Genomic DNA, 57671 nt, shown 5'->3' with positions numbered 1-57671 from the left:
GGACCACAAGTGGCCCCGGCCTGCGCACTCATCGTTGACTTAACTGACAAGCATTACGCCATGAATGGCGGCCCTACGCCCGCTATTGCGTTTAAATCACCACGCCACTTGTCGAAAATCCCCAGATCCTGCATCGTAAGAGCCATTTTTACGATTGCTAAGGAGCTGGCATGCTACTCACTTTTTTCCGTTTCCTGTTCCGCCTGCTGTGGCGTGTGGAACTGCGCGGCGACCTCGCGGCACTGCATAAAGAGAAAGTGCTGATCACCCCCAATCACACGTCATTTCTGGATGGGGTATTACTGGCGCTGTTTCTGCCGATCAAACCGGTGTTTGCGGTCTATTCCTCGATCAGCGATCAATGGTTCATGCGCCTGCTGAAGCCGATTATCGACTTCGTTCCGCTCGATCCCACCAAGCCGATGTCGATCAAACATCTGGTGCGCATGCTCAATCAGGGCCGTCCGGTGGTGATCTTCCCCGAAGGGCGCATCACCGTGACCGGATCGCTGATGAAGATCTACAGCGGCGCCGGCTTTGTGGCGGCGAAATCCGGTGCCACCGTGGTGCCGATGCGTATCGAAGGCGCGGAATATACGCCGTTTGGTCGTCTGGCGGGCGTGTTTAAACGGCGCCTGTTCCCGCGCATCACCTTAACGGTGCTGCCGCCAACGGTAATCCCGATGCCTGAAGCCAAACGCGCGCGCGATCGCCGCACGCTGGCGGGCGAGCACTTACACCATGTAATGATGGAAGCCCGCATGGCAGTGCGTCCGCGTGAGACGCTGTTCGAGGCTTTCCTCAATGCGCGTCAGCGTTATGGCGCGATGAAGCCGTGTATCGAAGACGTCAACTTCAAACCGGATAGCTATACCGGTTTGCTGAAGAAAGCGCTTGGCGTGGGCCGCATTCTGGAGCGTTACAGCCAGCAAGGTGAATACGTCGGTCTGCTGCTGCCGAACGCCACGGTGACGGCGGCGGCGATTCTCGGTGCCTCGCTGCGCGGGCGCATTCCGGCGATGCTCAACTACACCGCAGGCGTGAATGGCATGCGTGCGGCGTTGACCGCATCGCAGGTGAAAACCGTGTTTACCTCGCGGCAGTTCCTCGAAAAAGGCAACCTGTGGCACTTGCCGCAGGGACTGACCGAAGTGCAGTGGATCTATCTGGAAGATCTGAAAGATACCGTTACGCTGCAGGACAAGTTGTGGATTGTGGCGCATCTGCTGATGCCGCGCCGTGCGCTGGTGGCGCAGCAGCCGGAAGATGCGGCGATGGTGCTGTTTACCTCCGGTTCGGAAGGCCATCCCAAAGGTGTGGTGCACTCGCATAAAAGTCTTCTGGCGAACGTTGAGCAGATTCGTACCGTGGCGGATTTCACCCCGCGCGACCGCTTTATGTCGGCGCTGCCGCTGTTCCATGCTTTTGGTTTAACCGTTGGCCTGTTTACCCCGTTGCTGACCGGTGCGCAGGTGTTTCTCTATCCGAGCCCGCTGCATTACCGCATCGTGCCGGAGCTGGTTTACGACCGTAACTGCACCGTGCTGTTTGGTACCTCAACCTTCCTTGGCAACTATGCGCGTTTCGCCAGCCCGTACGATTTTGCGCGTCTGCGCTATGTGGTGGCGGGCGCGGAAAAACTGCAGGAAGCGACGCGTCAGATCTACATGGAAAAATACGGCATCCGTATTCTCGAAGGCTACGGCGTGACGGAGTGCGCGCCGGTGGTGGCGATCAACGTGCCGATGGCGGCAAAAAATCACACCGTGGGCCGCATTCTGCCGGGCATGGATTCGCGTCTGATTTCGGTGCCGGGCATTGAGCAGGGCGGTCGCCTGCAGCTGCGCGGTCCGAACGTGATGAACGGGTATCTGCGCGTGGAAAATCCAGGCGTGCTGGAAGTGCCGGTCGCCGATAACGGCGAAGGCGAGATGGAAGCGGGCTGGTACGACACCGGCGATATCGTCAGCTTTGATGAAGGCGGTTTCTGCCAGATTCAGGGCCGTGCGAAACGCTTCGCCAAAATTGCCGGTGAGATGGTGTCGCTGGAGATTGTGGAGCAGATTGCGCTAAAAGCCTCTAACGAGAAGCAGCATGCGGCGTCGCTGCGTCCGGACGGTAATCGAGGCGAAGCGTTGGTGCTGTTTACTACCGACAGCGAGTTGGGCCGCGACACGCTGCTGAAAGCGGCGCGTGAAATTGGCGCGCCGGAACTGGCGGTGCCGCGCGATATCCGCGTGATGAAACAGCTACCGATGCTGGGTAGCGGCAAACCGGACTATGTCAGCCTGAAGCAGATGGCGGAAGAGGAGCAGGCATGAGCCAGGCGTTAAATAAGGATGCAACGCTGTTATCGCGCAACATGCTGGCGGTGATTGTGGCGCAGTTCTTCTCGGCATTTGGCGACAACGCGCTGTTGTTTGTGACGCTGGCGGTGCTGAAAAATCAGTTCTATCCGGACTGGAGTCAGCCGATCCTGCAAATGCTGTTTGTGGCCACTTACATTCTGCTCGCGCCGTTCGTGGGGCAGATGGCGGATAGTTTTGCCAAAGGTCGGGTAATGATGTTCGCTAACAGTCTTAAGCTGCTCGGCGCGCTGGTTATCTGTTTCGGCTTCAATCCGTTCCTCGGCTATACGCTGGTGGGGATTGGCGCGGCATCCTATTCGCCAGCCAAGTACGGCATCCTGACGGAGATCACCAGCGGTGAACGCCTGGTCAAAGCCAACGGCTTAATGGAAGGTTCGACCATTGCGGCGATTCTGCTGGGTTCGGTGGCGGGCGGTATTCTGGCGGACTGGAACCTGGTCGCCGCGCTGGTGGTGTGTGCCATGACCTATGCGATGGCGGTGGTGGCTAACATCTTTATTCCGCGCCTGACGGCAGCGCGTCCCGGCCAGAGCTGGCATTTTGGCGCCATGCTGCGCAGTTTCATCGCGGCCACTAAGCTGCTGTGGCGCAACGGCGAAACGCGCTTCTCGTTGCTCGGCACCAGCTTGTTCTGGGGCGCGGGCGTGACGCTGCGTTTCCTGCTGGTGCTGTGGGTGCCGGTGGCGCTCGGCATCAGCGATAACAAAACCCCGACCACGCTGAATGCCATGGTGGCGATGGGTATCGTGATTGGCGCGGCAGCAGCGGCGAAGCTGGTGACGCTGCAAACCGTGCGTCGCTGCATGCCAGCCGGTGTGCTGATTGGCGTGATGGTGGTGGTGTTCGCGTTGCAAACCAGCTTGCTCAATGCCTATCTGGTTTTGATGCTGATTGGTGCGCTGGGTGGTTTCTTCGTGGTACCGCTCAATGCACTGCTGCAGGAGCGTGGCAAGGCATCCGTGGGTTCGGGCAACGCGATTGCGGTGCAAAATCTCGGTGAGAATACCGCGATGCTGCTGATGCTGGGATTGTATACCGTGGCGATTAAGCTGGGCGCGCCTGCGGTGGCGACCGGCGTCGGATTCGGCGCGATTTTCGCCGTGGCGATTGCGGTGTTGTGGTGGAAAGCGCGGAAGTAACAAAAGCATAGCGTCGTAGCGGGGCAGTGTATTGCGCAATGGCGAATGCCGCACAAAGGGAAAAGTGTGCGGCGTTTTTAAAGCGCGCGATAAATCGCGCCGCTACGGTGTGGTGCGATTTATGGCGCTGGATAGGTAAACTGGCGATGAATCGCTTCCAGTTCCTCTAACACCTCGGCATTCAGCGTCAGATTGAAACTCTCTACGTTAATCTTCAGCTGCTCCAGTGTGGTGGCGCCCAGCAAGGTGCTGGCGACAAACGGCTGTTGACGCACATACGCCAGCGCCATCTGCGACGGATCCATATTGTGTTTCTGCGCCAGCGCAACATAGGCTGCAATCGCCTGCTGAGACTGATCGCCGCTGTAGCGGCTAAAGCGACTAAACAGCGTATTGCGCGCACCGGCGGGTTTCGCACCGTTCAGGTATTTACCACTCAACGTACCAAACGCCAGGCTGGAATACGCCAGCAACTCGACGCCTTCATGCTGGCTGATCTCCGCTAAACCAACCTCGAAGCTGCGGTTCAGCAGGCTGTACGGGTTCTGGATGGTAACGATACGCGGCAGCTCATGCTTTTCAGCCAACTGCAGATAACGCATCACGCCCCACGCAGTTTCGTTCGACACGCCAATGTAGCGAATCTTACCGGCGCGCACCTGTTCGGTCAGCGCTTCCAGCGTCTCCAGCAGCGTCACCGGCACGCTGGAATCGGTGTATTGATAACCCAGCTTGCCGAAGTAGTTGGTCTGACGCTGCGGCCAGTGCAGCTGATAGAGATCGAGATAATCGGTGTTCAGGCGTTTCAGGCTGGCATCCAGCGCTTCGCGGATGTTTTTGCGATCCAGCGCCTGGTTCGGGCGAATCGAGGCATCCGCGCCGCGTACCGGGCCGGCTACTTTGCTGGCGAGGATGATTTTGTCACGGCTGCCGCGCTTCTTCAGCCAGCTACCAATGTATTGTTCGGTTAATCCCTGGGTTTCCGGGCGCGGCGGCACCGGATACATTTCTGCGGTATCAATCAGGTTGATGCCACTGCTAACCGCGTAATCAAGTTGTGCGTGGGCGTCGGCTTCGCTGTTCTGCTCACCAAACGTCATGGTTCCAAGCCCCAGCTGACTCACTTCCAGCGTGCTATGGGGAATACGGTGATAGTGCATGTGCCGGCATCCTTTTTTCATTATGAAAGGGAATGTTGTGTCCTTTGGGACTATAGCGTGTGAAGCGGCGCGGAAGGAAGAGGGGAAAGTTCGGGAAATCGCCTGCACAAGGGGAAAACGCGTGCAGGCAGGGCAATTTGGCACTTAACGCTCAATGATGGTTGAAACATCGTCACCATTGATCTGCATCTGATGGCCTTGCTCATCGGTGTACTGTACCAATCCGGTCTCTTTGTCGATGGCGGGTTTGCCATCTGTCATGATCATGCGGCCATCTTTGGTCGCCATGACGTAATCACTGCTACAACCACTCAATAACAGCGTCACCAAGGTTAAACCTACTGCACTCACCAACCCTTTCATTCTTATCTCCTTCTCGCGACTTCAACAGCAAAAGTGTAGTAATAAATGCTTTCGTCGTTAGGAGTAATCGCATCATTCCTAAAATTATCGGCAGCAATATGCATTTACAGTAAAAAATGTCGCGCCAAAAGCGGACCGGTGAAGCTCTTCTTCAGATAAAAGCCGCGCGGCAGCGTCATGATCGGCTCGCCGTGTTCGCCAATCGCTTCGGTCAACGCTTTGCTGTTGGCGGCTTTAGGGCGGATTTGCAGCCAGGCACCGTGACGTGCGGTGATGCGCTCCACCTGACCGAGCACAATCATATCCATCAACTCTTCCCAGTCTTCGCGCAGCTGTTGCTCCTCTTCTGCACTCGGATGCCACAGCAGCGGCGAACCGACGCGGCGTTCGGCCAGCGGCAAAGCACGATCGCCTTCGATCGGGATCCACAGCACCCGCGCCAGTTTGTGCCGCACATGGCTGGTTTGCCAGGTTACGCCGCTATTGCCGGTTAACGGCGCGACGCACACGAAGGTGGTCTCCAGCGGTTTGCCCTGAGCATCTACCGGAATCGTTTTCAGCTCAATGCCGAGATGGGCGAAATCCTGCTCGGCTTTGCTGCCAGCGCTGGCACCCAAATGCAGCTCTAACAGCATGCCAACCCAGCCTTTATCGCGTTTCAAATCTGCCGGAATCGGCAGGTTAATCTGCGCCGCCAGCGCGGCAAAGGTCTGTCCCGCCAGCTGCTGTGCGCGCTGCAGTAATTCCGCTTCGTTTTCAGGTGGCGATGGCAATAACGGTGAGAAGTGCATGCTAAAACCTACATTGGTTAAAGAGTGAACAGTAAACGCGAGCCGGGTTTGTCCACATGGCAGTTAGTTGAATAAAGGTGATAATAGCATGATTCAGCATGCTTTTTTATTTCAATAGAATGGGACGATCCAGTGATATGGCCCGGTTATCCCAGCTTGTTATCGACAATGAACAGGTGTTGAACCTGGTTATCCACAGAAAAGTGGGGTAACACCCTTTTGGCCATACCCCTGTTTCCATTTACAGCCTTGACTTTCGCGTTTTGAACGCTTTTTTTCCTTTCTTTGACCAGGTTTAGGGCATTCTCTGTGGATAAAAACGTCGATGATGGATCTTTAACCGATCGAAAAAACTGAGCGGAGTATAACTACGGATCCTGGTAACGATTTAACGGTTAATAAGTTATATCCCGATGAATATGATGATTTTTTTGCGTATTGTTATGTTGGGTGATGAGATTTATCCGAAGGGGTTATTCAATTCATTCCCGTGTTCTGCACAAAGCTATCCACAGAAAAGGTGAATAAGATCGCCGATAAATGGGGGCGTCTGTTTATAACTTGGCTAATCTCTGTGAGTTATCCTGTTTTTATTCCGCCTGCGGCCCGCTATCCAGTGGTTTACCGCCTGTAAGGAGTGTGAAACAATCAGGCTATTCAAATTTAGCTTTGAGGTAGTCCAGTGATCGATGATGATGGCTACCGCCCGAATGTTGGTATCGTAATCTGTAACAGGCAAGGACAAGTGTTGTGGGCCAGGCGCTTTGGACAGCACTCCTGGCAATTTCCTCAGGGAGGCATCAATCCGGGTGAAACTGCTGAACAGGCGATGTATCGCGAACTGTTCGAAGAAGTGGGTTTACACCGCAAAGATGTTCGAATACTTGCTTCAACCCGAAACTGGTTACGCTACAAGTTGCCAAAACGTTTGGTGCGTTGGGACACAAAGCCGGTGTGTATCGGCCAGAAACAAAAGTGGTTTCTTCTGCAGTTGATGTGCAGTGACGCGGAAATCAATGTGCAGCACAGCAGCACGCCCGAGTTTGATGGTTGGCGCTGGGTTAGCTTCTGGTATCCGGTACGTCAGGTGGTCTCTTTCAAGCGCGATGTATATCGCCGCGTAATGAAAGAATTCGCGGGCGTAGTGATGTCTATGCAGGAGAGTGCGGGGCAGCGTAATAACGCCGCCCAACGACGTAAAAGAGGATAGGCCACGCCCTTTATGCTCACTCAGTTACGCGAAATAGTAGAGAAAGTGGCGAGTGCTCCACGTCTGAATGAAGCACTCGACATTCTGGTAAACGAAATTTGCCTTGCGATGGAAACCGAGGTTTGCTCGGTTTATCTCGCCGATCACGATCGTCGTTGCTACTACCTGATGGCGACACGCGGGCTAAAAAAGCCGCGTGGTCGTACGGTCACGCTGGCGTTTGACGAAGGCATTGTTGGCCTCGTTGGACGCTTAGCCGAGCCGATCAACCTCGCCGACGCGCAAAGCCATCCCAGCTTCAAATACATTCCTTCCGTTAAAGAAGAGCGTTATCGCTCCTTCCTCGGCGTGCCGATTATCAGCCGCCGCCAGCTGCTTGGCGTGTTGGTTATCCAGCAGCGCGAACACCGTCAGTTTGATGAAAGCGAAGAGTCATTCCTCGTCACGCTCGCCACGCAAATGGCGGGATTGCTGTCGCAGTCGCAGCTCGGTCAACTCTTTGGTCAATTCCGTCAGACGCGGGTAAAAGCGATTGCCGCTGCGCCGGGCGTGGCGGTCGCGCCGGGTTGGGTAGATGAAACCCAGCCGCTGCTCGATCAGGTTTCCGCTGCGTCCACGCTTGACGTGCAGCGCGAGCGCGAGCGCCTGGTGCTGGCGATGGGCGAGGCCGGCAACGAATTCCGCCGCTTCAGTAAACGCTTTGCTGCCAGCGTGCAGAAAGAGAGCGCGGCGATCTTCGATCTCTATTCGCACCTGCTTACCGATGCGCGGCTGAAAAAGGATCTGTTTGATGAGATCGAGCGCGGATCGGTAGCGGAGTGGGCGGTTAAAACGGTGATCGAGAAGTTCGCCGAGCAGTTCGCCAATTTGCAGGATCAATATTTACGCGAGCGCGCTGGCGATCTGCGCGTGCTCGGTCAACGTCTGCTGTTCCACCTCGATGATTCGCTGGTCGGCACCAATGCCTGGCCGGAACGCTTCGTGTTAGTCGCGGATGAACTCACCGCCACCACGCTGGCTGAATTGCCGCAGGAGCGTCTGGCTGGCGTGGTGGTGCGCGACGGTGCCGCCAACTCGCATGCGGCGATTTTAACGCGCGCGATGGGTATTCCCACCGTGATGGGCGCGGATATTCTGCCGGCGCAGCTTAACAAACGCTTGCTGATTGTTGATGGTTATCGCGGCGAAGTGCTGATCGATCCGGAACCGGTGCTGGTGCAGGAGTATCAGCGTTTAATCAGCGAAGAGAACGCGCTGAGCAAAATGGCCGAAGGCGTGGTCGAGCAGCCCGGTGAGTTAAAAAGCGGTGAGCGCATTCAGGTAATGCTGAATGCCGGTCTCAGCCCGGAACACGAGCAGGCGCTGGATAACTGGGTGGATGGCATTGGCCTGTATCGTACTGAAATACCGTTCATGCTGCACAACGGCTTCCCGTCCGAAGAGGAGCAGGTGGCGCAGTATCAGGGCATGCTGCAGCTGTTCTACGATAAGCCGGTGACGCTGCGTACGCTGGATGTCGGCGCGGATAAGCAACTGCCGTACATGCCGATCAGCGAAGAGAATCCGTGCCTTGGCTGGCGTGGCATTCGTTTAACGCTCGACCAGCCGGAAATCTTCCTGGTGCAGGTGCGCGCCATGCTGCGTGCCAACGTGGCCTCCGGTAACCTGAGCATTCTGCTGCCGATGATCAGCCATATCGATGAGATCGATGATGCGCGTCGTCTGATCGATCGCGCTGGCCGCGAAGTGGAAGAGATGCTCGGCTATGTGATTCCCAAGCCGCGCATTGGCATCATGATTGAAGTACCGTCGATGTTGTTTATGATCCCGCATCTGGCGGATCGCGTCGATTTCGTCTCGGTTGGCACCAACGATTTGACGCAATATCTGCTGGCGGTTGATCGCAACAATACGCGCGTGGCGAACCTGTATGATTCGCTGCATCCGGCGATGCTGCGGGCGCTGCACACTATTGCCAGCGAAGCCCGCCAGGCCAAGCTGGAGCTCTGTTTGTGTGGTGAAATGGCTGGCGATCCAATGTGTGTCGCGCTGTTAGTGGGCATGGGATATCACCATCTCAGCATGAACGGCAAGAACGTGCCGCGGGTGAAATATCTGCTGCGCCATCTCGATTTTGAAGAGGCACAGAAGCTCAGCGAGCATGGACTGGCCGCGCATACTGCCTCGGAAGTGCGCCATCTGGTCTCCACCTTTATGGAGCGCCGTGGTTTAGGCGGTTTGATTCGCGGCGGGCGTTAACGGTTACAACTTCACGACCTGTAAAAAAAGTGGCTGTGCTATCATGCGCAGCCTTTTATTGTCCCGTTTCAGGGCAGAAAAATGATGGTGAAAGATGACTGACGGCTACATTTCGTTTCCCCAATTCGATCCGGTAATTTTCTCTATCGGACCGGTTTCGCTTCACTGGTACGGCTTGATGTATCTGGTGGGCTTTGTATTTGCTATGTGGCTGGCGACGCGACGCGCCAACAAACCTGGCAGCGGCTGGAAAAAAGAGGAAGTGGAAAACCTGCTGTATGCGGGCTTCCTCGGCGTATTCCTCGGTGGACGTATCGGCTATGTGTTGTTCTACAACCTGCCGTTGTTCCTGGAGAATCCGCTGTATCTGTTTAAGGTCTGGGATGGCGGCATGTCGTTCCACGGCGGCCTGATTGGTGTGATTGTGGTGATGCTGATTTTCGCACGCCGTACCAAGCGCACTTTCTTCCAGGTAGCGGATTTCATTGCCCCGCTGATCCCGTTTGGTTTGGGTGCCGGTCGTCTCGGTAACTTCATCAACGGCGAACTGTGGGGCCGCGTGGCGCCTGATTTCAAATACGCGATGTTGTTCCCCGGTTCACGCAGCGAAGATATCGCGCTGGCAGCCAACAATCCGCAGTACCAGGAATTGCTGAACACCTACGGCGTGCTGCCGCGTCATGCGTCGCAGCTGTATGAGCTGTGCCTCGAAGGCATCGTGCTGTTCATCATTCTCAACCTGTTTATTCGCAAGCCGCGCCCCATGGGCAGCGTCTCGGGCCTGTTCCTGATCGGCTACGGCGCATTCCGCATCATCGTGGAGTTCTTCCGTCAGCCGGATGCGCAGCTTGGTCTGTTTGAAGGCGGCGTCAGCATGGGACAGATTCTGTCGATCCCAATGATTCTGGCCGGTGTAATTATGATGATCTGGGCGTATCGTCGTCGCCCGCAGCAACAAACTCGTGAGGTAAAATGAAACAGTATCTGGACCTAATGCAACATGTGCTGAATGAAGGCGCAGAAAAGGCCGACCGTACCGGCACCGGCACGCTCTCCATCTTTGGCCACCAGATGCGTTTCAATTTGCAGGATGGTTTTCCGCTGGTCACCACCAAGAAAGTGCACCTGCGCTCGATCATCCATGAGCTGTTGTGGTTCCTGAAAGGTGAGACCAACATCGGTTACCTGAAAGAGAACAAGGTCACCATCTGGGACGAATGGGCCGATGAGAACGGCGATCTTGGCCCGGTCTACGGCAAGCAGTGGCGCAGCTGGGGCAGCGCCTCGGGTGAAGAGATTGATCAAATCGGTAAAGTGATTGAGCAGCTGAAGCGTGACCCCGATTCGCGCCGCATCATTGTCTCGGCGTGGAACGTGGGCGAGCTGGATCACATGGCTCTGGCGCCTTGCCACGCCTTCTTCCAGTTCTACGTGGCCAACGGCAAGCTCTCTTGCCAGCTCTATCAGCGCTCGTGCGATATCTTCCTGGGGCTGCCATTCAACATCGCCAGCTATGCGCTGCTGGTGCATATGGTGGCGCAGCAGTGCGATCTCGAGGTGGGCGATTTTGTCTGGACCGGTGGCGATACGCATCTGTACAGCAACCATTTAGAGCAGGCGCGCCTGCAGTTAACGCGTGAGCCGCGCCCGTTACCGAAGCTGGTAATCAAGCGTAAACCGGCTTCTATCTTCGATTATCAGTTCGATGATTTCGAGATTGAAGGCTACGATCCGCATCCAGCCATTAAAGCGCCCGTCGCCATTTAACGCCACTCCCGCAAGGTCGCCATTCATGGCGACCACGCCCAAATCGCACTTTAATCCTGAATCTGTCTCACAAAACGCTGTATCTCTCTGCACCTCTCCACGATTTCCTGCGCAACGTTTCCCAACGTCGATTTCTCTCCCTTGTTGAACTTCATGTTGCTGGGCACATTAGCCGCCATGAACAGAAACGTTAACCACGGCTTCACTTTGCCCGAACTGTTATTGGTGATGGTGATCGCCGGCATACTTAGCGTCGGCGCGCTGCAGGGTTGGCAGCGCTGGCAGCAATATCAACAGCTGCGCGACAGCGTACTGCAACTGCAGGGATTTCTGCTGCGTTTGCGCGCCCATGCTAACTGGCACAACCGCGATCTCACGCTGTGGGTACAGAGCGGTGAAAACGGCTGTCTTGGCGCGGGACCTAAACCTGCAGAAGGCTGCGCACTGCCCTCGCGCTGGTTATTTAAACCGCCGCACGACAGCGTGCGCCTTGTCGGCATCAATGGTGACGTCGGTTTTTACGGTCGGCGTGATGTCGCGCGTCCTGGCAGCATCGATCTCGCCAGTGCGGCGGGACGCTGGCGCTTAATTATCTCCGCCAGAGCGCGCATCCGTGCCTGTCAGCCGGGAGAGAAAGGATGCGAATAGCGCAACGCGGATTCAGCCTGCTGGAGATGCTGATTGCCATGGCGATTGGCGCGGTACTGATGATCAGCGTCGGAAGATTTTTACCGCTGCTGCTGGAGCAGAATCTGCGTCTGCAACAGCGCGTGCAGTTACAGCAGGAGCTGCAGCAGATCGCCAATACGTTGCAAAAAGCGCTGCGCCGAGCCGGCTATTGCCACGGCCAGTGCAGCGGTTCGGCGCTAACGATTGCCGCCAGCGGCAGCTGCGTTTTACTGCGCTGGGATGAGAACAGCAACGGGCGCTGGGAAGGCGTGGGCCATAGCGAAAGTGACTATTACGGCTATCGGCTGCGCAGCGGACAGCTTGAAATGCAGCGCGGCGTGGATGAGTGCAACAGCAGCGGCTGGGAGAAACTCTCCGATCCGGCGTTTCTCACCATCGATGCCTTCAAGCTTGAACGGCAGGGATCGCGTCTGGTGCTGCAACTGGCGGGACACGCTAACAGCCAAAGCGTAGAGCTGGCAAGCTGGATAGAAGGAATCAATCTGTGAAGCAGCGCGGCAATAGCACGCTGGGCATGGTGCTGATGATGTTACTGATGGGCGGATTGACGCTACACTCCACGCGAACGCAGCTCTCGCAAGGCATGGTGTTAGTGGCTGATGAGCAGCTGCACAGTCAGGATTTCTGGCAGGCGCAGGCGGCGTTAACGTGGGGCAGCGTGCAAAACTGGCCGCAGGCCACCGGCTGGCAATGTCAGCAATGGACAGCAGAACAGTGGCAAAGCTGCCTGCTACGAATGGAGGATGACAATGCGTTGTTATCGGGACATGGAGAAGGGCGCGCGCTGTGGCTCTATCGTTGGGTATCCATCCCCAACACGCAACCCCAGCCGCAAGCGCATGGCTGGATCGATTACTGCCCGCTGTCGCAGCCGGCGCTGTGCCAGCCAGAAGCAGCAGGGCTTTAGCCTGGCGGAAACGCTGGTGGCGATGCTGTTGCTGGCGATGACCATCAGCACATTGCTGCAATATCATCGCGCGCTGGCGCTGGGGTTTAGCCAGCAGTGGCAGCAGCGTCAGGCGTGGCGCGTTGCCGGCCAGGCGCTGCTTGGCCGTGACGTTGAGGGATGGCAGAGTCAGCGCCAGCAGCAGAGCCTGGCGGGCGGCTGCACGCTGGAGCGCGTCACGGTCACGGGGCCACAACAGCGTTCCGCCTCACTGGCGCAGCTCAATTGCCACTAGCGGTAGGCATCGCAGGTGATAAACGGTAGAGTGGCTCGGCTGCGTTGTTGTCTTGTGTTTAGGAGAAATATGTTCCGGGTCTATCACTCTAATCAGCTTGATCTGTTGAAAAATCTGGCAGGTATTCTGATTGAAAATCAACCGCTGACCGATCCGCTGGCGGCTGAACAGGTGCTGGTACAAAGCCCAGGCATGGCGCAGTGGCTGCAAATGGAACTGGCTAACAGTTTCGGCATTGCCGCCAACATTGATTTCCCGCTGCCTGCGAGCTTCATCTGGAACATGTTCGTTAAGGTGCTGCCCGATATTCCTGAAGAGAGCGCCTTCACCAAGGCCAGCATGAGCTGGAAGCTGATGCATCGCTTGCCAACTTTGCTGGAGCAGGACGCTTTCCAGCCGCTGCGTCACTACCTCAATGATGACGACGACAAGCGCAAGCTGTATCAGCTCAGCGCCCGTGTTGCCGATCTGTTTGACCAATATCTGGTGTATCGCTCGGACTGGCTCAACAGCTGGGAGCGCGGTGAACGGATTGATGGCTTAGGCGAATCGCAGCAGTGGCAGGCGCTGCTGTGGTGCGATCTGGTTAACTTTACCGAAAGCCTGGGTCAACCGATGTGGCATCGCGCCAACCTCTATGCGCGCTTTATCCAAAAGCTGGAACAGGCGCAAATGCCGCCGCCGGGCTTGCCGCAGCGCGTGTTTATTTGCGGTATCTCCGCGCTGCCGCCGGTTTATTTGCAGGCGTTGGAAGCGCTGGGCCGTCACATTGATATCCATCTGCTGTTCACCAATCCCTGCCGTCACTATTGGGGCGACATTCAGGATTATGCCTTTTTGGCGAAGCTGCAAAGCCGCCAGCGCCGCCGCATCCAATCGGATGAGCTGCAGCCGCTGTTCCGCGATCCGGCTAGCGCGTCAGCATTGTTTAACGATATCGGCGAGCAGCAGCTGACCAATCCGCTGCTGGCGTCATGGGGCAAGCTGGGGCGCGATAACCTGTTTCTGCTGAGCCAAATGGAATCCGCCGCCAACGACATTGATGCCTTCGTCGAGATGCCTCAAGACAATCTGCTGCACAGCGTGCAAGCGGATCTGCTCAATCTGGACGATAAAGCGATCATTGGCCTCAACGCCGGTGAGCTGGCGAACAGCGCCGAAAAACGGCTGCTTGATCCTGAAGATCGCTCGATCACGCTGCAGGTGTGCCACAGCGCCCAGCGTGAAGTTGAAGTGCTGCAGGATCATCTGCTCACGCTGATGGAAGCCCATCCCGAACTCAAACCACGCGACATCATCGTGATGGTGGCGGATATCGACAGCTACGCCCCTTTTATTCAGGCCGCTTTTGCCAGCGCGCCGAGCGAACGCTATTTGCCGTTCGCCATTTCCGACCGCCGCGCCAGTCAGGCGCACCCGGCAATTCTGGCGCTGCTCAGCTTGCTGTCTCTGCCTGAAAGTCGCTTTGCCTCCGAAGATGTGCTGGCGCTGCTTGAGGTTCCCGCATTAGCGCAGCGCTTTTCGGTGGATGAAAGCGGGCTGCGCCTGCTGCGCCGCTGGGTGATGGAATCCGGCATTCGCTGGGGACTGGACGATGCCAGCGTGGAAGCGCTGGCGCTGCCGGTAACCGGACAACACACCTGGCGCTTCGGCCTGCAGCGTATGCTGCTCGGCTATGCGCTGGAGAGCCGCAACGGCGACTGGCAAGGGATCCTGCCGTATGACGAATCCAGCGGTTTGATCGCTGAGCTGGCGGGGCATCTGGCGGAACTGCTATCGCGACTCGAAGAGTGGCGTGCGCGTCTGGCAGAAGAGCGCACGTTAGCGGAGTGGCAGCCGCTGTGTCGTGAGTTGATTGAGTGCTTCTTTAGCGGAGACGCCGAAAGTGAAGCCGCGCTGCTGCTGGTGGAAACACAGTGGAAACAGATTATCGAGCAGGGCATGCAGGCGGCCTATCAACAGCCGATTCCGGTTACGCTGCTGCGTGATGAGCTGCGTTCACGCCTCGATCAACAGCGTATCAGCCAGCGTTTCCTCGCCGGTCCCATCAACTTCTGTACGCTGATGCCGATGCGTTCGATTCCCTTCAAAGTGGTGTGTTTGCTGGGCATGAACGATGGCGTCTATCCGCGCACCTTAGCGCCGCTGGGTTTCGACCTGATGCAGCAACAGATGCGCAAAGGCGACCGTAGCCGCCGCGATGATGATCGCTATCTGTTCCTTGAAGCGCTGATCTCGGCGCAGCAGCAGTTCTATATCAGTTACATCGGCCGGGCGATTCAGGACAACACGGAGCGCTATCCATCGGTATTAGTGAGCGAGCTGGTGGATTACCTGGGGCAGAGCTTCCGTCTGCCGGGTGATGAAGCGCTCGAACCTGATATCAGCGAGCAGCGCGTGCGTGAACATCTGCAAAAGCTGCATAGCCGCATGCCGTTTGCCGCAGAGAACTTCCAGCCGGGCGCTCACGGGCAAAGCTTTGCTGCGGAGTGGTTGCCCGCAGCCACCGGCAGCGGCGTGGCACAGCCGGATTTTGTGCAGCCCTTGCTGCCTGCACCGATAGAAACCTTGTCGCTGGAGCAACTGCTGCGTTTCTGGCGCCATCCGGTGCGCGCCTGGTTCCAGCAGCGCTTGGGGGTGGCTTTCTGGATGGAAGAGAGCGAGCTGCCCGACAGCGAACCGTTCGCGCCTGACAGCCTGGAACGCTACCAAATCAACGCCCAATTGCTGAATACGTTGGTCAACGGTGACGATCCGGCGCAGCTGTATGCGCGTCACCGCGCCGCAGGCAATCTGCCTTATGGCGCGTTCGGGGAACTTTTCTGGCAGAGCCAAACCGAAGAGATGCAGGAAGTGGCCGCCGAGGTGAGTGGTCAACGCCAGCCCGCTGAAAGTTGGGAAATCAATCTGACGATCGGCGCAGTGCAATTGACCGGCTGGCTGACGCAGGTGCAAGCTGATGGCCTGCTGCGCTGGCGTCCGGGCGTGCTGAACATGAACGATGGTCTGCTGCTATGGCTTGAACATCTGGTGTATTGCGCGTTGGGCGGCAGCGGTGAAAGCCGCATGTACGGCCGTAAACAGAGTCACTGGCGCTTCGCGGCGCTGCCTGCTGAACAGGCGCTGTCGTTTCTGCATGCGTATGTTGCGGGTTACCAGGCCGGATTAGTCGAGCCGCTGATGCTGCTGAATAAATCCGGCGGAGCCTGGCTGGAAGCCAGCTTTGATAGCAAGTCGCAGCAGTTGCTGGAAGACGAAGCCACGCAGAAAAAGGCACTTAACAAATTGCTGCAAGCCTGGCAGGGTGGTTTCCAGGTGGAAGGCGAGGGCAGCGATCCCTATCTGCAACGCCTGAGTCGCTCATTGGACGATGAGGCCGTGCAGGCGATTACTGCCGCCGCACGCCAATGGTATTTGCCGGTGCGCCTGGCGCATCAAAATGATGAATAGCAATGGGATACGCCCTCGTTTGAGGTTGTTCCTGACACGATAAGAAAGTTTGTCTATTTCACCGCTGGGCACACAGCCAGCGGAAAAGGGTAACGTAAGGGGTTTAAATGCGGATTTACGCACGCTGGATTGGAGCGCTGCTGCTGAGCACGTTAGCGCTGAATGCCTTTGCCGATACCGATCGCGGCTGGCAACCCATCAATGACACCATTCGTAAAAGCGATCACGATCCACGCAGTTATCAGGCGATTACGTTAAACAACGGTATGACCGTGCTGCTGGTCTCGGATGCCGAAGCGCCTAAATCGCTGGCGGCGCTGACCTTACCGATCGGTTCGCTGGATGATCCTAATCAGCAGCTGGGTCTGGCGCACTATCTCGAACACATGGTGTTAATGGGCTCAAAGCGTTATCCGCAGCCTGATAATCTCGCCGAATTCCTGAAAAAAAATGGTGGCAGCCACAATGCCAGCACCGCGTCGTATCGCACGGCGTTCTATCTGGAAGTGGAAAACAGCGCGTTGCAGCCCGCAGTTGATCGTCTGGCCGATGCGATTGCTGAACCGCTGCTCGATCCGGTTAATGCCGATCGTGAACGCCATGCGGTTAACGCAGAACTGACCATGGCTCGCTCACGCGATGGCTTGCGTATGGCACAGGTGGGTGCAGAAACTCTCAACCCTGCGCATCCCGGCTCGCGCTATTCCGGTGGCAACCTTGATACGTTGAGTGACAAGCCGGACAGCAAATTGCATCAGGCGCTGACCGATTTTTATCACAGCCACTACTCCGCCAATCTGATGAAGGCGGTGATTTACAGCAACAAACCGCTGCCAGAGATGGCCGACATTGCGGCAAAAACCTTTGGTCGTGTGGCTAATCATCAAACGACGGTGCCAGAGATTGACGTGCCGGTAGTGACCGACGCGCAGAAGGGCATCATTATCCATTACGTGCCCGCACAGCCGCGCAAGCAGTTGAAAATTGAGTTCCGCATCCCGAACAACAGCGGCCAGTTCCGCAGTAAAACCGATACGCTGATCAGCTACATTCTGGGCAATCGCAGCAAAAACACCCTCAACGACTGGCTGCAAAAGCAAGGGCTGGCGGATGGCGTCAGCGCCGGTGCAGACCCGATGACCGAGCGCAACAGCGGCGTCTTCGCTATCAGCGTGTCGTTAACCGACAAAGGTCTGGCGCAGCGCGATGAAGTGGTGGCTGCGGTGTTCAACTACCTTGATATGCTGCGCACCAAAGGCATCAGTAAAGAATACTTCGATGAAGTCTCCCACGTGCTGGCGCTGGATTTCCGCTACCCATCAATTACCCGTGATATGGATTACATCGAGTGGCTGGTAGATACCATGCTGCGGGTGCCGGTTGAACACACGCTGGATGCGCCTTATCTGGCCGATCAGTTCGATCCCGCGGCAATCAAAACGCGTCTCGACGAAATGACGCCGCAGAACGCGCGCATCTGGTACATCAGTCCGCAGGAGCCGCATAACAAAGAAGCCTACTTTGTGAATGCGCCCTATCAGGTGGACAAAATCAGCGACGCCCAAATTAGCGACTGGCAGCAACGTGCCGCGCAGCTTCAGCTGTCGATGCCCACGCTGAATCCCTATATTCCGTCGGATTTCGCCATCATCCCCTCCGATGGCAAAACCTACGATCATCCGGTCGCACTGACCAATGGCGACAGCATGCGTATTTACTGGATGCCAAGTCAGCAGTTTGCCAGCGAACCGAAAGCCGCTATTACCTTAGCGCTGCGCAACAAATTGGCGATCAGCGATGCGCGCCAGCAGGTGCTGTTTGGGTTGAATGACTATCTCTCCAGCCTGGCGCTGGATGAATTGAATTCGCAGGCTTCGGTTGGCGGCATCAGTTTCTCCACCGGGGAAGATGATGGCATCGTGTTTAGCGCCAGCGGGTTTACCCAACGTCTGCCGGAATTGCTGAAGAAGCTGGTGGAGGGTTACGCCACCTTTACGCCGGACCAGCAGCAGCTGGAACAGGCCAAATCCTGGTATCTGGATCGACTGGAAGCGGCAGAGAAGGGCAAAGCGTTTGAGCAGGCGATTCAGCCGATGCAGATGTTGTCGCAGCTGCCTTACACCCAACGTGAAACGCGCCGCAATCTGGTGAAAGACATCACGCTGAAACAGGTCACCGATTACCGCGATGCGCTGATTCAACATGCAACCCCGGAGATGATGGTGGTGGGCAATCTCTCTGCAGAGCGCGTGAAACTGCTCGGCGATGAGCTACAGCAACAGTTGCACAGCGATGGCCACGGCTACTGGCACAGTGATTATGTGGCGGTGGATAAAGCAATGAAGGCCAATCTGCAGAAAGCCGGCAGCAGCACTGATTCAGCGCTGGCCGCGCTGTATGTGCCGTTGGGCTACAGCGAATATCAAAGCATGGCCAACAGCACCATGCTGAGCCAGATCGTTCAACCCTGGTTCTACAACCAGTTGCGCACCGAAGAGCAACTCGGCTATGCGGTGTTTGCTTACCAGATGCCGATCGGACGCCAGTGGGGCATCGGATTCCTGCTGCAAAGTAACAGCAAGCAGCCGGCGTTTTTACTGCAACGCTTCCAGGCATTTTATCCGCAGGCTGAACAGCGTCTGCGCAGCATGAAAGCGGAAGATTTCGCCCAGTATCAGCAGGCGCTGATCAACGATATGAAGCAGCGTCCGCAAACGCTGGATGAAGAGGCGAACCGCTTTAACCGTGACTTTAAACGTCAGAACTTTGCCTTCGATACGCGTGAAAAAGCGATTGAGCAAATTCAGCAACTGACGCCAGCCGGCCTGGCCGACTTCTTCCATCAGGCGGTATTAGCGCAGCAAGGCATGGCGATGATTTCGCAGATCGGTGGCAGCCATGATGGCGCGACCAAAGATGACTACGCCCAGCTGCCGGGCTGGACCACATGGGATGAGGTTCAGAAGTTGCAGCAGTCGTTGCCCGTGAAGAGTGATGCGCAATGAGTCTGCTACCTGAATCGCTCAATCCTCTGACGCTGCCGCTGCGCGGTGAGCGTCTGATTGAGGCCTCAGCCGGCACCGGCAAAACCTTCACCATCGGCCTGCTCTATCTAAGGCTGCTACTGGGATTGGGCGGACAACATGCTTATTCGCGCCCGTTGTCGGTAGAAGAGATTCTGGTGGTGACCTTTACCGAGGCCGCGACCGCTGAACTGCGCGGGCGTATACGCGCCAACATTCACGAGCTGCGGCTGGCCTGCCTGCGCGGCGTCAGCGGCAACCCGATGCTGATGCAGCTGCTGCAGGAGATTCCACAGCCCGCCGATGCGGCTTCGCTGCTGCTGGCCGCTGAACGACAGATGGATGAAGCCGCCATCTTCACCATCCACGGCTTCTGCCAGCGCATGCTGAATCTCAACGCCTTTGAGTCCGGCATGCTGTTTGAACAGCAGCTGATTGAGGATGAACAGCTGCTGCTGCGCCAGGCGACTGCCGATTTCTGGCGTCGTCACTGCTATCCGCTGACGCTGGATGTCGCGCGAGTGATTGTCAGCGAATGGAGCGGCCCGGAGCAGTTGCTTTCCACCTTGCGTCCGTGGTTGCAGGGCGAATCGCCCAGCCTGCGTCTGCCGCCTGCCGACAGTGAAACCCTGGCTTCGCGCCACAGCGAAAACCTGGCGCGTATCGCCGCGATGAAAGCGCAATGGCTGGCGGTGGGTGACGAAGTGCTGACGCTGGTGGGGCAATCTGACGTGGATAAGCGCAGCTACAGCAGCAAGAATTTGCCGGTTTGGGTCAATAAAGTCAGCTTTTGGGCGCAGAGCGAAACGCGTGATTATCAGGTGCCCGCCGAACTGGCGCGCTTCGGTCAGCGCATGCTTGAAGAGAAGACCAAAAAGGGCAATCCGCCGCATCACAGTGTGTTTGACGCCATCGACACTTTCCTTGCTCAGCCGCTGTCGCTGCGCGATCTGGTGATTGCGCGTGCGCTGGTAGAGGTGCGCGCTGCGGTGCGCAAAGAGAAACGTCAGCAGGCACTGTTGGGTTTTGATGACCTGCTGAGCCGCCTCGACGAAGCACTGCAGCAGCCGAGCGGTGAGCAACTGGCTCAGGCGATTCGCCAGCGTTTCCCGGTGGCGTTGATTGATGAGTTCCAGGATACCGATCCGCTGCAATACCGTATTTTCCGCACGCTTTATATCAATCAGCCAGCGCATGCGCTGCTGTTGATTGGCGATCCCAAACAGGCGATTTACGCCTTTCGTGGCGCGGATATTTTTACCTATATCCGCGCGCGCAGTGAAGTCAGCGCGCACTACACGCTGGATACCAACTGGCGCTCGTCGCCTGCGATGGTCAACAGCGTTAACCAGCTATTTGCGCGCCTCGACGCGCCCTTCCTGTTCGCTGAGATCCCGTTCCAGCCGGTGCAGTTTGCGCCTCCCAACCAGCAACTGTCGCTCAGTATCGATCAGGTTGAGCAAGCGGCGTTACGCTTCTGGCTGCAGCCGGGCGAAGGCTTCAGCGTTGGGGATTATCAACAACGTATGGCGCAGCAGTGTGCGGCCGATATCAGTCGCTGGTTGCAGGCCGGGCAGCAGCAGCGCGCGATGCTGGGCAAAGCGCCCAATTTGCGGCCGGTACAAGCCTCTGACATCACAGTGTTAGTGCGCAGCCGTAACGAAGCTAACCTGATTCGCGAAGCGCTCAATCTGCTCGGTATTCCGTCGGTTTACCTGTCGAATCGCGACAGCGTTTACACCACGCCGGAAGCGCGTGAGCTGTTATGGCTGTTGCAAGCGGTGCTGGCGCCGGAGCAGGAGCGTATGCTGCGCACCGCGCTGGCAACCTCGCTCTTTGCCTTTGATGCCTCGCAGCTGGATGCGCTGGATCAGGACGCGCGCGGCTGGGATGAACTGGTGGATACCTTTGCCCGCTGGCAGCTGGTGTGGCAGCAGCGTGGCGTCTTGCCGATGCTGCGCGAGATGATGCTGGAGCGTCAGCTGGCGGAAAATCTGCTGGCATCGGAGAACGGCGAGCGTCGTCTGACGGATTTACTGCATCTCGGCGAACTGCTGCAGGAAGCGGCTGCGCAGTTGGATAGCCCACATGCGCTGGTGCGTCATCTGGCACAGCAGATCGCCCGCCCGGACAGCCAGTCTGCCAGCCAGCAGCTGCGTCTGGAGAGCGATCGTCATTTGGTGCAGATTGTCACCATCCACAAATCTAAAGGGCTGCAATATCCGTTAGTGTGGCTGCCATTCGCCGCCGGTTTTCGCGAGGCGGATACCGCGCTTTATCACGATCGTGAGAGCTTTAACGCGGTCCTGGACCTGCAAGCCGACGAAGAGAGCCTGGCGCTGGCCGAACAGGAGCGTCTGGCGGAGGATTTGCGCCTGCTCTACGTGGCATTGACTCGTTCGATCTATCACTGCAGCGTCGGCGTGGCACCGCTGTTTCGCGGCACGCGTAAGAAAGAGGGCGAGAGCGATTTGCATAAAAGCGCGCTCGGTTTTCTGTTGCAGCGCGGTGTAGCGGCAACGGCCGAACAGCTCGGCGCGTTGCTGCATAACATGGACGCGTCGGGCACCGAGGTAGTGCTGGCCGAAGATATGCAAGCCGAGCGCTGGCAGGTTGAGGCGGTCGCCGATAGCGAGTTGGGGGCGCGAAGCGTAACGCGCGTGCTGGCCGATCCGTGGCGCGTCACCAGTTACTCTGGTTTGCAGCAGCACAGTTCTCATCGTCTGCTTGAGGTGATGCCGAATTTCGATGTGGAAGCAGCCGGCGAAGAGGATCGGGAAGAGGAAGGGGAAGCGGCGCTCACGCCCCATCACTTCCCGCGCGGTGCTGCGCCGGGAACGTTTTTGCATGAGCTGTTCGAATCGCTGGATTTCCCGCAGCCGCCTTCCGAGGAGAAGCTGGCGCAACATCTGCAGCAAAACGGCTATCCGCTGCACTGGCAGCCGATGCTCAGTACGTGGATCAGGCGTGTATTGAGCACGCCGCTTAACGCGCAGGGTATTCATCTGGCGCAGGTGCAAAGCAGCGATCGTTTGGTGGAGATGGCGTTCTATCTGCCAATTGACAACGTGCTGACCGCGCGTGAACTGAGCGCGTTGATTGCTCAGGATGCGTTATCGGCGCAGGCTCCGCCGCTCGATTTCCGTCAGGTGCAGGGCATGCTGAAAGGCTTTATCGATTTGGTGTTCCGCTGGCAGGGCAAATATTACCTGCTGGATTATAAATCCAACTGGCTCGGTGACAGCCATGAAGCTTATACGCCGCAGGCAATGGCGCAGGCGATGATCGACCACCGCTACGATTTGCAGTACCAGCTCTATACGCTGGCGCTGCACCGCTATTTACAACATCGCGTGCCGGATTACGATTATGAGCAGCATTTCGGCGGCGTATTTTATCTCTTCCTGCGAGGCATGGACGGCAGCTCGCCAGACAACGGCGTGTTTCATACCCGTCCCACCTTCGACTTCATTTCACAACTGGATAGCCTGTTTCGCGGGCCGGGAGCGACAGCATGAGCGGTATGACCGCGCTTTTAGCACAGGCGGCTGAGCTGCGTTTGCTGCGCTCGCTGGATGTCCAGTTCGCTCAACTGCTGGCTGATGATGATCAACCGGCGCGTTTGCTGCTGGCGGCCTGCCTGAGCGCGGAAGCGGGAGATGGGCATGTCTGTTTGCCGTTATCACAGCTGAGCCGCGATAACCTGTTTAAAGGACGCCATGCGGAGCTGGCCCAGGCCATCTGGCAAGCGGCAGGCGAACCGCAGGATTGGCCGGCAATTTTAGCCGGCTGGTCGGCACTGAGTAGCAGCGAGCAAGCGGCACCCATCGTGCTGAGCGAAGATCGTCTCTATCTGCATCGCCTTTGGCACAACGAAGGGCAGGTGGCGCGTTTCTTTCAGTCACAGTCGACAGCACAGCCTTTTGCGCCTGAACGGGTCAGGGAAGTGCTGGATCAGCTGTTTGGCAGCGAGCCGGATAACTGGCAGAAGATTGCGGCTGCGGTGGCGCTGACGCAGAAAACTGCGGTGATCTCGGGCGGTCCCGGAACCGGAAAAACCACCACGGTGGCAAAACTGCTGGCGGCACTGATCCGTCTTAGTGAAGGCGCGTTACGTATTCAGTTGGCTGCACCAACCGGCAAAGCGGCGGCGCGTCTCACCGAATCGCTGGGCAAGGCGCTGCAAAAGTTGCCGGTGAGCGAGGCGGAGCGGCAGCGCTTTCCGGCCGATGCCACCACGCTGCACCGCTTGTTAGGCGCGCAGCCGGAAACACAGCGCCTGCGCTATCACGCCGGAAATCCGCTGCATCTGGATGTGCTGGTGGTGGATGAAGCCTCAATGGTCGATCTCGGCATGATGGCGAATTTGATTGCCGCATTGCCAGCGCAGGCGCGCGTGGTGTTCCTCGGCGATCGCGATCAGCTGGCATCGGTGGAAGCGGGCGCGGTGCTCGGTGATATCTGTCGCTGTGCCGAAGCCGGTTACAGCCCGATGCGCGCTGCGCAGCTGAGCGAGCTTACCGGCAGCGGGGTGGCGGGCATCGATGACAGCAGCGCACCCGCGGTACGCGACGCGATTTGCCTGCTGCGTAAAAGCTACCGCTTTGACGCCAACTCCGGCATTGGCCAACTGGCCGCAGCGGTTAACGCCGGTGATGCAAAGGCGGTTGAAGCGGCATTCAAGGCTGGTTTCAGCGATATCACCCGTCAACCTTTGCAGGATGCAGATGCGTATCAGGCGATGCTGACGGAGATTGCCGCCGGTTATCAGCCGTTCCTGAAACTCATTCGCCAACGCGCTGATCCTGCTGAAATTATCGCCGCGTTTGGCCGATATCAGCTGCTGTGCGCACTGCGTGAAGGGCCGTTTGGCGTGCAGGGATTGAATCAACGTATTGAGCAGAAGCTGATGCAGCTGCAGCTGATTCGTCGTCCAACCGGCGGCAGTCGCTGGTATCAGGGACGTCCGGTGATGGTGACGCGTAACGACAGCGCGCTGGGCCTGTTTAACGGCGATATCGGCATTACGCTGTTTGATGAGGAAGGCCTGCTGAAGGTGTTCTTCCCGTTGCCGGATGGCAGCATCAAGGCGGTGCAACCGAGCCGATTGCCAACGCACGATACCGCGTGGGCGATGACGGTGCATAAATCGCAGGGTTCGGAATTTGACCACACGGCGTTGGTGATGCCGGCGCAGTTCCTGCCGGTGTTAACGCGCGAGCTGATTTATACCGCGATTACCCGCGCGCGTAAGCAGCTGACGTTGTACAGCGATGACTGCGTGTTCCGGCGTGCCGTGCAGTTACGTACCCAGCGACGCAGCGGATTACTGGAGCGGTTGAGCGGGGAGTAATTAAGTATCGATTCCGCACAATCCGTAGCGGCGCGATGAATCGCGCATATCAATGGCGGCAGCTTGCCCATGCGGATATTGCGCAATAAATTGCGCCGCTACGGTATGTGCAACTACGCAACGGCACAGTTAAATGATGCGACTACCCCAAATCCGCCATCAGCACTTTTGAACGGCGCTGGTAGTTATACATCTGCTTCTTGCTCTCGGGCAGGGACTCAATATCCACCGGCGTAAAACCGCGCTCCTGGAACCAGTGAATGCTGCGCGTGGTTAACACAAACAGCTTCTTTAGCCCCATCTGACGTGCCTGCAACGCCACGCGATCCAGCAACAGTTCGCCACGCGACGAGCTGCGGTAATCCGGATGCACTGCCACACAAGCCATCTCACCAATCTGCTCGTCCGGGAACGGATAGAGCGCGGCACAGGCGATGGTTAAATTATCGCGCTGAATAATGGTGAACTTATCAATCTCCATCTCCAGTTGCTCACGTGAGCGACGCACCAGAATCCCTTGCTGCTCCAGCGGGCGAATCAGTTCGAGAATACCGCCGATATCGTTGATGTTGGCGCGACGAATCTGCTCGGCCGACTCCATCACAATCTGGGTACCGATACCGTCGCGCGAGAACAGTTCTTGCAGCAACGCACCATCTTCCTGATAGCTAATCAGGTGGCTGCGACGCACGCCGCTGCGGCAGGCTTTGACCGCACCACGTAAGAACCGCACGGTGCCAGAGAGGAAATCGCCATCGCTCTCCATTTCGTCGATGCGCGCCTGGGCTTCGTTCGGGAATAATTCAGAAATAATCGCGCCTTCGCGATTGGTCACGCCCTGCTCGGAGCAGAAACCAATCATCTTCTCGGCCTTCAATTTAATTGCCAGCTGCGTCGCCACTTCTTCTGACGTCAGGTTAAAACTCTCGCCGGTCACAGAAACCGCTACCGGACCGAGCAGCACAATCGCATCGTTATCCAGCTGACGATGGATCGCTTCCTCATCAATGCGACGAATACGCCCGCTGTGGCAGTAATCAACGCCATCATCCACCCCCAGCGGCTGCGCAATGATGAAGTTGCCGCTCACTACGTTAATGTGCGCGCCCTGCAGCGGCGTGTTGTTGAGGCTCATCGACAGACGCGCGGTGATATCCAGCTGTAAACGACCGGCGGCCTGCTTTACCAGCTCAAGCGATTGCGCATCGGTAACGCGCGTATGTTTGTGGTAAATCGGTTCCAGCTGTTGCTGGGCCATGCTGGCGTCAATCTGCGGACGCGCACCATAAACCACCACTAAGCGAATGCCGAGGCTATGCAGCAGACCGATGTCATTAACGATGCTTGAGAAGTTCTCATGCTCGATGGCTTCGCCACCCAACATGATGACAAACGTCTTGTCACGATGGGTATTTATATAGGGAACGGTGTGGCGAAAACCCTGAACCAGTTCTGTACTGCGTTCCTTCACGGCAAAGCCCTCTATGCATGTTTATTCGTAATTTTCGTATTTTTATGCTCTTTTGCTCTTTATTGCAAGCGCCGGGCCTGACGTTACTTTACGATTTTCATGATGCAACACGCGCTAACAGACTGCATTATCTGGTTTTTCCGGCAAGACAAGACGATTCTCATCGAGTAAAGTTTTCACTTTCTTGCCATCGAGTGATGATTTTTTAGACATAACACAGCAGTTGGAGCGGCATGTCCGAAGCTTTTACACGACGACGATTATTACAGGGCGCTGGCGCATTATTAATGCTAAGCGTGACGCGTACCGGGCTGGCTGCCAGCCAGCATATTGTGGCGGTGCGCATCTGGCCCTCATCGACTTACTCCCGCGTAACCCTGGAATCAAACGTTCCCCTCAAGTACAAACAGTTCACGCTGGGGAATCCCGATCGTCTGGTTATTGATATCGAAAATATGCACATCAACCCGGTCCTGAAAGGAGTCGATAAGCTGGTGCGCGTGGACGATCCCTATATCAAAACCGCACGCGTCGGTCAGTTTGACGCTAACACGGTGCGACTGGTGCTGGAACTCAAGCGCAGTATTGCGCCCAAGACATTTACTCTTGCGCCAGTGGCAGGTATCAAGCATCGCTTAGTGGTCGATCTCTATCCTAATCAACAATCACGGGAAGAGGATCCGCTACTGGCATTACTGCAGAATTACAATCAGGGCGATCTTGAACGCGATCAGCCGGTGCAGGCGGCGCTGCCGGGCAAAGCGGGGCGCGATCGACCGATTATCATCATGATCGATCCTGGCCATGGTGGTGAGGATCCCGGCGCGCATGGCAAATATAAAACGCGTGAGAAAGATATCGTGTTGAAGATCGGTCGCTATCTGAAGGCGCTGATCGACAAAGAGCGCAACATGAAAGCTTACATGACGCGCAATGAGGATGTGTTTATCCCGCTGCGTGTCCGCGTGGCGAAAGCGCGAAAGCAGCGTGCGGATCTGTTCATTTCGATCCATGCTGATGCCTTCACCAGTCGGGCCGCGCGCGGTTCGTCGGTGTTTGCCCTTTCGACCAGCGGCGCTACCTCAGCGGCGGCGCGCTTCCTCGCACAAACGCAGAATGAAGCCGATTTGATTGGCGGCGTCAGCATGAGCGGCGATCGTTATCTCGACCACACCATGTTCGACATGGTGCAGCGGCAAACCATCAGCGACAGCCTGAAGTTTGGTAAAGAAGTGCTGTCACGCATGGGACATATCAATCACCTGCACAAGCGCACCGTCGATCAGGCGGGATTTGCGGTGCTGAAAGCGCCGGATATTCCCTCGATTTTGGTGGAAACCGCGTTTATCAGTAATGTCGAAGAGGAGCGCAAGCTGCGCACGGCGCGCTATCAGCATCAGGTGGCTGAGGCGATTCTGCATGGGATTAAGGCGTATTTTGATAAGGGTGCGGCACTAGCGCATCGCTGAGGAGGGCGGCAGCAATGCCGCTTTTTTCCGGACGCCAGAAACAAAAAAACACCCGTTAAGGTGTTTAAATGATTGGTTGCGGGGGCCGGATTTGAACCGACGACCTTCGGGTTATGAGCCCGACGAGCTACCAGGCTGCTCCACCCCGCGTCCGTCTGTCGCATTAAGCGACTTTTCACATTGTATTCTTCTTAAGACAATTGGTTGCGGGGGCCGGATTTGAACCGACGACCTTCGGGTTATGAGCCCGACGAGCTACCAGGCTGCTCCACCCCGCGTCCGACTGACGCGTTACACGACACTTCACATTGTCTCTTCATTTAAGAAGAATTGGTTGCGGGGGCCGGATTTGAACCGACGACCTTCGGGTTATGAGCCCGACGAGCTACCAGGCTGCTCCACCCCGCGTCCGTGGATGCGCACTATACTCTGGACGCGCGGCGATGCAACCCCTTTTTGAGACAAAACGTCAAATTTACAGTCAGTTGATGAATAAACTCGCCATTGGGTGGATTATTGTACAGATGTGAGCGTGACCGCTGATGGCAGATTTCATTCTCTCTGCCCCTTTGCTATCGTCGCCGGGCAAACAATCGATAAAAAGAGAAGGTTATGAAAGGACATTGGGCGAAGTATGCACTTACTGGCGCATTTATCGCGCTGCTAGCGGGCTGTAGTTCTAAACCGACCGACCGCGGTCAACAGTATATCGATGGCAAGCTGGAGCAACCGCTTGGGCTGGTCAACCAACCGAATGCTAAAGGGCGTCCGGTAAACGGCAAAGACTTTAGCGATCAGGTGGTGCAGATTCAAACCGCCTCATCCGGCCTGTTCGGGCGCAACAACGGTACTTACAGCGCAGTGCAAAACTGGCTGCTGTCCGGCGCGGATACGCGCCAGCTCAACCAGTTTGGTTTGAATGCTTATCAGATGGAAGGCACTGACAATTACGGCAACGTGCAGTTCACCGGTTACTACACGCCGGTTGTGGAAGCGCGTTATACCCGTCAGGGCGAGTTCCAGTATCCGATTTATCGTATGCCACCGCGTCCGCGTGGACAGAAACTGCCGAGCCGCGCTTCTATCTATAATGGTGGGCTCGACGATCGCTACATCATTGCCTACAGCAATTCGCTGATCGATAACTTCATGATGGATGTGCAGGGCAGCGGCTACGTTGATTTTGGTGATGGTCGTCCACTGCGCTTCTTTGGTTACGGCGGCAAAAATGGCTGGGCTTATCACAGCATCGGCAAAGAGCTGATCGATCGCGGTGAAGTGAAGCGCGAAGATATGTCGATGCAGGCGATTCGTCAGTGGGCGCAAGAGCATTCGCCACAGGAAGTGCGTTCGGTGCTTGAAACTAACCAATCCTTCGTCTTCTTCAAACCGGAAGAGTATGTGCCGGTGCGCGGTGCCAGCGCGGTGCCGCTGATTGCCAAGGCTTCCGTTGCCTCCGATCGTTCATTGATTCCGGCCGGAACCGTGCTGTTAGCCGAAGTGCCGCAGCTGAACGAGAAGGGCAAGTTCAATGGCAAATATGAGATGCGTCTAATGGTGGCGTTAGACGTGGGTGGCGCGATTAAAGGCCAGCACTTCGATATCTATCAGGGCGTTGGCCCGGATGCGGCGCATCTGGCCGGTTTCTACAACCATTATGGCCGCGTCTGGGTGCTGAAAGCCGCGCCGGGCACCGGTCAGCCGCTGTTTAGCAACCCACAAAATGGCAACAACGGTTCGCTGCTGTTAGGTTCTAATTAATGTCCCGTTTTCCCGGAAAGGTTAGGTTATGACAGTAGTAAGCGACGCCTGGCGACAACGTTTTGGCGGCACGGCGCGTCTCTATGGCCAGGACGCGCTGCAGCGTTTTGCCAACGCGCACTTTTGCGTGATCGGTATTGGCGGCGTGGGTTCGTGGGCGGCGGAAGCCTTAGCGCGCACCGGCATAGGTAAAATCACCCTGATTGATATGGACGATGTCTGCATCACCAATACCAACCGCCAGATTCACGCGCTGCAGGGCAAAGTGGGCCAGGCGAAAACCGAAGTGATGGCGGAACGTATGCGCGCCATCAATCCGGAATGCGAAGTGATCTGCATCGATGATTTCATCACGCCGGAAAATACCGCTGAACTGTTATCGGCGGGTTTTGACTACGTGATTGATGCGATTGACAGCGTGCGCCCCAAAGCCGCGTTGATCGCCTGGTGTCGTCGCAACAAGATCCCGCTAATAACCACCGGCGGCGCGGGCGGCCAGATCGATCCCACGCAGATTCAGGTGAGCGATCTGGCGAAAACCATTCAGGATCCGCTGGCGGCCAAGCTGCGTGAGAGATTGAAAGGGGATTTTAACGTGGTGAAGAACAGTAAAGGCAAGCTCGGCATCGACTGCGTATTCTCGACGGAAGCGCTGATGTATCCGCAGCCGGACGGCAGCGTGTGCACTTCACGCTCCACCGCAGAAGGCCCGAAACGCATGGATTGTGCCGCCGGATTTGGCGCGGCGACCATGGTAACCGCCACGTTCGGGTTTGTGGCGGTTTCCCATGCATTGAAGAAGTTTCTGGCGAAGGCAGCGCGTCAAACGGCCTGAGCGTGCAGACGAGCAGCGCGTTGCACCGCATCCGCCAGCGCCTGTAAACCGCTGCTGCGCGACGCACTGAGCTGTGCGCGCAGATCTAACGTATCAAACAACGCCAGCGGATCTTGCTGCAGCAAGTCGGCTGGCGTTTTGCCTTCCACCGCCGTCAGTAACACCGCTAGCAATCCGCGCACGATGCGTCCTTCGCTGTCACCATAAAAGTGCAGCGTGCCGTTGTTCAGCAACTGGCTGCTCAGCCACACGCGATTTTCACAGCCCGTGAGTTCAATATCTGGCGTCTTAAACTCTTCTGCTAACGCAGGCAACTGGCGGCTGAGCTGGATCAGCTGACGATAGCGATCTTCCCACTGATGAAAATAGCTGAATTTTTCCGTCAGGCTGGCTGCGGTAATCAGATCGCCGAACGGATGCGGGGCGAGCAGGGTTGATGTCATGGGCTTATTCACTCAGTAAGTCGACGGCATGACGCATGGCGCGCACCAGCGCATCCACGTCCTGCAAATTATTATAGGGGGCGAACGAGACACGCAGCGTGCCGGTGACGCCCAGCGCCGCCATCAGCGGCTGCGCGCAGTGCTGCCCGGCGCGCAATGCGATGCCATGCTCGGCGAGCAGCGTAACGATATCGCTGTGGTGAATGCCGGCAATATCAAATGCCAGCAGGCTGGCATTGCCACAGCGGAAGCTGCGGAAACCGGGGATCTCGCTCAGTTGCTCCTCGGCGAGGCTCGCCAGCTGCTGGCTCCACATTTCGGCCTTTTTGCCATCATGTTGCGCCAGCCACTGCAGCGCGGCACTCAACCCCACCACGCCGGCAACGTTAGGCGTTCCGGCTTCAAAACGCCACGGCACCGGCTGCGGTGTGAAACCGTTAAAATCGACCTGCGTCAGCATTTTGCCGCCGCCTTGCCACGGATCCATCGCTTCCAGCAGCTCCGCTTTGCCATACAGCACGCCAACGCCCATTGGGCCGTAAAGCTTATGGCCGGAAAAAGCATAGAAATCAATATCCAGCGCCTCTACATCCGGCGGACAATGCACCACACCTTGTGCGCCATCGACCATCACTTTGGCACCGACGTCATGGGCTAAACGGATCGCCTGCGCCAGATCCGGACAGCCGCCGGTGACGTTCGACATCTGACCAACGGCCAGCAATCGGGTACGTGAATTGAGCAGTGCTGGCAGCAGCGTGATATCCGGCAAACGATCGTCGCCCAACGGCCATTTCACCACTTTTGCGCCCGCCGCTTTTGCCACCATCAGCCACGGCACCAGATTGGCATGATGTTCGGCTTCGCTAACCACGATTTCATCGCCAGCCTGCAATCGCGGAGCCAGCCAACTGTTCGCCACCAGGTTGATCGCTTCGGTGGTGCCGCGCGTCCAGACAATCTGCCGATCGTCCGCAGCATTGAGCCAGCGCGCCACTAATCCGCGCGCCTGTTCGTATTTTTCTGTTAATGCGCGAGCGGCAGCGAACTGGCTGCGATGCACGGTGCCAGCGCTGAGGCTGTAGAACTGTGCGGTTGCGTCGATCACCGCCTGCGGCTTGAGCGCAGTAGCCGCGCTATCGAGGTAGATTCCGGCATCGCTCAGCGCGGGGAACTGCTGGCGGAAGGCGCCGGGAGAAAAAATGGTCATACTCAGCCCACTGTTAATCATGTTAGGACCAGGCTGAAAGCTGGCCCGTTGCCTGGCAAAGCTGGAAAAGCGCGTTATGCTAATTATTGCAAGGTTTGAACCGAAACCCGCATAACGCGTCGCTATTCATAGTCGATTTCACTGGCGCTACCTTTGGTGAGCGCATGCGGGTGGTTTAATGCAATCAATCTGCAAGGAGATAGAAGATGAATAAACTCACCGCAGTGCTGGCCGTGTGTACTCTGGCCTTTACCCTGTCCGCATGTTCCAGCAATTACGTAATGCACACTAACGATGGTCGCACCATCGTCGCCGATGGCAAACCTAAAGTTGATGACGAAACCGGTATGATCAGCTATCAGGATGCCAATGGCAACAAGCAGCAGATTAACCGCTCTGACGTCAAAGAGATGGTGGAGATGGGGCAGTAAGGCAAAAAAAAAGCACCGCAATTTGCGGTGCTATTTAAAATCACTATGGACAGACAGGGTAAATCTACAGGAATTAAAAGCTTGATCTGCAAGCGTCAGATCAAAATGCAAACACAACATCACGACCACAAGCCAAAAGCTCTCCAAAAGTCTGCGATCTCTCGCACGTTTCCAGAAATCTTTTCGTTCCGGCTCAGGAAGTGCGGCAACTATAGGTATTTGCTGGAGCTTCCTCAACGGACAAATTATAATGTCTCGGATTAAAAAAACTAATACGTAGCGACTTTGTATAAGTTGAAGTATTACCTTGTCAATCCGGATACGGAAAACCATGTCTAAACGCCTTCCGCCGCTTAATGCTTTACGCGTCTTTGATGCTGCTGCCCGTCATTTGAGCTTCACCAAAGCCGCTGAAGAGCTGTTTGTTACCCAGGCTGCTGTCAGCCATCAGATCAAATCTCTGGAAGATTTCCTCGGTCTTAAGCTGTTTCGCCGGAGGAATCGTTCGCTTTTACTGACGGAAGAAGGTCAAAGCTACTATTTAGATATTAAGGAGATTTTCTCTGCTCTTAACGATGCCACGCGCAAGTTGCAGGCGCGCAGCGCTAAGGGTGCGCTGACCGTCAGTTTGCTGCCGAGTTTCGCCATTCAGTGGCTGGTTCCTCGCCTTTCCAGCTTTAATATGGCTTATCCGGGCATCGACGTGCGTATCCAGGCGGTGGACCGTGATGAGGAGAAATTGGCGGACGATGTCGACGTGGCGATTTTCTACGGTCGTGGCAATTGGCCAGGCCTGCGGGTTGAGAAATTGTATGCCGAATATTTGCTGCCAGTCTGCTCACCGATGTTGCTGACGGGTGATCATCCTCTCAAATCGCCGGCCGATTTGGCGCACTGCACGCTGCTGCATGATGCATCGCGCCGTGACTGGCAATCCTATACGCGTCAGCTGGGCGTGCAGCATATCAATGTGCAACAGGGCCCGATCTTCAGCCACAGCGCCATGGTGTTGCAGGCGGCGATTCATGGTCAGGGCGTGGCGCTGGCGAATAATGTGATGGCGCAGAGTGAAATTGAAGCCGGTCGTCTGGTATGTCCTTTTAACGACGTGTTGGTCAGTAAAAATGCTTTTTATCTGGTTTGTCATGACAGCCAGGCAGAACTGGGTAAAATAGCCGCCTTTCGTCAGTGGATCCTGGAAAAAGCGGCCAATGAACAAGAAAAATTCCGTTTTCGCTACGATCACTAATGCGTTGCTGGCTGCACAATGATGTGCGCATTACCTTGAGGATTGTTTGATGTCCAGTCGTGCCATGTTTGTTTTTGCTGCCATTAGCGGATTTATGCTGGTGGCGTTTGGTGCTTTCGGCGCGCATGTGCTGAGCAAATCGCTCGGCCCAGCCGAAATGGCGTGGATACATACCGGCCTTGAATATCAGGCGTATCACACGCTGGCAGTGATCGGCTTGGGTGCCGCTATGCTGCGTCGTGCCAATATCTGGTTTTACTGGAGTAGCGCCGCGATGGCGCTCGGTATCGTGTTGTTCAGTGGCAGCCTCTATTGTCTGGCGCTGTCGCACATGAAGTTTTGGGTTTTTGTTACGCCAGTGGGAGGCTTATGCTTCCTTATTGGCTGGTTCTTGATGTTGATTGGCGCACTGCGTCTGAAACGAAAGGCAGATCGCCATGAATAAAGTTTTACTCTATTGCCGTCCAGGATTTGAGAAAGAGTGCGCGGCAGAAATCAGCGCGAAAGCGGCTGAGCGCGAGATTTACGGCTTCCCGCGCGTCAAAGATGACTCAGGTTACGTGCTGTATGAGTGCTATCAGCAGCAAGATGCTGAAAAGCTGATCCAAACGCTGCCGTTTGCCGAACTGATTTTTGCGCGGCAGATGCTGGTGGTGGGAGAGCTGCTGCGCGATCTGCCACCAGAAGACCGCATCACGCCAATTGTCGGCATGCTGACCGGTGTGGTGGAGAAGGGCGGTGAACTGCGGGTTGAAGTGCCGGATACCAATGAAGCGAAAGAGCTCACCAAGTTCTGCCGTAAATTAACCGTGCCGCTGCGTGCCAGCCTGCGTGAAAGCAAAATCCTGCTTAATTACGAAACAGCTAAGCGTCCGGTGGTGCACGTGTTCTTTATTGCGCCGGGCACCTGTTACGTCGGCTATTCGCTGCCGGAAAACAACTCGCCATTCTACATGGGCATTCCGCGCCTGAAATTCCCCTCCGATGCGCCGAGCCGTTCTACGCTCAAGCTGGAAGAGGCGTTTCACGTGTTTGTGCCTGCGGATGAGTGGGATGAGCGTTTAGCCAGCGGCATGTACGCCGTCGATCTTGGCGCTTGCCCTGGCGGCTGGACCTATCAACTGGTGAAACGCAGCATGTGGGTTTTTGCGGTAGATAACGGCCCGATGGCGCCAAGCCTGATGGACACCGGACAGGTGACGCACTGCCGCGAAGATGGTTTTAAATTCCGTCCGCCGCGTACCAATATCAGCTGGCTGGTGTGCGACATGGTGGAAAAACCGGTGCGCGTCGCAAGCCTGATGACCGAATGGCTGGTGAATGGCTGGTGCCGCGAGGCGATATTCAACCTCAAGCTGCCAATGAAAAAGCGCTACGAAGAAGTGACACAGAACCTGGCGATGATTGATGACGCGCTGAAAGCGCAGGGTATTAATGCCCAGATTCAGGCGCGCCAGCTTTATCACGACCGCGAAGAAGTCACCGTTCACGTACGCCGGTTGTGGGCAGCGGTGGGCGGCCGTCGCGACGAGCGCTAATCCTGCTTCATACTTTGCGCTACAGCGGTCCTGCTTCATACTTTGCACTACAGCGGCGTTGGCTGCGTTTGCTCGCCCCGGTCACATACTGATGTATGCTCCCGGGGACTCGCGCACTTGCCGCCTTGCTGTAGCACAAATTATTTCGCAGGAAATTGTTTTTTAGTGTCGCCATTGATGCCGTAATGATCGTCGGTTGAGGCATGAAAATCGCTAATTACCGAGAGCGCACATTGTAGCGGCGCAATTCATTGCGCGATAAATCGCGCCGCTACGGAAGGCGCGGTGATTTAATACGGCGCTTAACTGATTGGCATTACGCCATTTATGGCGACGGCTGTTTCGTTTGAAATCTCAATGTATTGAGATTGCCTTGCAGTACCAAATCACGTTTTAACGTCGATACTTTGCGGCAAATTTCTGCCATTTCCCGCTGTTCCTGCAATTTTCCCTGCCATTTGCTCGGTACCTGATCCCATTGCTGATAGATCGCATCCAGCGATCCAAACTGCATCAACAACTCGCGGGCGCTTTTCGGGCCAATGCCGGGCACGCCGGGAATTTTGCTGCTACTGATACCACACAATCCCCAATAGTCGGGCAACTGCGCGGGCGTTACGCCAAACTCTTGCTCGATAAAAGGCACATCCAGCCAGCGCTTCTGGAAATAGTCGCGAATACGAATGTTAGGTGCCAGCAGCTGGCAATAACCTTTATCGGTAGAAACAATCGTTGCCTGATGACCAGCGTCCGCCATTTTCACCGCCAGCGTGGCGGCGAGATCGTCGGCTTCGTCTAAATCAGCCACCCAGCAGCTGACGCCTGCTGCGCGGAAGGCATCCTGCAACGCGGGCATCTCCAGATGCAAATCCTCCGGCATCGGCGGGCGACCCGCTTTGTAATCCGGCAATAGCTGATGGCGCCAACCGGGCTGACGCTCATGGCTATCAAACACCGCCACCACGTGCGTGGGTTGTGTATGTCCCAATAACTGATGCAAGGCGGCAACGCAGCTGTCGCGGCATGGCGAACCCTGAACAGCGTGCAGACGGCGAATCAGATTGAGTGCATCAATGATAAGAAGATGAAGCGACATAGCGATAGCGGCAGCCCGCAGGCTGCCTTCCTGATGGGTTATTTGATAATTTCGTAGCAAGGCGTGTAGGCGCTGCCCGGCAGCTTCATGCGCTGCTGTGCGACAAAACCTTGCAACAGTTCGTCCATGCGGTGCATGAGATTGGCATCGCCGTGCAGTTTGTACGGGCCTTTCTCGCGAATTTCACGAATTCCGATCTCTTTGACGTTACCCGCCACAATGCCGGAGAAGGCGCGACGCAGATCGGCTGCCAGCAGCTCGGCGGGCTGATCCGGGAACAGCTTCAGGTTTGCCATATTCTCGTGCGTCGGCAGGAAGGGCACTTGCAATTCGGGTGCGATACGAATCGACCAGTTGAAGCTGTAGGCATCGCCGGTTTCGCGGCGATACTCTTTCACCTGCGGCATGGCTTTCTTCATCAGACGCGCCACTTCAGCGGCATCATCAATGATAATTTTGTAGTGCTTGCGTGCGGCTTCGCCCAGCGTATTTACGATGAAATCATCCAGCACGCGGAAGTAGTCGGCGCTCTCTTTGGCTCCGGTCAGAATCAGCGGCAATACCTGATCGCTGTTGTGCGGATTCATTAAAATACCCAACAAATACAGCAGCTCTTCGGCTGTGCCCACGCCGCCAGGGAAGATCACGATACCGTGGGCGATACGCACAAAGGCTTCAAGGCGTTTTTCGATATCCGGCATGATGATCAGCTCATTGACCAGCGGATTCGGTGGTTCGGCGGCAATGATTGAGGGCTCAGTCAGGCCGATAAAACGGCTGTCATGATAGCGCTGCTGCGCATGTCCCACCGCCGCACCTTTCATCGGTGCTTCCATGACGCCAGGTCCGCAACCGGTACAGATGTTGAGTTCGCGCAGGCCCATTTGCGTGCCGACGTTGCGGCAATATTGGTATTCCACCGCATTGATTGAGTGGCCGCCCCAACACACCACGGTATTCGGATATTCGCCGATGTGCAGTGCACGCGCGTTACGCAGAATCGAAAACACCTGATTGGTGATATGCGCAGAGTCTTCCGGCTCCTCGTTCTGGTAGCGTTCTGTTGCCGCCAGTTGTCCGTTTACAAACAGAATGTCGCGCAGCACGGCAAACAAGTTTGCCTGCAGCGAACGAATAATCCGGCCATCAACAAATGCCTCTTCCGGCGGGTTGATCAGCTCCAGTTTCACACCGCGCTCACGGCGCAACACGTTGATGTCGAAGTTTTCAAAACGCGAAAGCAATTCCTGGCTGCTGTCGGTCTGGCTACCGGAGTTGAGTACCGCAAGAGAACAGTTACGAAACAGCTGATAAAGGTCGCTGCTAGCGGTGCGCTTCAGCATGTCGACTTCAAGCTGGGAGAGCAGATCCATCGAGCCAAGCGGGCTGATATGTGTAATCAAGAGAACTCCTTTACACGCAAATGCGTGGCTGATGACGCTGCGCTTAACTTATTAACGCAGCGACGAAAATCCCTGGTCGCGCATGCTTCGATCGCGCCTTCAATAGAGTAACGTTGTCCGCTGTGAATGCTCAAGGGGAACCGCGCATCCGTGCAGCGGCCTGCGAGGCGTCTCGCAAACTATTACTGGCGAACCAAGCGGGAAAATCCCGGAGAGAAGGGCACGTTACTGCGCCACGGATTGATATCCAGACCCCCGCGTCTGGTGTAGCGTGCATAAACGCTCAGGGCTTCTGGCTGACAAAAGCGCTGAACGTCGTTGAAAATGCGCTCAACGCACTGCTCATGAAACTCATTATGCTGACGGAATGAGATGAGATAACGCAGTAGCGCTTCACGGTTAATACGCGGGCCTTTGTAGCGAATCATCACCGAGCCCCAATCGGGCTGATTGGTAATTAAGCAGTTCGATTTCAGCAGATGGCTAACCAGCGTTTCTTCAACAATCTCACGGCCTGCAGCCTGCGCCAGATAATCTGCATTGAAGGCGTAATCGTGGATTTCGATATCCTGTTCATCAATCACTTCGCCACTGAAGTGGCCGATCGGCTGGCCTTCCACTTCGCTGAGACGAAACAGCGCCACGCTGACCTGACCCTTCGCGCAGGCGCTGAGATCGCGCTCCAGCGTCTGGCGCACTTCGCCCCAGTCGGCGAAAACGGTCTGATTAAAACTGTTAAGATAGAGCTTGAAACTCTTCGACTCGATCAGGTTTTGGCTATCGGCGCGCAGCACCACTTCGCCCACCGCGACCTGCGGAACGCCTTTGCTGTTGAGCCAGGAGAGTTCGTACAGCGTCCAGATATCTGCGCCAGTAAACGGCAGATTATCGGGATACAGCCCCAGCGGCTCACGGTTAAGGCTGCGCGGCACGGATTGCAGCAGCGTGTTATCGTAGCGATCAACATAAGCCGTGGGCTTACCTAAGGTCAGGCCGCTTAATGCCTGATCCCGGTTTTCAGAAGACATAACGGTTACCACTGAATTTCATCAAAGTGGTTAAGTGTAACCTAACACTTGCGAGAATATGAATGATGCAGCAAACCGTAGATGCTCTGCGTGAGTTTACCGCCCGCTACGTGGAACATTGGCAGCAACAAACCGGACATTTTCCCGCCAGCGCCGATCTGCTTGGCGTCCCCTCCGACTGCATTATCAGCACGCTGGATGACCGCGTGTTGTGGCAGCCGCAGCCGTTTACGTTACCGGCCACGCTTGAAGCGGTAGAGCGTGCGTTGGATCTGCAACTGCAACCAGAAATCAGTGCGTTTTACACCAGCCAGTTTGCAGGTGATATGACGGCAACCTTTGAACAGCAGCCGATTACCCTGCTGCAGGTATGGAGTGAAGCGGATTTCACTCGCCTGCAGGAAAACCTGATTGGTCACTTGGTTATGAAGCGCCGCTTAAGACAAGCGCCAACGCTGTTTATTGCTACCACCAACTCAGAGAATGAGGTGATTGCGCTGTGTAATCTTACCGGCGAGGTCATTATTGAGGAGCCTGGCACTAAAAAGCGTGAAGTCCTGGCAACATCGGTTGAGAAGTTTCTTAATGCTTTACAACCGGTTACTCAGTGATTTGCAGATTTTTAGGCTGCGCTTTGTGAGAGATCTCTCACGTTACGTGTGAGAGATCGCTAGATCATTGCGCAGACTTGCGGAAGCCCTAAATGTAAAAATATTGTGAATCATGAACTTATGGCATCAATCTGAAAATTAAGACAGGACTTAATCCATTAACGCTTCTTACTGGCTTGTTATTGCGATGGTTTCTGGGAGAATAGTCACCACTGGCAGGATGCTGGGGATTAAGAGACGTTCAGGAGAATGTCAGCCATGAGGCGGGAACGTAACGGAATTTACGGCACAAGGAAGGCTTCAGGACGAAGCAGGACACTCAGGATTGAGTATAAAGGACACCTCCAGGACGGAGAATGAGAGCCACGCGGAACGTGGCGGGCCAGGATGCTAAGGACCAATGTCATGATGACAAGCGACGGAAAGCGCAGGAAAAGTTGTCATGGATGAGCAGGGAGCACAGCAGTAGCTGGAATGCTGCAAACGAAAACCGGGAGCACTGTAATCACAGTGCTCCCTTTTTTTATTGCCATTTTTACGCCGGGCGTGACTGATGGTATGCTTGCCGCCCAATTTTTCTCTGGAGGTGGCGCATGTCGTCGCAAATGATTTTTCAGCGCCTGCAGCAGGTCGAAGCGGTGATGCGTGAACACGGCCATTGGCAGTCACAATCCCCCGAGGCGGGCGCCTTCGCCAGTACCGAACCTTTCTGTCTTGATACCATGGAGCCGCTGCAATGGCTGCAATGGGTGTTCATGCCACGTTTTTATGCGCTGCTCGAAAGCGGCGCGTCGTTACCGCAGAATTTTGCCATCGCTCCCTATTATGAAGTCGCATTGCCAGCCGACACGCCGGGCTATGCGGTGCTATTGCTGACGCTCAACAAGTTTGATGCGCTGTTCCAGGAACCCTCCGCCTGATGCTCGAAATCCTTTATCAAGATGCGTGGCTGGTCGCCGTGAATAAGCCGGCCGGTTGGCTGGTGCATCGCAGCTGGCTTGATCGCAACGAAAAAGTGGTGGTGATGCAAACGGTGCGCGATCAGATTGGCCAGCATGTGTTTACTGTGCACCGCCTCGATCGCCCAACGTCCGGCGTGTTGCTGATGGCCTTATCGAGTGAAGTCGCCCATTTACTGGCGCAGCAGTTTGAACAGCATCAGATGCAGAAAACCTATCATGCGGTGCTGCGCGGCTGGCTGGAAGGCGGCGCGACGCTGGATTATCCGCTGGTGGAAGAGCTGGATAAGATTGCCGACAAATTTGCCACCCAGGAACCTGTTGCCCAACCGGCGGTAACGGATTACCAGGCGCTGGCACACGTTGAGATGCCGGTCGCCATCAGCCGCTATAACACCGCGCGCTATACGCTGGTGGAGATGGCGCCGCACACCGGGCGTAAACATCAGCTGCGTCGCCACATGGTGCATCTGCGTCATCCGATTATTGGCGACAGCGCGCACGGCGATCTGCGCCAGAATCGCGGTGCGGCGGCACATTTTGGCCTCAATCGCCTGATGCTGCACGCCAGCGCACTCAGCTTTACCCATCCCGTTACCGGCGAGGCCATAATGATTCGCGCCGGGTTGGATCGCGTCTGGCAGCAGATGCTTGAGCAGTTTGGCTGGCAGGATCAGATCCCTGATGTTCCCAGGGTTGAGTTTGCCAATGATGCAGTCCAGGATAAGCCGACAGAATAAAGGAGCGGCAAGATGGCAAAGATTGGCATTTTTACAGGTACGGTTTACGGCAATGCGCTGCTGGTAGCTGAAGAAGCACAGACGGTGCTGGAAGAGCAGGGCCACGACGTGAAGGTGTTTGAAGATCCGTCGATGGCGGATTGGCAGGCATACAGCCAGGATGTGGTGCTGATTGTCACCTCAACCACCGGTCAGGGCGACTTCCCGGATAACATTGCCCGCCTGTATGTTGCAGTGCGCGATCAGCTGGGTTATCAACCAGAATTGCGTTATGGCGCGATTGGCTTGGGTGACAGCAGCTATGACAATTTCTGCGGTGCAGCTAAAACCTTTGATGCCACCTTGCAGGAGCAGAGCGCGCAGCGCATCGGCGAGGTGCTGCTGGTGGATGCAACGGAAGATCCGGAGCCCGAATCAGTGACCTCACCGTGGGTGGAGAGCTGGGGTAAGTTGCTGTAAGGACTTTTCCCTCACCCTAACCCTCTCCCGCCAGCGGGAGAGGGAATATTTAGAGGATGCAGCCCGCACGGTTTGTTCCCTCTCCCGCGAAGTGGGAGAGGGCCAGGGTGAGGGCAATAACCATCACGTTACCGGCGCCGGATTAAACACCGCCAGATGATTACGAATCCCCCAACGATCCGACCACGTCTGCTTGCGCCCACTGGCAATCTCCAGAATCAACTCAAACAGTCGCCAACCGACCTGTTCAATACTCTCTTCGCCCGTTGCAATAGTTCCGGCATTAATATCCATCAAATCATGCCAGCGTTCGGCCAGCGCATTGCGCGTTGCCATCTTGATCACCGGAATGGCGGCCAAACCGTAAGGTGTGCCGCGCCCGGTAGTGAACACCTGCAAGGTAATGCCCGATGCCATCTGCTGCGTGCCACACACGAAATCGCTGGCTGGTGTGGCCGCATAAATCAGCCCGCGTTTGGTGGGGCGCTGTCCGGGCGACAACACTTCAACAATTGGGCTGCGACCTGACTTGGCAATCGAACCCAGCGCTTTCTCCACCACATTCGCCAGCCCGCCTTTTTTGTTGCCCGGCGAGGGATTGGCGCTGCGATCGGTTTGGCCCTGGCTGAGGTAATCGTCATACCACGCCATCTCTTCCAGCAGCCGTTTGCCAACCGCTTCATCCACCACGCGCGGCGTCAGCAGATGTATGGCATCCCGCACTTCGGTCACTTCCGAGAACATCACCGTCGCACCGCAGCGCACCAGTAAATCAGAAGCAAATCCCACGGCGGGGTTCGCCGTTACGCCCGAGAAAGCGTCGCTGCCGCCGCACTGCGTGCCGATCACCAGCTCTGATGCCGGACAGGTTTCGCGCTGACGTTGATTAAGCTTTTTCAAATGGTGTTCGGCGACCTGCAGGATTTCATCCACCATCGCGCCGAAGCCCACCAGTCGCTCATCCTGCAACCGCACAATATCGTTGTCATCCAGCGAAATGGCCTGCACGTCCGGTGTGCCGTTCAGCAATCGTTCCGGCTGCAACTTCTCGCAGCCAAGGCTGACGATCATCACTTCGCCACCGAAATTGGGATTCAGCGCCAGGTTATGAATGGTGCGAATCGGCACCACCGCGGCGGGCGCATTGATTGCCACGCCGCAACCGTACAGATGATTCAGCGCCACCACGCCATCGACATTGGGATAGCGCGGCAGCAAATCACGCTCAATGATCTGCACTACATAATCCACCACGCCCGCCACGCAGTGAACGCTGGTGGTGATGCCGAGCAGGTTGCGCGTGCCCACGCTGCCATCTGCGTTGCGATAGCCTTCGAAGGTATAACCTTCCAGCGGCGGCAGCGCGGGCGGCACATTGTTTGCCAACGGCAGACAGTTGAGTGGCGGCGCTTCGGGCAGCGCTACCAGTGATTCTTCAATCCAGCTACCTTGTGGGATGGGGCGCAGCGCGTAGCCAATCACTTCACCGTAGCGCAGGATCGCGCCTGCTTGCGGGATATCGCTGAGCGCGACTTTATGTCCCTGCGGCACATGCTCAGTCAGTTGCAGTCCGTCGTCGAACCGGGTGCCGGACGGTAACCCCTGATTGTTGACCACGATCGCCACGTTATCGGCATCGTGCACTTTGATATAGAGCGGTTTTTCTGTCAGAGGACGGTTCATTGCTCACCTTCCAGTTCGTCGCACCGTACGTAGCAGCGCGGTTTAAAATACGTCCATCACGTCATCGTTTTTTGCCAGCCTCAGTATATGCAGGGGTATTTGCCGTATGCATTGTGCAACTGACTGGCTTTAAGGAGATTTATCAGGGGAATTTGGTTCGTTTATCCAAACACAAGTGAAGGGACTCACAAACTGCCGTTGTCCTGTACGTTAACCAGGCAAAATCAGGGAGCAAAAAAGCGTTCCGTGAGCCACGCCGCAGCGTTATGTGCAGATGCCATAAAATCATTCTCTTTCACCCTTAATCCTCATGCGTTCTTCCAGTGTTTCGCCGCCAGGCTGTTCCTATACTGATTCTCGTTCTTCAACGTTAGGTTATTCGTCACGACGCATCATCGTATTGCCAAATATAAAAATCGCCGTGTTTAACCCGACTTCATTCTGATACCCAACGCGATGTGTATGCAGTCAGAGTGGATGTAGCGTTCGCTATATTTCAGGAGTGCATCATGAATAGTTTCAGCCAGACAGCGGAAGCGGTGCAAAAGCGCACCAATGCCCGTTACTGGATTGTGGTGATGTTATTTATCGTCACCTCGTTCAACTACGGTGACCGCGCAACCATTTCGATTGCCGGTTCGGCGATGTCCAAAGAGATCGGCCTCGATTCGGTCGGCCTTGGCTATATCTTCTCCGCCTTTTCCTGGGCGTACGTGATTGGGCAGATTCCGGGCGGCTGGCTGCTCGACCGCTTCGGCTCAAAACGCGTCTACTTCTGGAGCATCTTCCTCTGGTCGCTGTTTACCTTGCTGCAAGGCTTCGTCGATCTGTTCAGCGGTTTTGGCATTATCATTTCGCTGTTCCTGTTGCGCTTCCTGGTCGGCCTGGCTGAAGCGCCATCCTTCCCCGGCAATAGCCGCATTGTTGCGGCCTGGTTCCCGGCACAGGAGCGCGGCACCGCCGTCGCAATCTTTAACTCGGCGCAATACTTTGCCACGGTAATCTTCGCGCCGATCATGGGTTGGCTGGTCTCCGAAGTGGGCTGGGCGCACGTGTTCTGGTTCATGGGCGGATTGGGCATCATCCTCAGCTTTATCTGGCTGAAAGTGATCCACGATCCCACCGATCATCCGGGCGTCAACAAAGCCGAGCTGGAGTACATGGAGCAGGGCGGCGCACTGATCAACATGGACGTCAAAAAGGATGACCGCAAAGTGAGCTGGAGCGAGAAGTGGTTCCAGATCAAACAGCTACTGACCTCACGCATGATGCTGGGCATCTATCTCGGCCAATACTGCGTCAACGCCTTAACCTACTTCTTTATTACCTGGTTCCCGGTGTATCTGGTGCAGGCGCGCGGCATGTCGATTCTGAAGGCCGGCTTTATTGCTTCGATTCCTGCGGTGTGTGGCTTCCTCGGCGGCGTATTGGGCGGCGTGATTTCTGATTACCTGATGCGTAAAACCGGTTCGCTGAACATCGCGCGTAAAACGCCCATTGTGCTCGGTATGCTGCTCTCCATCTCGATGGTGATGTGTAACTACACCGACACGGAATGGGTGGTGGTGTTCTTTATGGCGCTGGCATTCTTCGGCAAAGGCATTGGTGCGCTGGGTTGGGCAGTGATGGCAGATACCGCCCCGAAAGAGATCAGCGGTTTGAGCGGCGGCTTGTTCAACATGTTCGGTAACTTCTCCGGCATCGTCACGCCAATTGCCATCGGTTACATCATCGCCACCAGCGGATCTTTCGAAGGCGCGCTGATTTATGTCGGTATCCATGCCTTTGTTGCCGCATTTAGTTTCCTGGTGATTGCCGGCGATATCAAACGCGTTGAACTGAAAACCAGGCCATAAGGACGGAATATGACTACGCAAAGCACGCCGGTCATCACCGATATGCAGGTGATTCCGGTTGCCGGTTACGACAGCATGTTGCTCAACATCGGTGGCGCGCACAGCGCCTGCTTCACCCGCAATATCGTGGTGCTCACGGATAGCGCGGGACACATCGGCGTCGGTGAAGCGCCGGGCGGGGAAACCATCTACCAAACGCTGGTTGAGGCGATTCCGCAGGTAAAAGGTCAGCAGGTTGCCCGCATGAATCGTCTGGTGCAGCAGGTGCACAAAGGCAATCAGTCGGCGGATTTCGATACCTTCGGCAAAGGCGCGTGGACCTTCGAACTGCGCGTCAATGCGGTGGCCGCGCTGGAAGCGGCACTACTGGATTTACTCGGCCAATGTCTCGGCGTGCCGGTGGCGGAACTGCTCGGTCCGGGCCAGCAGCGCGATGAGGTCACGGTGCTCGGCTATCTGTTCTATCTCGGCGATCGTCGCAAAACCGATTTGCCGTATCTGACCGGCGAAAACGCCAGCCACGACTGGTATCACTTGCGTCATCAGGAGGCGCTGACGCCGGAATCTGTGGTGCGTCTGGCGGAAGCGGCGCAGGACAAATATGGCTTCAAAGATTTCAAACTCAAAGGCGGCGTGCTGCCGGGCGAGCAGGAGATTGAGTCGGCGGTGGCGCTAAAAAAACGCTTCCCCGATGCGCGCATCACCGTCGATCCCAACGGTGCCTGGACGCTGGATGAAGCCATTCGCTTGTGTAAAGGCATGGGCGATGTGCTGACCTACGCCGAAGATCCGTGCGGTGCCGAGCAGGGCTATTCCGGCCGCGAAGTCATGGCCGAATTCCGCCGTGCGACGGGGTTGCCGGTCGCCACCAACATGATCGCCACCAACTGGCGCGAGATGAACCACGCGGTGATGCTGAATGCCGTCGATATCCCGCTGGCCGATCCGCACTTCTGGACGCTGAGCGGTGCAGTGCGCGTGGCGCAGCTGTGTGATGACTGGGGGCTGACGTGGGGCTGTCACTCCAATAACCACTTCGATATTTCACTGGCGATGTTCACCCACGTTGGCGCTGCTGCGCCGGGTAACCCCACCGCGATTGATACGCACTGGATTTGGCAGGAGGGCGATCAGCGCCTGACCAAAGAGCCGCTGCAGATCCGCAACGGCAAAATCGCCGTGCCGGATAAGCCGGGCCTCGGCGTCGAGCTGGATTGGGATCGCCTGCATCAGGCCAACGCGTTGTACAAATCACTGCCAGCGGGCGCACGTAATGACGCCACCGCGATGCAGTATCTGGTTCCCAATTGGTCATTCGATCGCAAGCGTCCAGCCTTTGGTCGCGGCTAAGTTTAAGGAGCAGGAAATGAGTCAGACACCGAAAATAACATCGCTGCAGGTCATTCCGGTGGCCGGTCACGACAGCATGTTGCTTAACCTGAGTGGCGCGCATTCGCCGTTCTTTACCCGCAACATCGTCATCATTAAAGACAATGCCGGACACACCGGCGTCGGTGAGATTCCGGGCGGCGAAAAGATTCGTCAGACGCTGGAGGATGCGGCGGCGCTGGTGGTGCAGAAAACCGTTGGCGAATACAAGAACATCCTCAACCTGGTGCGCAGCACCTTTGCCGACCGCGATTCCAGCGGACGCGGCAATCAAACCTTTGATTTGCGTACCACCATTCACGTGGTTACTGGCATCGAAGCGGCGCTGCTCGATCTGCTGGGACAGCATTTGGGCGTGAACGTCGCCTCGTTGCTTGGCGATGGTCAGCAGCGCGACCGGGTAGAAATGCTCGGCTATCTGTTCTATGTCGGCGACCGCAAGAAAACCTCGCTACCGTATCAGAGCCAGGAAAATGACAAATGCGATTGGTATCGCCTGCGCCACGAAGAAGCACTGACGCCGGATACGGTGGTGCGCCTGGCGGAAGCGGCCTATGAAAAATATGGCTTTAACGATTTCAAACTGAAAGGCGGCGTGCTGCGCGGTGGCGAAGAGGCCGAAGCGGTGACGGCGCTGGCGAAGCGTTTCCCGCAGGCGCGCGTTACGCTTGATCCTAACGGCGCCTGGTCGCTCAACGAGGCGATTCTGCTCGGTAAGCAGCTGAAAGGTGTGCTGGCCTATGCGGAAGATCCGTGCGGTGCTGAGCAGGGCTATTCCGGTCGCGAAGTGATGGCGGAATTCCGCCGCGCCACCGGCATGCCGACCGCCACCAACATGATCGCCACCGACTGGCGTCAAATGGGCCACACGCTGTCGCTGCAGTCGGTCGATATCCCGCTGGCCGATCCGCACTTCTGGACGATGCAGGGTTCGGTACGCGTGGCGCAGATGTGTCACGACTTCGGCCTGACGTGGGGCTCGCACTCTAACAACCACTTCGACATTTCACTGGCGATGTTTACCCACGTTGCCGCCGCCGCACCGGGCGCGATTACCGCTATCGATACGCATTGGATTTGGCAGGAAGGCAATCAGCGCCTGACCAAAGAGCCGTTCCAGATTAAAGGCGGCATGGTGCAGGTGCCGCAAAAACCGGGTCTCGGCGTCGAGCTGGATATGGATCAGGTGATGCAGGCCAACGCGCTGTATCAGAAACACGGTTTGGGCGCGCGCGATGATGCGCAAGCCATGCAGTTCCTCGTACCGAACTGGACCTTTGATAACAAGCGTCCGTGCCTGGTGCGCTAACTTTTCCGGCTCCCCGCGCGGGAGCCTGCTGTAACCGACAGGAGTGAAGACAATGAGCAATGCCTGGCCGAACCCTTTTCGTCGCCGTCTGCTGGCAGGAGAAACCCTGATTGGCAGCTGGTGCGCGCTGGCTAATCCCCTTACCACTGAAGTGCTGGGCCTGGCGGGCTTTGACTGGCTGGTACTGGATGGCGAACACGCGCCGAATGACATCACCACCTTTGTGCCGCAGCTAATGGCACTGAAGGGCAGCCACAGCGCGCCGGTGGTGCGTCCGCCGTGCAACGAACCGATCATCATCAAGCGCTTGCTGGATATCGGCTTCTACAACTTCCTGGTGCCATTTGTGGAAACCGAGGAAGAAGCGATTCGCGCGGTGGCATCTACTCGCTATCCACCGGCGGGCATTCGCGGTGTGTCGGTTTCACACCGCAGCAACATGTACGGCACGCTGCCGGATTACAACAGCAACATTAACGACAACATCACGGTGCTGGTGCAGATCGAAACGCAACAGGCGGTGGACAATATCGATGCTATCGCCGCGGTGGAGGGGGTCGATGGCATCTTCGTTGGGCCGGGCGATCTCTCGGCCGCGCTCGGCTATCTGGGCCAGCCTGCGCATCCCGAAGTATTGAAAGTGATTAAACACGTCTTCGAACGCGCCAAAGCAGCGGGGAAACCGAGTGGCATTCTGGCGCCGGTGGAAGCCGATGCGCGCCGCTATCTGGAGTGGGGCGCCAGCTTTGTGGCGGTAGGCAGCGATCTGGGTGTGTTCCGTAACGCCACGCAGGCGCTGTGTGACAAATTTAAAAAATAACTGACTGAGAGGAAAGGCAATGAAAATTGGATTTATCGGCCTCGGCATCATGGGCAAACCGATGAGTAAAAACCTGGTGAAAGCCGGTTATTCGCTGGTGGTGCGCGACCATAATGTTAGCAACGAAGCAGAGCTGGTGGAGCTGGGCGCCACCGTAGCCAAGACGCCAAAAGAGGTGGCTGAACAGGTGGATGTGTTGATCACCATGGTACCGAACTCGCCACAGGTTAAAGAGGTGTGCCTCGGTGCTAACGGCCTCATCGAAGGCGCGAAGCCGGGCCTGATTGTTATCGACATGAGTTCCATTGCGCCGTTGGCCAGCCGCGAAGTGCATGATGCGCTGGCGGCGAAAGGCATCAAAATGCTCGATGCGCCAGTCAGCGGCGGCGAGCCGAAAGCGATTGAAGGCACGCTGTCGGTGATGGTGGGCGGCGATAAAGCGGTGTTTGATCAGTGCTACGACATCATGAAAGCGATGGCGGGTTCGGTGGTCCACACCGGTGACATTGGTGCGGGAAATGTGACCAAGCTAGCGAACCAGGTGATTGTGGCGCTTAACATCGCGGCGATGTCAGAAGCGCTGTCGCTGGCGACCAAAGCGGGCGTTAATCCTGAGCTGGTTTATCAGGCGATTCGTGGTGGTCTGGCAGGCAGCACCGTGCTGGATGCCAAAGCGCCGATGGTACTGGATCGTAACTTCAAACCGGGCTTCCGCATCGATCTGCATATCAAAGATCTGGCCAATGCGCTGGATACCTCGCACGAGATCGGTGCGCATCTGCCGCTGACTGCCGCAGTGATGGAGATGATGCAGGCGCTGAAAGTGGATGGACAGGGCACTTCCGACCATAGCGCGCTGGCCTGCTATTATGAAAAATTAGCGAAAGTTGAGATCACCCGGTAGTGCAATCGTCCGGCGTCTAAGGATGTCGGGCGGCTCGCTGCCTTCGCAGGACGGATGTCCGTCATCAACCGCGCTGGATTGCCTATGAAAATTGTCATCGCACCGGATTCATATAAAGAGAGTTTATCCGCCCTGGAAGTGGCTTCGGCGATTGAAGCGGGATTCCGCGAGATCTTTCCCGAAGCTGAGTACGTGAAAATACCGGTTGCCGACGGTGGTGAAGGCACGGTTGAAGCGATGGTGGCGGCAACGCAGGGAAACATTGTCCGGCTGACGGTTACTGGACCGCTCGGCAAGCCAGTGGAGGCGTTCTACGGTTTGTCAGGTGATGAGCGTACCGCATTTATCGAAATGGCGGCAGCCAGCGGGCTGGAGTTAGTGCCCGCGGCACAGCGCGATCCGCTGATTACCACCTCGTTCGGCACCGGCGAGCTGATCAAAGATGCGCTCGATCGCGGTGTCGATCACTTCATTATCGGCATTGGCGGCAGCGCCACCAATGATGGCGGTTCCGGCATGATGCAGGCGCTGGGCGCACAACTGCTGGATGAGCACGGCAAGCAAATCGCCTACGGCGGCGGCGCATTACCGCAGCTGGCGCGCATCGATATCGAACAGCTGGATACGCGTATTAAGCAGTGTCGCTTTGAAGTCGCCTGCGATGTCAGCAATCCGCTCACCGGTGATAAGGGCGCTTCGGCGATCTTCGGTCCGCAGAAAGGCGCGACGCCGGAACTGGTGCAGCAGCTGGACAAAGCACTGGAACATTACGCCACCCTGATTCATCGCGATCTGGATATTGATGTTTTACACATTGATGGTGGCGGCGCGGCGGGCGGCATGGGCGCGGCGCTGCATGCGTTTTGTCAGGCCGAGTTACGCAGCGGCATTGAGATTGTCACTGAAGCCTTGGGCCTGGCCGAGCAGGTGAAAGATGCCGATCTGGTGATTACCGGCGAAGGGCGCATTGATAGTCAAAGCATTAACGGCAAGGTGCCGATTGGTGTGGCAAAGGTCGCGAAGCAGTTTAATAAACCGGTGATTGGCATTGCCGGAAGTTTAACCGCGGATGTCGGCGTGGTGCACCAACATGGGCTGGATGCGGTGTTCAGCGTGTTGTTTAGCATCTGCTCATTGGATGACGCGCTGGCCAACGCGGCGCAGAACGTGCGCCTGACGGCGCGCAATGTGGCGGCGGTGATTAAGCTGGGGAAAGGGAGATAGTTTTCCCTCACCCTAATCCTCTCCCAGAGGGAGAGGGAACCGATCCGAGCGATGGAATAAGTTTGCACGTAACTTCAGCATGCTCAGGGCAACTCCCTCGCCCGCTTGCGGGAGAGGGCTGGGGTGAGGGGAAAACCGCACCGCACTAACCCAACGCCAATAACTTCCTCGCTTCACGCGCCACGTTCGCCATCTCATCGCTCAACTCCAGCAGCTCCGGCTCCAGCGCGTCGATATCGCTCTCCTGATGCAAACTCTTCTCCAGCTGCTGACACAGCTGCTTCAGGCGCGGCACGCCGCTGTAGCTGGCGCTGCCGTGCAGCTTGTGGATAATCTCGCGCAATCCCACCACATCATTGCTCGCCATTGCACTCTCTACGCGCTCTTCGACTTCCGGCAGGAAATCGAGCAGCATTTGCAGCAAATCGCGGGCTAAATCGGGTTTATTGGCGGCCTGACGTAGCGCCAGCGTCCAGTCCAGCGACGGCGCCACGTGCGGCTGTTGCGGCTGTGGCATGACCCGGTTCGGCGCGTAACGCTGCAGCAGCTGGCTCAATTTGTCCTCATCAATCGGCTTCGCCAGATAGTCATTCATGCCAGCGTTGATAAGCTGCGCTCGTTCGCCATCCAGCGCATGCGCAGTAACGGCGACAATCGGTGTGGTGGCGTGCAGCGGCAGGCTGCGGATGATTTCGCTAGCGCGGATGCCATCGATATCCGGCATCTGAATGTCCATTAGAATCACGTCCAGCTTGTGCAGGCGCGCCTGACGAATCGCCTGCTCGGCGTTATCACACAGAATGATGTGCTGCACCTGCTCCTCCAGCAGTGCGCCAATCAGTTTCAGGTTGGCGGGATTGTCATCCACCGCCATTACCGTCAGCGGCTGACGTGCACCGCGCGGCAACGCATCGCTTTGCCAGTCATGTAAGTCCAGCAGCATCGGCAGCAAGCGCGTCAACGAAACTGGTTTGGCGATACACCCGGCAATGCCGCGCGCCCGTAAGTCATCGGCAAATAGCATCATTTCACTCGGCAGCGCCAGCAGCACCGAATCGGCGCGCGCATGCAGACGTTTAATCAATGCATCCGGCAACGTCGCAGGATGCGGCTCGGTGACCGGCAAACCTATCAGCAGCAGCGGGAAGTGCGTCTCGGGCATCTCTTCCAGGCTGGAGAAGTGCTGCACCTGCAGCGGCGTGATGCTCAGCATCTCCTGCACCGCTTTCGCCACCGCTGGATGTGGCTCGATATACGCCAGCGGCGTGGCGCGCAAATCGTCCAACATGCGCGGAATGGCTGGTGCATTGGGATTGAGATCGAGATGAACGTGCACCCAGAAGGTCGAACCCTGATTCGGACGGCTGTGGAAGGCAATTTCGCCGCCCATTTCGCTCACCAGTTTCTGAGTGATCACCAACCCTAAACCGGTGCCGCCATGACGGCGCGTAATGCTGGCATCGGCCTGACGAAACGCCTGGAATAGCTGCGACTGCTGCTGTTCAGAGATACCGATGCCGGTGTCATGCACCTGAATCTCCAGCTCGACGCGCGTAGTGTTGATGCTGCGCAGCTCAACGCGCAAATCGATATGACCGTGCTCGGTGAACTTGATCGCGTTACCAATCAGGTTAATCATGATCTGCTGCAGGCGCAGCGGATCGCCAATCACATTATCCGGCACCTGTTTTTCCAGGCACACGGTAATTTCCAGCCCTTTTTCATGGGCAGATGGCGCCAGCAGCACCAGCGTTTCATCCAGCGTGGCGCGCAGCGGGAACGGGATCGACTCCAGCACCAGCTTGCCGGCTTCCAGTTTCGAGAAATCGAGCACGTCATTAATGATGCTCAGCAGGTTATTCGCCGAACGCTCGATGGTGCTCATGTAGTCGCGTTGATTGGTGCTCAGCCCGGTTTTTAGCATCTGACGGGTAAAGCCAATTACGCCGTTCAGCGGCGTACGCAGCTCATGCGACATGTTGGCGAGGAACTCCGATTTGATGCGCGCCGCTTCCTGCGCGCGCTTCTTCGCCAGATCCAGCTCCACGTTCTGAATCTCCAGCTGCTCCAGCGTTTCACGCAGATCGTAAGTCGCCTGATCGATGTTTTGCTGCATCTCTTCGTGATAGGCGGTGAGCGACATCGCCATGGCGTTGATGCCGTTTTTCAGAATGCTCAGCTCGCCCAGCATGTAGCCATCGACGCGGCTGTCCAGCTGGCCACGACGAATGCGGTCCACGGTGGTAACCATATTGCGAATGGGACCGGTGACGTCGCGCATCAGGCGATAGGCAAACAGCATGGCGATACACAGGCAGAACAGCAGCAGCAGCGTGGCGACAAATACTTCTTTGTACTGCTCCAGCCGCACCGATTGCAGATCCAGTTCGATCGCCACATAACCCAGCGGATTCCCGGCTGGTTTGGCATCTTCGCCCGGCAGCTCATCCACCGAATAGCGTTCAGAGATAATCGGCGTGCGCAGAATCATAATTGTGCCTTGCCGCTCCACCGAGACGCCATCTTCCAGCGTGGAGATGTCCTCTTTTTGCAGCAGCGCCAGATTCTGATTGTTATTCGAGGTGACGTAGACGTGATTGTTGTTGTCGAAAATGGTGATGGCACGGACAATATCGGAGTGGCGGCGATGCAGCAGACTAACTAACTCGCGAATCGCATCGCGGTTGTGCCACGTCATGCCGTATTCACTGGAGACCGCCAGCGGTTCGATGATGTTCGCTCCCGCGTCGTGCACCTGATGCTGTAATTCGTTGTAGCGGTGCACCACAAAGAAGGTACTGAGCAGCAGACCAATCATCAGCGTTGGCGCCAGTATCAGAATCATCATTCGCGCCCGCAGGCTGTATTTGGTCATAATTGTGGCCTGGCGACTCCTGGCATTTTTTCCCTGTGCAAGCACGGTTATTGGCTGCACACCCAATTAACGTAGAGATTTCACAATACTATGGCGCAATTTTACTCCGCAAAACAGCGTGTGACGACGAAGGCTCGCATATCCGTCACCATTGAAGACCTCGATCCTTTCGGACAAGGTGTTGCGCGCCATAAAGGCAAGGCGATGTTTGTTAGCGGTGCGCTGCCCGGTGAACAGGCGGAAGTGACGGTGTTCGAGGATAAAAGCAAATACGCACGCGCCAAAGCCAACAAGATCATTAATCCCAGCCCACAGCGGGAAACACCGCGCTGCGTCCATTTTGGCGTGTGCGGCGGCTGCCAGCAGCAACATGCCTCGGTGGCTTTGCAGCAGGAGAGTAAAGCGCGCGCATTAAGCCGCATGTTAAGCCGAGAAGCGCCGCTGCCGGTGAAGGTCGATGAGATCATCAGCGGCAGCGCGTGGGGCTACCGTCGCCGGGCGCGTTTAGGATTGCAGTGGCAGCCAAAACAGCAGCGTTTGCAAATGGGGTTCCGTCAGGCCGCCAGCAACGATCTGGTTGAACTGAAGCAATGCCCGGTTTTGGTGCCCGAACTTGAAGCGTTGCTGCAGCCGCTGCACCAGTGCCTCAGCGATTTACAGGCAGTTAAACGGTTAGGCCACGTAGAATTGGTGCTGGCGGATAATGGCCCGCTGATGGTGCTGCGTCATCTTGATGCATTATCTGCCGGCGACCGCGCAAAACTGGAACGCTTTTCGCATGAGCAGCAACTGTCGCTCTATCTGGCTGATGGCAGTGAAAGTTTGCAGGCGTTGAATGCGCGCGAACCTTTTTATCACTCGTTGAATTTGCCGCTATCCTTTAGCCCGCAGAATTTTATTCAGGTCAACGATGGTGTGAATCAGCAGATGGTCGCCAAAGCCATTGAATGGCTGGATTTGCAGCCAGAGGATCGTGTGCTGGATTTGTTCTGCGGCATGGGAAACTTTACTTTGCCATTAGGAAAGTTCGTACAAAATGTTGTAGGTGTGGAGGGCGTTGCAGCATTAGTGCAGCAGGCAGCGTATAATGCTGAGCAGACTAATCTCAAGAATGTTCGCTTTTTCCAGCATAACCTGGAGGAAGATGTATCGCGTCAGCCGTGGGCGACGCAGGGATTTAACAAGGTGTTACTGGATCCAGCGCGTGCTGGGGCCGCGGGCGTAATGGCGCATGTGGTTAAACTTGCGCCGCAACGTGTGGTCTATGTTTCCTGTAACCCTACAACGCTGGCGCGTGACAGTCAGACATTGCTGTCAGCGGGCTACCATTTGGAAAGGGTCGCGATGCTGGATATGTTCCCCCATACCAGTCATCTCGAATCCATGGTGCTGTTTAGCAAAGCATAAGCGATGTCCACATCGCTGTGGCAGGAGAGGATATGGTTGCGGTTAGAAGTGCGCATTTAAATACGGCGGGCGAATTTGCCCTCGACCAGTGGATCGCCAGTTTGAGTATCAACAATCCGCAATCCTGTCAGCGACTGGCGGATGCGTGGCGCTACTGTGAAGCCGAAACGCACAACCATCCTGATCAAGCTCTGCTGCTGTGGCGCGGTATTGAGATGGTGGAAATTCTCACCATGCTCAGCATGGACATTGACAGCCTGCGCGCGGCGCTGCTGTTCCCGCTCGCCAACGCCGATGTGGTGAGCGAAGAGGATCTCGAAAAAGCCTTTGGCAAAGAGATTGTGATGTTGGTGCACGGCGTGCGCGACATGGATGCCATTCGCCAGCTGAAAGCGATTCACAACGATTCGATGGCCTCCGAGCAGGTGGATAACGTGCGCCGCATGCTGCTGGCGATGGTGGAAGATTTTCGCTGCGTGGTTATCAAGCTGGCGGAACGTATCGCCCATCTGCGAGAAATGAAAGACGCGCCAGAAGATGAGCGCGTGCTCGCGGCGAAAGAGAGCACCAATATCTACGCGCCGCTGGCCAACCGCTTGGGTATCGGTCAGCTCAAATGGGAGCTGGAAGATTACTGCTTCCGCTATCTGCATCCCGATGAATACAAACGCATTGCTAAGCTGCTGCATGAACGCCGTATTGACCGCGAAGGCTATATTGAAAGCTTCGTTGCCAACCTGCGTGCCGAGATGCAGAAAGAGGGCGTGCGTGCTGAAGTGTATGGTCGTCCGAAACACATCTACAGCATCTGGCGCAAGATGCAGAAGAAGTCATTAGCGTTCGATGAGCTGTTTGACGTGCGCGCGGTGCGTATCGTGGCGGAACGGCTGCAGGATTGCTACGGCGCGCTTGGTACGGTGCATACGTTGTTTCGCCATCTGCCGAGTGAGTTTGACGACTACGTTGCCAATCCCAAGCCTAACGGCTATCAATCGATTCATACCGTGGTGCTGGGTCCGCAGGGCAAAACGGTGGAAATCCAGATTCGTACGCGCCAGATGCATGAAGATGCCGAGCTGGGCGTCGCCGCACACTGGAAGTACAAAGAAGGTCCAACCTCCAGCAACGCGCGCGGCGCGGCAGGACATGAAGGGCGCATCGCCTGGCTGCGTAAGCTGATTAGCTGGCAGGAAGAGATGGCTGATTCCGGCGAGATGCTGGAAGAGGTGCGCAGCCAGGTATTCGACGACCGCGTGTATGTGTTTACCCCGAAAGGTGACGTGGTCGATCTGCCGGCGGGATCAACGCCGCTCGACTTCGCCTACCACATTCACAGCGATATCGGCCACCGCTGCATTGGCGCCAAAATTAGCGGGCGCATCGTGCCGTTTACCTATCAGTTGCAGATGGGCGATCAGATTGAAGTGATCACCCAGAAGCAGCCAAACCCAAGTCGCGACTGGCTGAACCCGAACCTCGGCTATATCACCACCAGCCGCGGACGCTCGAAAATTCATGCCTGGTTCCGCAAACAGGATCGTGACAAAAATATCATTGCTGGCCGTCAGATCCTCGAAAGCGAGCTAAATCAGATGGATATCAGCATGCGCGAAGCGGAAAAACTGCTGCTGCCGCGCTATAACGTCAGTTCGCAGGATGAGCTGCTGGCGATGATTGGCGGCGGCGATATTCGCCTCAATCAGATGGTGAATTTCCTGCAGGGCAAGCTCAACAAGCCGAGCGCCGAAGAGGAAGATCGCGAGGCGCTGCGCCTGCTGACGCAGAAGTCACATGCGCCGTCCGCGCGCAAAGAGAGCGGTCGCGTGGTGGTGGAAGGCGTGGGCAATCTGCTGCACCACATCGCCCGCTGCTGCCAGCCGATTCCTGGCGACGATATCGTGGGCTTTATCACCCAGGGGCGCGGCATCTCGATTCACCGCGCCGACTGCGACCAGTTAACCGAGCTGATTTCGCACGCACCGGAACGTATCGTTGATGCGGTGTGGGGCGAGGATTACTCCAGCGGTTATTCGCTGGTGGTACGCGTTACCGCCAACGATCGTAGCGGCCTGCTACGCGATATCACCACCATTCTGGCTAACGAGAAGGTCAATGTGCTCGGCGTCTCCAGCCGCAGTGACACCAAAAAGCAGCTGGCGACCATTGATATGGATATTGAGATCTATAACCAGCAAGTGCTTGGCCGCGTGCTGGCACGTCTCAATCAGGTGCCGGATATTATCGACGCGCGCCGTTTGCATTAATTCAGAGCCGTTTGTCCCCCATCCCGATCTTCCCCCGTTCGCGGGGGAAGAAGACGCTGCCGTATTTGTAACCGGCGCAGTCTCTCCCAAAATTTTCCCAAAGGATCCTTTCATGACGCCCTTAAATCGCCTGCTCACCATCATGCAAACCTTGCGCGACCCGGAGCGCGGCTGCCCGTGGGATCGTCAGCAAACCTTCGCCTCGATCGCGCCTTACACGCTGGAAGAAACCTACGAAGTGATCGATGCCATCCAACGTGAAGATTTTGCCGATCTGCGCGGTGAACTTGGCGATCTGCTGTTTCAGGTGGTGTTCTACGCGCAGATGGCCGATGAGCAGCAGCGCTTTAATTTCGATGACATCTGTAACGCCATCAGCGACAAACTTGAGCGCCGTCATCCGCACATTTTTGGCGATGTTCAGGCTGCAACCAGCGAAGAAGTGCTGAAAAACTGGGAAGCCATCAAGCACAGCGAACGCG

The 57671-nt window shown here is 56.5% G+C and carries 45 protein-coding genes and 3 tRNA genes (1 of these 48 running past the window's edge); 34 read left to right on the top strand and 14 right to left on the bottom strand.

Annotation, left to right across the window (positions count from 1 at the left end; genetic code table 11):
* The first annotated feature begins 170 nt into the window (after nt 1-170).
* Nucleotides 171-2321, top strand: a complete 2151-nt coding sequence (gene aas / locus K5Y33_RS17475) for a bifunctional acyl-ACP--phospholipid O-acyltransferase/long-chain-fatty-acid--ACP ligase (RefSeq protein ID WP_222234689.1) — start codon at nt 171-173, stop codon at nt 2319-2321.
* Nucleotides 2318-3508, top strand: coding sequence for a lysophospholipid transporter LplT (gene lplT, locus K5Y33_RS17470; protein ID WP_222234688.1), 1191 nt, complete (start codon nt 2318-2320; stop codon nt 3506-3508). Before aas ends, lplT begins: the two co-directional genes overlap by 4 nt.
* 119 nt (nt 3509-3627) lie before the next feature.
* Here lplT and K5Y33_RS17465 read toward each other — a convergent pair whose 3' ends face one another.
* The 3 genes from K5Y33_RS17465 to mutH all read right to left on the bottom strand — a co-directional run bounded on the left by K5Y33_RS17465 (nt 3628) and on the right by mutH (nt 5822).
* Nucleotides 3628-4668 carry an NADP(H)-dependent aldo-keto reductase gene (locus K5Y33_RS17465; protein WP_222234686.1) on the bottom strand — a complete coding sequence of 347 codons (1041 nt, stop codon included), beginning with the start codon at nt 4666-4668 and terminating at the stop codon, nt 3628-3630.
* A 144-nt stretch (nt 4669-4812) separates the two neighbouring features.
* Nucleotides 4813-5031, bottom strand: a complete 219-nt coding sequence (locus tag K5Y33_RS17460; protein WP_222234685.1) for a YgdI/YgdR family lipoprotein — start codon at nt 5029-5031, stop codon at nt 4813-4815.
* Between the two features lie 104 nt (nt 5032-5135).
* Nucleotides 5136-5822 (bottom strand): DNA mismatch repair endonuclease MutH, encoded by a 687-nt coding sequence (gene mutH / locus K5Y33_RS17455; RefSeq protein ID WP_110867967.1) that lies wholly within the window; start codon nt 5820-5822, stop codon nt 5136-5138.
* Between the two features lie 682 nt (nt 5823-6504).
* On the opposite strand from mutH, the gene rppH reads away from it, so the two are divergent.
* The 12 genes from rppH (at nt 6505) to recD (ending at nt 24755) form a co-directional block, all read left to right on the top strand.
* Nucleotides 6505-7032 carry an RNA pyrophosphohydrolase gene (gene rppH, locus K5Y33_RS17450; protein ID WP_007890933.1) on the top strand — a complete coding sequence of 176 codons (528 nt, stop codon included), beginning with the start codon at nt 6505-6507 and terminating at the stop codon, nt 7030-7032.
* Between the two features lie 12 nt (nt 7033-7044).
* Complete coding sequence (gene ptsP / locus K5Y33_RS17445; protein ID WP_008109260.1) at nt 7045-9291, top strand: phosphoenolpyruvate--protein phosphotransferase; 2247 nt, start codon at nt 7045-7047, stop codon at nt 9289-9291.
* 94 nt (nt 9292-9385) lie between these two features.
* Nucleotides 9386-10267 carry a prolipoprotein diacylglyceryl transferase gene (gene lgt / locus K5Y33_RS17440; protein WP_008109262.1) on the top strand — a complete coding sequence of 294 codons (882 nt, stop codon included), beginning with the start codon at nt 9386-9388 and terminating at the stop codon, nt 10265-10267.
* Complete coding sequence (thyA, locus tag K5Y33_RS17435; protein WP_217549450.1) at nt 10264-11058, top strand: thymidylate synthase; 795 nt, start codon at nt 10264-10266, stop codon at nt 11056-11058. Before lgt ends, thyA begins: the two co-directional genes overlap by 4 nt.
* Before the next feature lie 177 nt (nt 11059-11235).
* Nucleotides 11236-11706, top strand: coding sequence for a prepilin-type N-terminal cleavage/methylation domain-containing protein (locus K5Y33_RS17430; RefSeq protein WP_101762023.1), 471 nt, complete (start codon nt 11236-11238; stop codon nt 11704-11706).
* Nucleotides 11697-12236 (top strand): prepilin peptidase-dependent protein, encoded by a 540-nt coding sequence (locus K5Y33_RS17425; protein ID WP_222234684.1) that lies wholly within the window; start codon nt 11697-11699, stop codon nt 12234-12236. Before K5Y33_RS17430 ends, K5Y33_RS17425 begins: the two co-directional genes overlap by 10 nt.
* A complete protein-coding gene (locus K5Y33_RS17420; RefSeq protein ID WP_222234682.1) occupies nt 12233-12655 on the top strand; it encodes a DUF2509 family protein in 423 nt (140 codons plus the stop codon). Before K5Y33_RS17425 ends, K5Y33_RS17420 begins: the two co-directional genes overlap by 4 nt.
* On the top strand, nt 12588-12929 hold the full coding sequence (locus tag K5Y33_RS17415; RefSeq protein ID WP_110867962.1) for a prepilin-type N-terminal cleavage/methylation domain-containing protein: 342 nt from the start codon (nt 12588-12590) through the stop codon (nt 12927-12929). Before K5Y33_RS17420 ends, K5Y33_RS17415 begins: the two co-directional genes overlap by 68 nt.
* A 69-nt stretch (nt 12930-12998) precedes the next feature.
* Complete coding sequence (gene recC, locus K5Y33_RS17410; protein WP_222234681.1) at nt 12999-16379, top strand: exodeoxyribonuclease V subunit gamma; 3381 nt, start codon at nt 12999-13001, stop codon at nt 16377-16379.
* Between the two features lie 107 nt (nt 16380-16486).
* On the top strand, nt 16487-19384 hold the full coding sequence (gene ptrA, locus K5Y33_RS17405; RefSeq protein ID WP_222234679.1) for a pitrilysin: 2898 nt from the start codon (nt 16487-16489) through the stop codon (nt 19382-19384).
* A complete protein-coding gene (gene recB, locus K5Y33_RS17400) occupies nt 19381-22920 on the top strand; it encodes an exodeoxyribonuclease V subunit beta (RefSeq protein ID WP_222234677.1) in 3540 nt (1179 codons plus the stop codon). The genes ptrA and recB overlap by 4 nt, the downstream gene beginning before the upstream one ends.
* Nucleotides 22917-24755 (top strand): exodeoxyribonuclease V subunit alpha, encoded by a 1839-nt coding sequence (gene recD, locus K5Y33_RS17395; RefSeq protein WP_222234675.1) that lies wholly within the window; start codon nt 22917-22919, stop codon nt 24753-24755. Before recB ends, recD begins: the two co-directional genes overlap by 4 nt.
* 142 nt (nt 24756-24897) lie before the next feature.
* Here recD and argA read toward each other — a convergent pair whose 3' ends face one another.
* Nucleotides 24898-26226 (bottom strand): amino-acid N-acetyltransferase, encoded by a 1329-nt coding sequence (argA, locus tag K5Y33_RS17390; protein ID WP_007891884.1) that lies wholly within the window; start codon nt 26224-26226, stop codon nt 24898-24900.
* Between the two features lie 233 nt (nt 26227-26459).
* Between argA and amiC the strand changes: the two genes are divergently transcribed.
* Nucleotides 26460-27695, top strand: a complete 1236-nt coding sequence (gene amiC, locus K5Y33_RS17385) for an N-acetylmuramoyl-L-alanine amidase AmiC (protein ID WP_146001292.1) — start codon at nt 26460-26462, stop codon at nt 27693-27695.
* A 73-nt stretch (nt 27696-27768) separates the two neighbouring features.
* Here amiC and K5Y33_RS17380 read toward each other — a convergent pair.
* The 3 genes from K5Y33_RS17380 to K5Y33_RS17370 form a co-directional block, all read right to left on the bottom strand.
* Nucleotides 27769-27845, bottom strand: a tRNA-Met gene (locus K5Y33_RS17380).
* Nucleotides 27846-27896: 51 nt separating this feature from the next.
* Nucleotides 27897-27973: transfer RNA gene (locus tag K5Y33_RS17375), tRNA-Met, on the bottom strand.
* 53 nt (nt 27974-28026) lie between these two features.
* Nucleotides 28027-28103 (bottom strand) — tRNA-Met (locus K5Y33_RS17370).
* A 204-nt stretch (nt 28104-28307) separates the two neighbouring features.
* On the opposite strand from K5Y33_RS17370, the gene mltA reads away from it, so the two are divergent.
* On the top strand, nt 28308-29456 hold the full coding sequence (gene mltA / locus K5Y33_RS17365; protein ID WP_101762003.1) for a murein transglycosylase A: 1149 nt from the start codon (nt 28308-28310) through the stop codon (nt 29454-29456).
* Nucleotides 29457-29484: 28 nt separating this feature from the next.
* Nucleotides 29485-30291 carry a tRNA cyclic N6-threonylcarbamoyladenosine(37) synthase TcdA gene (gene tcdA, locus K5Y33_RS17360; protein WP_222234673.1) on the top strand — a complete coding sequence of 269 codons (807 nt, stop codon included), beginning with the start codon at nt 29485-29487 and terminating at the stop codon, nt 30289-30291.
* Here the strand turns inward: tcdA and csdE are convergent.
* Together csdE and csdA are read right to left on the bottom strand one after the other, a co-directional pair.
* Nucleotides 30279-30734 (bottom strand): cysteine desulfurase sulfur acceptor subunit CsdE, encoded by a 456-nt coding sequence (gene csdE, locus K5Y33_RS17355; RefSeq protein WP_222234671.1) that lies wholly within the window; start codon nt 30732-30734, stop codon nt 30279-30281. The genes tcdA and csdE overlap by 13 nt on opposite strands.
* Nucleotides 30735-30738: 4 nt before the next feature.
* Nucleotides 30739-31944 carry a cysteine desulfurase CsdA gene (gene csdA / locus K5Y33_RS17350; protein WP_222234669.1) on the bottom strand — a complete coding sequence of 402 codons (1206 nt, stop codon included), beginning with the start codon at nt 31942-31944 and terminating at the stop codon, nt 30739-30741.
* A 206-nt stretch (nt 31945-32150) separates the two neighbouring features.
* On the opposite strand from csdA, the gene K5Y33_RS17345 reads away from it, so the two are divergent.
* The 4 genes from K5Y33_RS17345 (at nt 32151) to rlmM (ending at nt 35162) form a co-directional block, all read left to right on the top strand.
* The gene (locus tag K5Y33_RS17345) at nt 32151-32375 is read left to right on the top strand and encodes a YgdI/YgdR family lipoprotein (RefSeq protein WP_008109575.1); all 225 of its coding nucleotides are present in this window, start codon (nt 32151-32153) and stop codon (nt 32373-32375) included.
* A 331-nt stretch (nt 32376-32706) separates the two neighbouring features.
* Nucleotides 32707-33624 (top strand): transcriptional regulator GcvA, encoded by a 918-nt coding sequence (locus tag K5Y33_RS17340; protein ID WP_101762006.1) that lies wholly within the window; start codon nt 32707-32709, stop codon nt 33622-33624.
* Nucleotides 33625-33673: 49 nt separating this feature from the next.
* The gene (locus K5Y33_RS17335) at nt 33674-34069 is read left to right on the top strand and encodes a DUF423 domain-containing protein (protein ID WP_101762007.1); all 396 of its coding nucleotides are present in this window, start codon (nt 33674-33676) and stop codon (nt 34067-34069) included.
* Nucleotides 34062-35162 carry a 23S rRNA (cytidine(2498)-2'-O)-methyltransferase RlmM gene (gene rlmM, locus K5Y33_RS17330; RefSeq protein WP_101762008.1) on the top strand — a complete coding sequence of 367 codons (1101 nt, stop codon included), beginning with the start codon at nt 34062-34064 and terminating at the stop codon, nt 35160-35162. The genes K5Y33_RS17335 and rlmM overlap by 8 nt, the downstream gene beginning before the upstream one ends.
* A gap of 325 nt (nt 35163-35487) precedes the next feature.
* Here rlmM and xni read toward each other — a convergent pair whose 3' ends face one another.
* The 3 genes from xni to queF form a co-directional block, all read right to left on the bottom strand.
* A complete protein-coding gene (xni, locus tag K5Y33_RS17325; RefSeq protein WP_110867953.1) occupies nt 35488-36258 on the bottom strand; it encodes a flap endonuclease Xni in 771 nt (256 codons plus the stop codon).
* Between the two features lie 38 nt (nt 36259-36296).
* Nucleotides 36297-37661: a nucleotide 5'-monophosphate nucleosidase PpnN gene (gene ppnN, locus K5Y33_RS17320; protein ID WP_222234667.1), complete on the bottom strand. Its 1365-nt coding sequence runs from the start codon at nt 37659-37661 to the stop codon at nt 36297-36299.
* Nucleotides 37662-37843: 182 nt separating this feature from the next.
* A complete protein-coding gene (queF, locus tag K5Y33_RS17315) occupies nt 37844-38689 on the bottom strand; it encodes an NADPH-dependent 7-cyano-7-deazaguanine reductase QueF (RefSeq protein WP_192236498.1) in 846 nt (281 codons plus the stop codon).
* A 62-nt stretch (nt 38690-38751) separates the two neighbouring features.
* Between queF and syd the strand changes: the two genes are divergently transcribed.
* The 4 genes from syd to K5Y33_RS17295 all read left to right on the top strand — a co-directional run bounded on the left by syd (nt 38752) and on the right by K5Y33_RS17295 (nt 41458).
* Nucleotides 38752-39300: a SecY-interacting protein gene (gene syd / locus K5Y33_RS17310; RefSeq protein ID WP_222234665.1), complete on the top strand. Its 549-nt coding sequence runs from the start codon at nt 38752-38754 to the stop codon at nt 39298-39300.
* 593 nt (nt 39301-39893) lie between these two features.
* Nucleotides 39894-40220 (top strand): YqcC family protein, encoded by a 327-nt coding sequence (locus K5Y33_RS17305; RefSeq protein ID WP_222234664.1) that lies wholly within the window; start codon nt 39894-39896, stop codon nt 40218-40220.
* A complete protein-coding gene (gene truC / locus K5Y33_RS17300) occupies nt 40220-40999 on the top strand; it encodes a tRNA pseudouridine(65) synthase TruC (RefSeq protein ID WP_222234663.1) in 780 nt (259 codons plus the stop codon). Before K5Y33_RS17305 ends, truC begins: the two co-directional genes overlap by 1 nt.
* 12 nt (nt 41000-41011) lie before the next feature.
* On the top strand, nt 41012-41458 hold the full coding sequence (locus K5Y33_RS17295) for a flavodoxin (RefSeq protein ID WP_222234662.1): 447 nt from the start codon (nt 41012-41014) through the stop codon (nt 41456-41458).
* 123 nt (nt 41459-41581) lie between these two features.
* Here K5Y33_RS17295 and garD read toward each other — a convergent pair whose 3' ends face one another.
* Complete coding sequence (garD, locus tag K5Y33_RS17290) at nt 41582-43141, bottom strand: galactarate dehydratase (RefSeq protein WP_222234660.1); 1560 nt, start codon at nt 43139-43141, stop codon at nt 41582-41584.
* A gap of 509 nt (nt 43142-43650) precedes the next feature.
* Between garD and K5Y33_RS17285 the strand changes: the two genes are divergently transcribed.
* The 6 genes from K5Y33_RS17285 (at nt 43651) to K5Y33_RS17260 (ending at nt 50643) form a co-directional block, all read left to right on the top strand.
* Nucleotides 43651-44997, top strand: a complete 1347-nt coding sequence (locus tag K5Y33_RS17285; protein ID WP_101762584.1) for an MFS transporter — start codon at nt 43651-43653, stop codon at nt 44995-44997.
* Nucleotides 44998-45006: 9 nt separating this feature from the next.
* Nucleotides 45007-46347, top strand: a complete 1341-nt coding sequence (locus tag K5Y33_RS17280; RefSeq protein ID WP_222234658.1) for a glucarate dehydratase family protein — start codon at nt 45007-45009, stop codon at nt 46345-46347.
* 16 nt (nt 46348-46363) lie between these two features.
* On the top strand, nt 46364-47695 hold the full coding sequence (gene gudD / locus K5Y33_RS17275; protein WP_110868303.1) for a glucarate dehydratase: 1332 nt from the start codon (nt 46364-46366) through the stop codon (nt 47693-47695).
* A gap of 52 nt (nt 47696-47747) precedes the next feature.
* On the top strand, nt 47748-48515 hold the full coding sequence (gene garL, locus K5Y33_RS17270) for a 2-dehydro-3-deoxyglucarate aldolase (RefSeq protein ID WP_222234656.1): 768 nt from the start codon (nt 47748-47750) through the stop codon (nt 48513-48515).
* Between the two features lie 19 nt (nt 48516-48534).
* Nucleotides 48535-49419 (top strand): 2-hydroxy-3-oxopropionate reductase, encoded by an 885-nt coding sequence (gene garR, locus K5Y33_RS17265; protein WP_222234655.1) that lies wholly within the window; start codon nt 48535-48537, stop codon nt 49417-49419.
* Nucleotides 49420-49503: 84 nt separating this feature from the next.
* Complete coding sequence (locus K5Y33_RS17260) at nt 49504-50643, top strand: glycerate kinase (protein ID WP_192236501.1); 1140 nt, start codon at nt 49504-49506, stop codon at nt 50641-50643.
* A gap of 145 nt (nt 50644-50788) precedes the next feature.
* On the opposite strand, the gene barA is transcribed toward K5Y33_RS17260, so the two are convergent.
* A complete protein-coding gene (barA, locus tag K5Y33_RS17255) occupies nt 50789-53518 on the bottom strand; it encodes a two-component sensor histidine kinase BarA (RefSeq protein WP_222234653.1) in 2730 nt (909 codons plus the stop codon).
* Nucleotides 53519-53608: 90 nt separating this feature from the next.
* Between barA and rlmD the strand changes: the two genes are divergently transcribed.
* The 3 genes from rlmD to mazG form a co-directional block, all read left to right on the top strand.
* Nucleotides 53609-54925, top strand: a complete 1317-nt coding sequence (gene rlmD / locus K5Y33_RS17250; RefSeq protein WP_101762591.1) for a 23S rRNA (uracil(1939)-C(5))-methyltransferase RlmD — start codon at nt 53609-53611, stop codon at nt 54923-54925.
* A gap of 32 nt (nt 54926-54957) precedes the next feature.
* Nucleotides 54958-57189: a GTP diphosphokinase gene (gene relA, locus K5Y33_RS17245; protein ID WP_101762592.1), complete on the top strand. Its 2232-nt coding sequence runs from the start codon at nt 54958-54960 to the stop codon at nt 57187-57189.
* 112 nt (nt 57190-57301) lie between these two features.
* Nucleotides 57302-57671, top strand: partial view of a nucleoside triphosphate pyrophosphohydrolase gene (mazG, locus tag K5Y33_RS17240; RefSeq protein WP_222234651.1) — the 5' end (the start) only. It continues 422 nt past the right edge of the window; only the first 370 of its 792 coding nucleotides appear in the window; it begins with the start codon at nt 57302-57304; the stop codon falls past the right edge of the window.

The organism is Pantoea sp. DY-17, assembly GCF_019795975.1.
Taxonomy (GTDB): Bacteria; Pseudomonadota; Gammaproteobacteria; order Enterobacterales; family Enterobacteriaceae; genus Pantoea; species Pantoea leporis.
Note: the sequence above shows the minus strand (reverse complement) of the source record. Positions and strands in the feature narration are given on the sequence as shown.

Bases quoted from the DNA above. Each gene is read 5' to 3' on its own strand.
- aas (WP_222234689.1), top strand. From the start codon at position 171: ATGCTACTCACTTTTTTCCGTTTCCTGTTCCGCCTGCTGTGGCGTGTG.
- lplT (WP_222234688.1), top strand. From the start codon at position 2,318: ATGAGCCAGGCGTTAAATAAGGATGCAACGCTGTTATCGCGCAACATG.
- K5Y33_RS17465 (WP_222234686.1), bottom strand. From the start codon at position 4,668: ATGCACTATCACCGTATTCCCCATAGCACGCTGGAAGTGAGTCAGCTG.
- K5Y33_RS17460 (WP_222234685.1), bottom strand. From the start codon at position 5,031: ATGAAAGGGTTGGTGAGTGCAGTAGGTTTAACCTTGGTGACGCTGTTA.
- mutH (WP_110867967.1), bottom strand. From the start codon at position 5,822: ATGCACTTCTCACCGTTATTGCCATCGCCACCTGAAAACGAAGCGGAA.
- ptsP (WP_008109260.1), top strand. From the start codon at position 7,045: ATGCTCACTCAGTTACGCGAAATAGTAGAGAAAGTGGCGAGTGCTCCA.
- lgt (WP_008109262.1), top strand. From the start codon at position 9,386: ATGACTGACGGCTACATTTCGTTTCCCCAATTCGATCCGGTAATTTTC.
- thyA (WP_217549450.1), top strand. From the start codon at position 10,264: ATGAAACAGTATCTGGACCTAATGCAACATGTGCTGAATGAAGGCGCA.
- K5Y33_RS17430 (WP_101762023.1), top strand. From the start codon at position 11,236: ATGAACAGAAACGTTAACCACGGCTTCACTTTGCCCGAACTGTTATTG.
- K5Y33_RS17425 (WP_222234684.1), top strand. From the start codon at position 11,697: ATGCGAATAGCGCAACGCGGATTCAGCCTGCTGGAGATGCTGATTGCC.
- K5Y33_RS17415 (WP_110867962.1), top strand. From the start codon at position 12,588: ATGGCTGGATCGATTACTGCCCGCTGTCGCAGCCGGCGCTGTGCCAGC.
- recC (WP_222234681.1), top strand. From the start codon at position 12,999: ATGTTCCGGGTCTATCACTCTAATCAGCTTGATCTGTTGAAAAATCTG.
- ptrA (WP_222234679.1), top strand. From the start codon at position 16,487: ATGCGGATTTACGCACGCTGGATTGGAGCGCTGCTGCTGAGCACGTTA.
- recB (WP_222234677.1), top strand. From the start codon at position 19,381: ATGAGTCTGCTACCTGAATCGCTCAATCCTCTGACGCTGCCGCTGCGC.
- recD (WP_222234675.1), top strand. From the start codon at position 22,917: ATGAGCGGTATGACCGCGCTTTTAGCACAGGCGGCTGAGCTGCGTTTG.
- amiC (WP_146001292.1), top strand. From the start codon at position 26,460: ATGTCCGAAGCTTTTACACGACGACGATTATTACAGGGCGCTGGCGCA.
- mltA (WP_101762003.1), top strand. From the start codon at position 28,308: ATGAAAGGACATTGGGCGAAGTATGCACTTACTGGCGCATTTATCGCG.
- tcdA (WP_222234673.1), top strand. From the start codon at position 29,485: ATGACAGTAGTAAGCGACGCCTGGCGACAACGTTTTGGCGGCACGGCG.
- csdE (WP_222234671.1), bottom strand. From the start codon at position 30,734: ATGACATCAACCCTGCTCGCCCCGCATCCGTTCGGCGATCTGATTACC.
- csdA (WP_222234669.1), bottom strand. From the start codon at position 31,944: ATGACCATTTTTTCTCCCGGCGCCTTCCGCCAGCAGTTCCCCGCGCTG.
- K5Y33_RS17345 (WP_008109575.1), top strand. From the start codon at position 32,151: ATGAATAAACTCACCGCAGTGCTGGCCGTGTGTACTCTGGCCTTTACC.
- K5Y33_RS17340 (WP_101762006.1), top strand. From the start codon at position 32,707: ATGTCTAAACGCCTTCCGCCGCTTAATGCTTTACGCGTCTTTGATGCT.
- K5Y33_RS17335 (WP_101762007.1), top strand. From the start codon at position 33,674: ATGTCCAGTCGTGCCATGTTTGTTTTTGCTGCCATTAGCGGATTTATG.
- rlmM (WP_101762008.1), top strand. From the start codon at position 34,062: ATGAATAAAGTTTTACTCTATTGCCGTCCAGGATTTGAGAAAGAGTGC.
- xni (WP_110867953.1), bottom strand. From the start codon at position 36,258: ATGTCGCTTCATCTTCTTATCATTGATGCACTCAATCTGATTCGCCGT.
- queF (WP_192236498.1), bottom strand. From the start codon at position 38,689: ATGTCTTCTGAAAACCGGGATCAGGCATTAAGCGGCCTGACCTTAGGT.
- syd (WP_222234665.1), top strand. From the start codon at position 38,752: ATGATGCAGCAAACCGTAGATGCTCTGCGTGAGTTTACCGCCCGCTAC.
- K5Y33_RS17305 (WP_222234664.1), top strand. From the start codon at position 39,894: ATGTCGTCGCAAATGATTTTTCAGCGCCTGCAGCAGGTCGAAGCGGTG.
- truC (WP_222234663.1), top strand. From the start codon at position 40,220: ATGCTCGAAATCCTTTATCAAGATGCGTGGCTGGTCGCCGTGAATAAG.
- K5Y33_RS17295 (WP_222234662.1), top strand. From the start codon at position 41,012: ATGGCAAAGATTGGCATTTTTACAGGTACGGTTTACGGCAATGCGCTG.
- garD (WP_222234660.1), bottom strand. From the start codon at position 43,141: ATGAACCGTCCTCTGACAGAAAAACCGCTCTATATCAAAGTGCACGAT.
- K5Y33_RS17285 (WP_101762584.1), top strand. From the start codon at position 43,651: ATGAATAGTTTCAGCCAGACAGCGGAAGCGGTGCAAAAGCGCACCAAT.
- K5Y33_RS17280 (WP_222234658.1), top strand. From the start codon at position 45,007: ATGACTACGCAAAGCACGCCGGTCATCACCGATATGCAGGTGATTCCG.
- gudD (WP_110868303.1), top strand. From the start codon at position 46,364: ATGAGTCAGACACCGAAAATAACATCGCTGCAGGTCATTCCGGTGGCC.
- garL (WP_222234656.1), top strand. From the start codon at position 47,748: ATGAGCAATGCCTGGCCGAACCCTTTTCGTCGCCGTCTGCTGGCAGGA.
- garR (WP_222234655.1), top strand. From the start codon at position 48,535: ATGAAAATTGGATTTATCGGCCTCGGCATCATGGGCAAACCGATGAGT.
- K5Y33_RS17260 (WP_192236501.1), top strand. From the start codon at position 49,504: ATGAAAATTGTCATCGCACCGGATTCATATAAAGAGAGTTTATCCGCC.
- barA (WP_222234653.1), bottom strand. From the start codon at position 53,518: ATGACCAAATACAGCCTGCGGGCGCGAATGATGATTCTGATACTGGCG.
- rlmD (WP_101762591.1), top strand. From the start codon at position 53,609: ATGGCGCAATTTTACTCCGCAAAACAGCGTGTGACGACGAAGGCTCGC.
- relA (WP_101762592.1), top strand. From the start codon at position 54,958: ATGGTTGCGGTTAGAAGTGCGCATTTAAATACGGCGGGCGAATTTGCC.